The organism is Pontibacter actiniarum, from assembly GCF_003585765.1.
GTDB lineage: Bacteria > Bacteroidota > Bacteroidia > Cytophagales > Hymenobacteraceae > Pontibacter > Pontibacter actiniarum.
This window is the reverse complement of sequence record NZ_CP021235.1, coordinates 2,700,026-2,757,696: the sequence shown is the minus strand read 5'-3', so window position 1 is coordinate 2,757,696 and position 57,671 is coordinate 2,700,026. Positions and strand designations below refer to the sequence as shown.

The following is a 57,671-nucleotide window of genomic DNA, read 5'->3' as shown; positions in this document are numbered from 1 at the left end:
TTCCAACAGGAATGCAGCATAGCCTCACCCTTTACACTTTTTACTATGGCACCCGAAGAAGAAAACAAAGCAAGCCTTTTTGAGGAACTGGAACAGGAACTCAGTTCCAAGGGCTTTCAGATAAACAAGCAGGACCGCTCGCGCCCGTGGGGTGGTTTCTTTGTGATTGAGGAACAGCAGGCCCAGCGTTTTGCCGATACATACTTTAATGGTGTTTCGGTGGATGACCTGAAGATAGCCGGGAAGTTAAGCCCTAAAATCCTGGTGGTGGCCCCGCAGAAGCGCTTGTCGTGGCAGTACCACCACCGCAGAGCTGAGGTATGGCAGGTAGTAAAAGGAACCGTGGACGTGGTGACCAGTGCGACAGATGAGGAGCAGGCCCGAAAGACGCTGCACCCCGGCGACCAGATAAAGCTGCAGCAGGGAGAGCGCCACAGGCTAGTTGGCCTGGACGGCTGGGGTGTGCTGGCCGAGATCTGGCAGCATACGGATGCCACACAGCCCTCAGACGAGGAAGACATTGTGAGGGTGCAGGACGATTTTGGGCGCTAGAATGCCCCCGCCGCACCTAAACAAGAGAGGCCGCCTGCAGTTGCAGGCGGCCTCTCTTGTTTAGGTGCAGTCGTGCCTAATCGTACTGGTCGTGCTTCCGCTTGCTGGCGAGCATGCTGCCAAGTACCAGGCCGCCTACAGCCAGGGCTCCGGCCAGCACTTTCTCGCGGTGCAGGCTTAGCCATGTTTGCGGGCTGGAGTAGGTGGCCTGGCTATCAAACGTACCGTGGGCGCCGTGGTCTCCCGGAATAGGCTCCCATAGGTTGTTTTTTCGGTTCGGGTCTTCGGGCTCATCTGTCTGCTGGCCTTTAAAGCCGTTCTTCGCCAGGACGTAGTCTGCGAACCAGGGCGCAATCTTGTTTCCTATAATGGCTTTCAGGGTAGGGTAGCCCACACGGTATTCGCGGCGTTCATGCTCGGCGGCATAGGCGATAACCTCTGCTGCCACCTCCGGCTGGTAAATCTTACCCATCGGCCTCGGCTTGTTTGGCAAGCGCGTCTTCACAAAGCCGAATTGTGTGGTGTTCATGGCCGGTAGCTGTACCATGGTAACCTTCACATTGCTTTTGTCATGGATGAGCTCGGTGCGCAGCGAGTCGTAAAAGCCCTGGATCGCGTGCTTGGACCCGCAGTACGCCGACTGCAGCGGAATGCCCCGGTACGCCAGCGCAGAGCCAACCAGTACGATGGAGCCCCGGTCGCGGGGGAGCATGCGCTTCAGTGCCGACAGCGTGCCGTATACCTGGCCCAGGTAAGTCACCTCTGTTACGCGCTTGTAATCCTCCGGCTGCATTTCTTTAACCGGGCTGAAAACGCTGTTCATGGCATTGTTTACCCACACGTCTATCTCGCCCAGTTCCTGCTCTATTTTGTTGGCGGCCTCTTCCACGCCCTGCGCATCGGCCATGTCTACCTGTACGTACGTGGCTTTGCGGCCCATTTCCTCCACCTCGCGCTTCGCACCCTCTAAGCCTTCTTTGCCGCGCGCCAAGAGGCCAACGTCGTAGCCTTTTTTTGCAAACTCGCGGGCACAGGCCCGGCCTAAGCCCGCAGAGGCGCCTGTTATCACGGCTACTCCCTTCCTGTTGCTGTTATAGTTAGTGTCTTTTGCCATTTCTTTTCTATTAGTTTAAGTCTTGTCTTCTGCTGTTGTTACGCCTCGTTCCGAGTCATTGTTATGGCGTAGCGGCAGTATGGGCCTGTAGAGGAGCCGTTTAGCCTTAACCTGAGGGTAAGCTGTGCGTAGACCTGAACTAGAAACACGACAAGCTATGAAACAAGAAAGAACTGCAATAGACAAAATAAGGGAAGACACCAGCGAGGTGGTCCGGTACCGCCGCGAAATTGCCGCCCTGGCTACCTTGGGCCTCATCGACTTCAGCTTGATATCGCTCTTCCAGCTAGGCTACATCAGAAAGCTGCCGGATGTCCCGGGCAGGGTGTTCGATACCCAGCAAGTAAACTCGTCTAAAGAGGCGGTGCTGTTTGGGTTGCCGGACGGTGTTGTCAGCCTGGGGGCGTATACGGCCACCATTGGGCTAGCGGCCGCGGCTACGCGCTTTAAGAGGCCCTCACAGGTGTTGGATGTGGCGATGGGAGCTGTGCTGCTGGGGCAGGCGGCAGGCGCTGCGCAGTACCTCTTTAACATGGCTGCCGTGCAGAAGAAGGCTTGTATTTACTGCATTGCCGGGGCGGCCATTAACTTTGCTGCTTTAAAACCCCTGCGCCGGCTTCTAAAGCGGAGGGACTAAGTACAAAGCAAGAGAGCACCCATGGGCGGGTGCTCTCTTGCTTTGTACCTGGCTATTTCTCGTTTTCCTCTATTACCTGGCCGTTGCGGTACAGGCGAGTTTTCATGACCTTGCCTGCAGGGCTATGGTACTTCCAGGTGCCGGTCTCGCGGTTGTTGCGGAACTGGCCGAGCACTTCTACTTTGCCGTCCTCAAAGTATGCTTTGTAGGGGCCGAAGCGAAGCCCGTCCTTATGGTTGGTTTCTGATTTGAGCTTTCCGGAAGGGTAGTACGTATAGGCGGTTCCGACAACTTTACCTTTCTCGTACGTTTCCCTTTCCTCCACCTGGCCGTTGTCGTAGTAGGAGAGGTGTTCGCCTGTTAGCTTATCGGCAGCGTAATTCTCGCTGTGCTTTAGCTTTTTGCCGGGTGCGTCATAGTACACCTTCCAGGTGCCGTGCTTTTTCTTGTCTTTCAGCTGTTCTTCCGCCTCCAGGTTGCCGGAAGGGTAGTAGCGGGCTGTTTTACTGTCGGCGCCGTTGTTGCTGGCGCTTACCTCCTCCTTCAGGGTGCCATCCTCATAAAATACCTGGGCCGTACCGTTTACCTCCCCGTTTTTATAGTTGATGACGCTGCGGGTTTTGCCGCTCTCGTAGTACGATTTGGCGGGGCCGTGCATTTTGCCGGCTAAAAAGCTGCCCTCGGTACTGAGCTTGCCGCTGCGGTAATAGCTCTTGTAGCTCCCATGCTTCTCCCCGGCCACATTCTGCACCTCGGTTTGTACCTGCCCGTTATCGAAGTAGGTTTTGTAGGAGCCTTCCAGCATGCCGTTGTTGTAGGAGGCCTCCGTCTCCAGGCTGCCGTTGGCATAAAAGGTCTTGGCCGGCCCGTTCTGTTTGCTGCGCTTGTACGTGATCTCGGACTTTAGCTTACCCGACGGGTAGTACTCGCGCACCAGGCCTTCCGGAAAACCATCCACGAACGCCGTCTCTTTCTTCAATGTTCCATCATCGAAGAAGGTCTTGAAGAGCTTGCTTTGCTGGTCGTTCTCATAATAGCCTTCCTGCAGCAGCTTGCCGTCGGGGCGGAAGGCCTTGAAAGGCCCCTGCTTTACGCCCTGGTTATAGGTAAGCTGCAGCTTGGGTTGCCCGCTGGGGTAAAACTCCGTGTACACGCTGTCCTTTTTGCCCTCCACAAACTTTACCAGTGCCTCGGGCTCACCGGTTGGGTAGTAGCGGTGGTAGTAGCCTACTATGGCAGAGTCGGAGGTGATAAAGTACTTCTCCTTCACCTGGGTAAAGGTGTCGTCGTGGTAGGTTACGACCGGCTGCTGCGCCTGCCCAAGAGCGAAGGAGCTGATAAGTAGGGCAGCAGGTAAAAATGAAAGCAATTTCAACATAGGTGGTAAATGCGTCTGGTACAAGGTTATACTTTCCTCTTTGTGATCTCTTTTGAGACCAGCTTCAGGAACGGGTCTTTATCTTTCAGGAATTTTTGAGCTATTTCCACAGCCTTCGTTTGGTTGACTTTGCTCAGGCTCAGCAATGCCCGTCTTTTCACATAGTTGTCGTCGGTGCGGTTAATCAGGTTAACAAGAAGCTGTTCCCTGTTTTCAACGTCAACCTTCCCCAGCAACTCGGCAACTTGCCATTTAGCCTGTGGCTGGTTCGAGTTAACTGCTTTTTTAACGAACCGCAACTTGCTTTCCAGTTTCTCCTCAATGATCTTCAGGACTTGTTCAGATTCATTATCTATGGCAAGCGCATACACGAGCAGCTGGGCCAGGTCATGGTTAAACTCTGTGTTAAGCTGTTCAACCGCCTCTGTGGCTGCCTTATACAGGGTTTTCCATTCAGTATACTCCGCTTCCCACTCTCCGAGGCCTCTGTTCTCCGTGTAAGTGTCTGGCGTCATACCTGCCCATTCCCAGAATTTGGCTAGTTCGGTCTGTAGTAACATAGGTTCTTTAGAATTGGTAAACATCAAAATGATAGGAAACAGTTTAATACACAGGCTAAAGTATAAAAAAGAAGCCTTACGCGATAAACGTAAGGCTTCCTGCAAATAATATGCCCGAGGGCCGTGATTACATTTTTTCGATTACGATAGCAGAGGCACCGCCGCCGCCGTTGCAGATACCGGTAACGCCAATCTTGCCGCCTTTTTTATCCAGTACGTTGCAAAGCGTAGACACGATGCGCGCTCCAGAGGCTCCCAGCGGGTGGCCCAGCGACACAGCACCGCCGAACACGTTCACGTTGCCGCCTTCCAGGCCTAGCTTCTGGTTGTTGGCGATAGACACAACAGAGAACGCCTCGTTGATCTCGTAGAAGTCAACCTCAGACGGATCTACCCCAGCGTTTTTCAGGGCTTTCGGGATAGCAAGGGATGGCGTAGTCGTGAACCAGATCGGGTCCTGCTCCGCATCCGCAAAACCGCGGATTTTAGCGATTGGCTTCACGCCCAGCTCCTCTGCCTTCTCCTTGCTCATCAGTACGACGGCAGCAGCGCCGTCGTTCAGGGTAGACGCGTTGGCAGCCGTTACGGTGCCGGCTTTGTCGAACACCGGGCGCAGGCCTGGTATCTTCTCGAAGTTAACTTTCTTGAACTCCTCGTCTTCAGACACCACGAGAGGGTCTTTGCCGCGCTGCGGGATCTCTACCGGCACGATCTCATCTTTCAGCAGGCCGGCCTCCGCAGCCTCTGCCACTTTTTTGTAAGAGCTGATCGCATACTCGTCCTGCATCTCTCGCGTGATCTGCATTTCCTTGGCGGTGTTTTCGGCGGCATTGCCCATGTGGAAGTCGTTGTACACATCCCACAGGCCGTCTCTCAACAGGCCGTCCGTCATCTGGCCGTGGCCGAGTTTAGCTCCGAAGCGGGCTTTCTCCAGGTAGTAAGGCACATTGCTCATGCTCTCCATACCACCAGCCACGATAACATCCTTGTGCCCCAGCATGATCGCCTGTGCCGCAAACATGATCGCCTTTGAGCCGGAGGCGCATACTTTGTTGATGGTTGTACACTCTACCTCGTAGCCCAGGCCTGCGAAAACAGCAGCCTGACGGGCCGGAGCCTGGCCTACGTTAGCGGAGATTACGTTACCCATGATCACTTCCTGTACTTCCTTCTTATCTACGCCGGCTTTCTCCAGCGCGCCTTTGATAGCGGCGGCGCCGAGCTGCGTGGCAGAAAGGCTGGCAAGCGCTCCGCCAAATGAACCGATTGGCGTACGAACCGCCGAAATGATATATACTTCTTTCGTTTGCATAGTTTTGACTTTGATTAGTTGGGTTTTGTTGTGAAGTTACAGGGATTTGTCCTCAAAACCAAACGACCGTTAGCCTTGGAGGGTTGTGGTCGCCACCCGCCCGTGTTCTGGGTATCCTGGTATTGCACAGCCCAGCTGATCTAACTTCTCCTGAAAACCACAAGTATAACCATAGGTTGAGATGCACATAAACGGAAAGCGACTATGAAAATATGGCTTATGATGGCGGTGGCTGGCCTTATGTTAGGCACTGCCCACGCACAGGAAAAGAGGAACGAGCAAAAGGGTGCCGCGCGTACCGCCACCGCGGAGGCTACCCTGACGAAGGTTGCCTCTTTTAAAGGCAACCAGGTAACGGGCGTAACGATGTCTGAAGACGGGCGGCTGTTTGCAAACTTCCCGAGGTGGCGCGAAGGCGTGCCGTTTTCGGTGGTAGAGGTGATGCCGGACGGCTCCCATAAACCTTACCCCAACCAGCGCTGGAACAGCTGGACCGGGCAGCCACAGCCTAAGCAGTTTACCTGTGTGCAGTCGGTGGTGGCGCATAAGGGCTCGCTCTACGTACTGGACCCCGGCAACCCCATGATGCAAGGGGTAGTGGGCAACGCCCGCCTGTTTGAGTTTGACCTGGCTACGAACGAACTGAAAAACACCTGGGAGTTTGACCGAAGTGTTGCGCCTGAAAAGTCTTATTTGAACGACCTGCGGGTGGACGATAAGCACGGCAGGATTTACATGACCGACTCCGGGCTGGGCGCGATCGTGGTGCTGGACCCGCAAACGGGGCAGAGCCGCCGGCTGCTGGAGAACCATCCCTCCACCAAGGCCGAAGGCATTAACCTTATGTTCGACGGGCAGGAGTGGAAGCAGAACGGAAAGCAACCCCAGACGCATTCAGACGGGATTGCGCTGGCGCCGGCTGCTGACAGTTTATACTATCATGCCTTAACGGGCTACACGTTGTACCGGCTGCCTACCGCGGCGCTGGCCGGTGCTGCCCTGCCCGCGCAGGCCCTGCAGGATAAGGTGCAAAGCCTCGGGAAAACACCTGCGCCCGATGGGATGATTTTTGACAGCCGCGGCAACCTGTACATGGCTGACCTGGAAAACAGGGCCATTGTGTACCGCACGCCGCAAGGGCAGATCAAAACCCTGGTGCAGGACGACCGCATCCGCTGGGCCGACACCTTTACCATCGGCCCGGACAACCTGCTGTACTTTACCACCTCGCGTATCAACGAAGTATCCGGAGATATCAGCAACATGGAGTTCAGTATTTACAAAACGCCCCTGGCGAAGTAGCCTGGCTCAGCAGGAAGGAAGCCTGTTGCCACTCTTGAGGAGCTTTTTTTTACTGGCTATCGGCATAGCCTTCCAGCTGGTTCAGCGGCTGCGCTGTTTTCATGAACTGGCCGGTGCCAAAGGCGACCTCCTTGCCCTGTGCGTTGTAAAGGGTGGCTTCGGCAACAAACAGGCTCCTGCCCTGGGAGCGCAGGGTGCCGACCGCCTTCAGAACGCCGCTGTTTACGGGCCGCAACAGGTTTAGCTGAAAGGAGGAGGTAACGATAAACATGTCGCGCACCACAGAGGCCACCGCAAAGTAGGAGGCGTCGTCGAGGAGCTTGAAGTAGACGGCCCCGTGTATGGCTTTGGCGCCGTGGAAATACGCTTCCTGAATAGGCAGCGTGATCTCGGCGCGGCTGTGGCACACGCTGATGCTGCTTCCGCTGAAGAGCTCCTGCACGTGGGCCCGGTGGTACAGGCGCTCCAGCCGCTGGTAGTGTTCCTGGTGTTGCATGGGCAAGTATAAGTATAAATCCGCAGAACAAGGGAGCGGAAGTACCCTATACCCCAGACGCGGAGCGATAAAAAAAGTCCCCGGTTGTGCGGGAACCGGGGACTTTGCTCACAAACAACTTAAACACTAGGCAGATGCCGTCGGCGTTTTTTTATAATGGATAAAAAAGTTGATCCAGATCGCCCGCGACATCCTGAAGATAAAAGGGAAAAACACTAGCAGGGCCGTAGCGAGTGCCCCCAGAAACCAAGCCAACGTTATTTCCTCCAGCAGCACGCTCATGGCCACCAGCAGGCTAATGGTGATAGCCGTGGTGATGGCATAGCTCACGTACATGGCGCCGTAGTAAAACCCGGGCTCCGGCTCATAGCTCTGGCGGCAGCAGGGGCAGTTGCTGTGCATGCCGCTGAACCTGGTGTAGCTCCAGCCCTTGTAGGTAAAAAGCTGGCCCTCCTGGCAGCGTGGGCACTTATACTTTAAGATGCTGTACAGTTTTGATCCTTTGCTTAACATGGTTGAATCCGCTTTGGGTTTTCTCCTGTTGCAAAGGTACAAGGCGCTTGCCCGGTAGAGTGGCACAAAGCAGGCGCCTTGTGGTATAAATGCTTTGCCCGGGCTAAGCCCCTACCGCGGGCTTGGTGAGCATGCGTTGCTTTACAGCGGCCACGTCTATACCTGCCGCTTCCATCTTCTGCACCGCCAGCTCTTCAATCAGCTCCTTAAGCTGGGAAAGGCAGGCGTCGAACTCCGTGTGCTGGCCCATCAGGAACACAAACTCCTGCTCAATCTCCAGCCATGCATCCATGCTGGCGTGGTTGTGCTGGATCTGTACTTCCAGCTTATCCAGCGCGTTTGCCACACGGGCTTCGTAGGTTAGCTTATCTTCAAACTCGTGCCACAGCTCATACACGTGCTGGCCAATGCCGTTACCCAGCGCTTCACGCAGGTTGTCGATGGCTTTCAGCTCCCGCACGCGCTTCAGCTCTTTCATTTCCGCGGTGAACACCTCAAAGGCAGGAATGTCCCCGGCCTCGGCCTCCACCAGGTCATGCACGATCACCATCTTCAGGGCACGCGCCACGTCTATTTCGTTGTCCAGGTACGGCTCCAGCAGAACCAGCATCAGCGACATGCGCCAGGTGTGCTCGGCTACGCTTTCCTGCCGGCCGTTCGACAGCCAGCTGTGGCGCAGTTCATACTTCAGTTTTTCTGCAAGGTGCAGCACCTCCAGCACTCTTTTCAACTCTTCTTTCATAATTCTATTGTGGTATGGGCAAATTGTACAGTATAGGCAGGGGGAAACGGTTGTTAAACGTCTGGTACAAAGGTACAAAAAATGCCTCCTGAAACGCAGGGGCCGGTACTGAAGCCAGTGTTTATCAGTGACTTTTATCCGAATAGGGGATGGCGCTCAACAAACTGCTGTATTTTCACGACGAACAACCGCCGGAGGCACGGCTTATGCGCCGGCGGCCGCAGCCCGAAGCTCCCTTACCCGCTCCTCGAAGTATACATTCGGCTTGCCTTCCCCGTCTGTCGCCACGCTGCGGTACAGGTCCATCAGGCTATCCTCATGCACCGCTTTGGCGCCTTTGCGCACATCAATGTAGACAAAGCGCATCCATATGACCGACTTCACCTCCTGTGTTTCGGGGTTTAGCATGATGCCTTCCGTGAGCAGGTCAGAATCAGTGAACCAGCGCAGGCTGGTGCGCACCGTTACCTCCTCGTTATACTTCACCTCACGCAGGTAGGAAATCTGGTTAGAGGCGGCTACCCAGGCCTTGCCCACGCGCTGCATGTGCTGGTATATATCGAGCTGGTAGTGGTCCCGGAGCTGGTCTTCCCGGGCGTTCAAAAAATAATCGATGTAGCGGCCGTTGTTCAGGTGGCCGAAAGGGTCGCAGTCCTCAAAGCGAATGCGGGTCGGGCTTTCCAGGTACAGTTTCGGCGGAGTCGTAGGGTTTTCTTGCATGTTGTTACGTTCGATACGCAAGCCGTATGGCCTGCCGGTGGTTGCAGCACTGGCTTTTAAGGGCGGGGAGGAGCAGTTGCTGCAGGTGCCGCTCCCCTCCGTGTACTTTGCATACTGTGGGGCCTTCTGCCGGGATGTCTGAAAGAGGGTGGTGGAAGCGTGCCGCTTCTGTGTTAGGCCCGGTATGCGCATGGCTACCAATCCGGCTTGCTGCGATCCGGGCTTTGAGACGATTTCTTGGGCAGCTGCTGGATGTACTGCAGCTCTGCGTTGCGCATGGCGTCGAGCAGCAGCTTGGCCTTCTCGGGGCTCATGTTTGCCTGGCGTAGTCTCGTGCGCCTTGTTTGTGCCCGCTGATCCTCGTCAGACACATCTTCGCCGCTGGTGCTCCGTTGCTGCTGGTTAGGGTCAAACTGGCTGTTTAATTGCTGGCCCTCCTTGTCGCCGGGCTCTTTGCCGGCAGCCTCTTCGCGCTCCCTGCTTCCCTGTGGGGCATCCTGTGGCCTGGCGCCTGCCTGCTGCGCTTGCTGCCCGTCCTGGTCAGGCTCTGGCTTGTCTATTTCTTCCTCTTGCTGGCCCTGCTCGTCAGGCTTCATCCGGGGCTGTGGCTCCAACTCCTCTTCGGAAGCCGGGGGCGGTGCCTGCAGGCTGTCCTGCTCAGCCGGGGTGTCCTCGGGGGCGGGAAGTTCTTCCTCGTCTTCTTTTGCCGCCTCCGGGTGTAGCTCCAGGTATTTTTTCAGGAGTTCATAGTTATACCTGGCGGCATCGTTACCGGGCTCGGCAACCAGGGCCTGTCTGTAGAGGGCCAGTGCGCGTTTATACTTTCGTTGCTTTGTGTTGATGTTGCCCAGCTGCAGGTGTGCGAGTGCCCGCAGGTGCTGGGTGGGGTGGTCTGCCAGGAGCTGGTACATGCCCATAGCCTGCGGATAGAGGCCGGCCTGGTAATAGGAGTGGGCCAGGTTCAGGCGGAGCTGGTCGTCCTGTACGCCCAGGTCTTCCACCAGGTACTTGTAGGAGGCAATGGCCTCTATATAGTCTTTGCGGGCATAGGCAGCGGCGGCTTCCTTGGCAGAGGCATTGATGCGGGAAATGGCTGTAATGCCGCCGCTAAAGAGGCTAAGGAGCAACACGGCTAAAAAAGCTGCCTTCATATCCGTACAAGTTTAACGGTTATCAGCATGTCCAGCAAAATCAGCGCCAGTGCCAGTGCCAACGGGTAAATGTACTTGTTGGCTGTCACGTCTATGGTTTTACTTTCGCGCAGCTCCCCCTCAATGTTATTGATGGCGCTGATGAGTTTGCTGACTTCGCTCACACGGTCGTTTACCTCGAAGTATGCGCCGCCGGTTAGCTCTGCCAGCCGTACTAAGGGCTCTGGATTCAGCTGTGTCAGCACAACCTGGCCCTCCTGGTCTTTTTTGAAAGAGCGCCCAACGGGGATGCGGCTGCCGTCGGTGGTGCCGACTCCCAAAGTATACACCCGGATGTTCTCTTCGCGCAGTTGCTCCGCCAGGGCCTCCACGTTGCCGCCAAAGTCCTCGCCGTCGCTGATCAGCACCAGTACCCGTGCCTTTTGCTCTTCGGCAGCGGAGGCTGTCTGGGGCCGCAGTTTCTCCAGCGCCAGCTGCAGCACTGGAGCGAAGTCGGTGCCCGAGTAGGGGAGCAGGCTCGTTCGGAGCGTCTGCGTGTAAAGCAGCAGTGCGTTCTGGTCGAAGGTTAAGGGGCTTTGGATAAAGGCTTCGTTGGAGAAGACCATCAGACCGATACGGTCAGAGTTAAACCGGCTGATCAGGCGCTGCACCTCATGTTTGGCCTTCTCCAGCCTGGAAGGCTGCACATCGGTCGCATCCATCGACTGCGACAGGTCAACAGCAATGTAGAGGTCCTTGCCGATGGTCTTTATTTCCTTCTTCATGGCGCCAAAGGAGGGGCCGAGAACGGCGATCACCAGTAGGATAAGGTACGTGTGGCGCAGCAGAAACTTAAACCAAACCCCGTGCGGGCGCTGCTTAAAGAACAGCGCCACCCGCCGCACACGCAGCAGGTAGCCCACGTACAGCGCCAAGAACAGCACGCCGAACAGGATTTCGATGAAAGTTAGGCTTTGGTACCAGGTCATTTCTTTAGAGTATGCCGTTTACAAGCCACAGTGTGTTGCTAAGTAACGGGCAGCCACAAATATACTAAACCCCGGCCACACCTAAATGCACGGTGGGCATGCTTTGGGCTGTTTTGTGCCTCAGAAGGTGCTAACGCGTAACGCTGTACTTACTGTGGCAGGTATAGGGCCTGGAAGAGTAATTTTTTTTCTGTTTTGCTCCTTTTGGCAATCTTAGGAATATCAGTGAGTTATGCGCTAGGGGAGCTTTGGTGGCGAAAAATTTAGCGGGAATTTTGGGCTGGGGTATTGCGTTGTTAAAACCGATGTAGTATGTTTGCAGTCTCTTAAGCAGTAAGAGGAATCCACGGAGAGGTGGGTGAGTGGCTTAAACCAGCAGTTTGCTAAACTGCCGTACTGGTAACGGTACCGGGGGTTCGAATCCCCCCTTCTCCGCTGTAAGATGATGATGAAAAAAAGTCTTTAAAGGCTCTTGTAAGTCAGAAATCTTTACTTATCTTTGCACCGCAATCACGCAGAAAGGCTTCTGGCCTACTGTATGAGGGCGAAAATAGTTCGGGGTGTAGCGTAGCCCGGTATCGCGCCACATTTGGGATGTGGAGGTCGTAGGTTCGAATCCTGCCACCCCGACTAAAAAATTTCGGAAGTGATTCCGAAATTTTTTGTTTAAGGGTAGAGCATCTGCTCTCCTGACGAACGCTGGTCTCGTAGCTCAGCTGGATAGAGCAACTGCCTTCTAAGCAGTAGGTCTTTGGTTCGAATCCAAACGGGATCACTTGATTATCAAGCACTTATGAGGTAAAACTTATAAGTGCTTTTTTTATGTGCACACAATTTGCACACAAACTTTTCTAATCTTCTTGAGTTGATGAGTGGTTTACAAAATTTTTCCTGCAAACAAAGCATTTAAAACATCGTTTGCCTGTATCAAACTGTAAAGCTACTATTATCTCTAATTCAATCCTGTGTAAGCTATTCTATAAAGGTGTAACGAAGTGAGGCTTATCTATCTGCAGCTTTCAGTTAAAGCTGTTCGTCAAAATATTCTTCTCCATTGATAAAAAATCTAAGTAATTGTCCTCTTGCCTTCATCTTGAACAAAGCACAGGCAATCACATAGGCACTCCTTTCTGATGTAGCTTCTATGTTCAGCTCTTCATATGCGAAGGGGTAAAACTCACTGGTTAAAGGATCAGGTCCGGGTTCCCTAATGATTTCAACCTTAAATTCCTTAATTATATCTTCGATCATATTCTTCGTTTAAGAGTGCCTAAGGTTGCCCAAGAGAAGTCTTGCTACGGCTTCTGGCGTATCATTATTCTGCTTTAACGGTAGAGCAAAAAACAAATTATAAGCTGATTTACCGCTTCTATAAGGAAGAACGGGAAAACTAAGGGCAAGGAGCTTATGAGAAACAAGGTGGCTGCACAACCAATAAAAATGGATATAGATATATAAACTCCGATAATTAATGTTGATACTATTGGTTGAACTTAGATATAGAGGGTGGTAGCCCATTATGCTCCTCAGTCTAGTATTTTAGCAGCAATATTTATAGGAGAACTGCCATAGAAAGTTAACATAAAGTTTGTTGAGTTCCAGCTAAAGGGGCAGCATCCAGGAAAGGAGCACTATCTTTTCAAATGGAGTGCGTGGACAGATTTCGTATCGATATTCTTCCGACGGGTTATCCTGTAATATGCTTGAGAGTGGTTTCTGTTAACTTTAAATAATTAACTTAAGCCTAAATTATGATATAGATATTTTATTGTATGTTTTTCTATAGTAAATTCACGTTTCAGCTATGGGTATTTCACATTTTAGAAGTAAAATACCTAGTATATAGGCTCTGTTAGATGCTGAAAGAGCTGATTGAGTGTCTGTTGTGCCTTGTTATAATATCCAGTAGGTCCGACAAATGATGCGGTGCCTCTAGCTTGGGTAACCAGCATTTGGAAAGTTTAGGTGTTTTGCTGCACCAGATTGTAGATGCCGTTACTTCAGTAAATAGCGGTATTTTTTCTATTGCGTCCACTGCACTAAGAGGCACCGGAGGAAAGGCTAAGATTTAAAACATTACATGCTCGAATTTTACGAAAAGTACCATCCGAAATCATTCATTAGTAAATCAGAGTGTTTGGCGGATGAAATGGACTTGCTGGTCCTAAATGAAAATCTAAATACTATTGAAACGGAGCAGTTGCATATACCGGCTTCTTACAGAGAAAAACTCCCTCTTGAACTTTTTACGCGCCTAAATAACCTCTATGCCACATTTAGGGGGAATCATGCCTCGGCTCACCCCCTCTTAAAAAAGTACCTGCCTGAGACGAGGCAGGAACCCCAAGGGGAGCTGCTTTTTGCGGACTTCTTCAGCGGTGCTGGGGGGTTGAGCCAGGGGTTGATTTATGCGGGATTCCAGCCTGCTTTTGTAAATGATCATAACACAGATGCGCTTGAAACCTATTACTTCAATCATACTCTACCCTTAAGCCGCTTTTTCAAGGGCGACATTAAAGATCTTTTGGATAATTTTCTGATATACCAACACTTATTTGAAAAAGTAAAGGTAGTGGCAGGAGGGCCGCCCTGCCAGGGGTTTTCCATGGCCAACAGAAGAAACTTTAAACTGGATATAGCTACAGCGGAAAAGCGCTTCATTGAGGATGAACGGAATAAGCTTTATAAGTATTTTGTCAGGCTGCTAGGCATCATCAAACCGGACTTCTTTATTATGGAGAATGTAAAGGGGATGCAGAAGGTCAAGCGGCAGATCGAAGTAGATATCCGCGAGGCAACAGATGTAGAGTACTATTTCACTCATTTGCGTCTAGATGCACAACGGTTCAACGTGCCCCAGAGCCGCGACAGGTATATACTAATCGGGGGAAGGGATGTGTTCACCCTGGAGCAGATTGGTACCAGCATCAAAGGAATGGAAAGGTCATTTAGTTCCTATAAGCTCAAGGATGCCTTGTTCGGATTGCCAGCAATTGGCACTAATCCTGTTAAGCGACGACCCGAATTGGAAGGCGAAGTACATGGTTTTACAATTCGGAAAATTCCGCTTGAACAAAATGCGTTTCTACAGGAGATAAATAAAGGGGAGACTGTTACTTATCTTTTTAATCACAAATCCAGGTACAACAATGAAAACGATCTGGAGATATTTAGGCGGTTGCCAGAAGGGGCAAATTCCCTGCATGAGAGTATTCAAGAGCTGAACAATTACAGGAACCGGGATCATATCTTCAAAGACAAGTACTACAAATTAATGCAGGATGAGGTCTGCAGGACGATCACTTCCCACATGAAGTATGACTGTCACATGTACATTCACCCAAGCCAGGCAAGAGGGTTAAGTCCCCGTGAGGCTGCCCGAATTCAGACATTCCCGGACTGCTACATGTTTAGGGGAGCATTAAATGACTGGTATCAGCAGATAGGAAATGCCGTTCCGGTAAAGCTGGCAGAAGTTGTGGCCAATCAGATTTATGAACATTACAGATGAATTATATAGAGTTATTCGCCGGGATAGGCGGCTTTCGTAGTGCGGTTGAGCACCTGTCAAGGGACACAGGAATAGAATTGAAATGTGTTGGGTTTTCCGAAATAGACCGGTATGCGTTGATGACTTATGGCGCAAACTACAGGTTGAACGGGGAAACAGCTATGCATGATATTGTCCGTTTTGCAGCTGATCCCGGGAACATAGCCGCCCTGCCCGATTTTAATGTCCTGCTAGGGGGCTTCCCGTGTCAGGCCTTCAGCCTGCTGGGTAAGAAACTGGGGCTTGAGGATGAGCGGGGGAAGATCCTTTTTAGTATCCACGAGCTGCTGAAGGAGAAAAATCCTGAGTTTATAGTTCTGGAGAATGTTCGTAACATCATCAACCACGATAAAGGAAAAACACTTGATTTGATCCTGGATTTTTTCAGGGAGCATGACTATCAGTATATCAACTATGTGATTCTAGACACCCAAAATTTTGGGCTTCCACAGCGGCGGAGTAGGATTTTCTTTTTTTGCAGCAAACGGAAACTAAACATTGAGCTCTCTGAAAAAGCGATTGTGGACAACTTTAGCCGGATACAAACGACCTCCCTCTCTGTTTATTCCAATGTACTTGATATTCTAGAAAAGGAAGTTGATTCCAAGTACTATCTTTCAGAGAAAATAAAGTACACAATTTTGGATGGTGGGACCAAAAACTTCTGGAGTAAATCTCAAATAGACCTGGATATTGCGAGGACGTTGACAGCCACCATGGTAAAAATGCATAGGGCTTGCCAGGATAATTATTACTCTGATGATTTCGTGCATAAAGGAATTTCACACAAGGACACACCAAAAGAAATATTATATAAAAAGCCTGTAAGGAAACTGACACCGAGAGAGGCTTTAAAGCTTCAAGGGTTTAATGATACTTTTTATGAGTCAGCCATGAGGGCTGGAGTAAGTGATCATCAGCTATACAAACAAGCCGGCAATGCCCTTAGTGTTAATACAGGCTATGCCCTGCTGCATTACCTGTTTGTACACCTTAAAGTGCAGGATAGGTAGATGAAAAATCCACACTGGAAAAGAGAGGAACTGATTCTAGCCCTTGACCTTTACTTTAAGTTGGACTATGGTCAGATGCATGGGAAGAACCCTGCGGTAGTTCAGCTAAGCCAAGACCTACAGGCCCTAGGCTTACATACTGTCGTGCCAGATCCTTTTTCATTCCGAAGCGTCAATAGTGTTTCGTTGAAGCTTGCCAATTTTAAGAAGCTGGATAGGAATTTTGCAGGGAGCGGTATGAGAGACGGAGCAAAGCACGATCTGGAGGTATGGCAGGAATTTCAAGGTTATCGGGACGGGCTGAAGAGTGAGGCAGAAAGAATCCGTAGGATCTTCCTGCATAATAAAGAGAAGCAGATGCACTCCAGGATATTATCCGCAAATAATGCCGACTTTGCATTCCAAATTCACAAGCACCGGGAAACAGACCCCCTGGCTATACAGCTAAAAATGGAAATGGTACTGGCAGATAAGGAAAGACTTAAGTGCGAAGTATGCACCTTTGATCCTACCGACTGCTACGGGGAATTAGGCCGTGGGATGTTGGAGATTCATTACACACAGGACCCAACGCTGCTGCACGGTTTAGAGGCAAGTGATATGGAAGACTTCTGTGTAGTTTGCAGCAATTGCCATCAAATACTTAACAAGCATTTTAACTTGATTGATGTAGAAGATTTGAGACATATACTTGAATCAAAACAATAATATGCCACGACGGACAGAGACGGCGAATTATGATATTCTGAGACCGGAACCCAACAGTCTGCTCCAGTCTGCACGCTCGTTCGGGTACAATATTGAAACCGCGATAGCGGACTTAATCGATAACAGCTTGACAGCGGGCGCCTCCAAGATAGCAATCTCTTATGCCATTGACCAATTTACATCTTATGTTAGGATAGAGGACAACGGGAAAGGTATGTCTGAGAAGGAATTGCTAAACGGACTGCGGCTTGGCAGCAGCAGCCCTCTCATACAACGGGGAGAGACGGACCTGGGCAGGTTTGGACTGGGGCTTAAAACTGCTTCATTTTCACAGTGCCGGAGATTGACTGTAAGGACAAGGGACAGGTTCGGTATACAATCTGTCCGATGCTGGGATCTTGATATTGTGCAGAAGGAAAAAGATTGGGTGTTGCTGCGTCAGTGTGCGGACCAGAACTCAGTACAAAATCTGGGCAGCCTGCCGGGCGAAGGTACCGGTACGATTGTACTGTGGGAAAAGCTTGATCGGTTAACTGAAGCAGGGGAGTTCAAAGCGGTTAAGGAGCACTTCTACCGTAAGTTTGAGAATGTCAGAAAACATCTGGGCCTTATATTCCATCGCTTCATAGAAGCTGGGGAAGTTACAATCTTTGTAAATGGAGACACAATCAAGCCCCATAATCCCTTTCATATATCAACCAGAGTTCCAACATCGGAATTGCAGGAAGAGCAGCTCTCTATAAACGGACACCTAATCACTATTCAGCCTTACATTCTGCCGCACGAGTCCAAGCTGACAGGGAACGAGAGGAGGCAGCTCCAAATCATTAAGGGATGGACAGAGCATCAAGGCATTTATCTCTACCGTAACCGCCGCCTTATAGCTGATGGCACCTGGCTTGATCTGGAATTCAGAAAAAAGGAAAGCCAGCGGTTATGCCGCATTGCTATTGATATTCCGAACACACTTGATAAGGAGTGGCAGATTGATGTGCGAAAAGCATCAGCGAAAATTCCGGATGTCATTCGCAAAAGGGTACGAAACTTAAGCCTGGCTGCAGTAGAGAAAGCTGTAAAAGTCTATACGCACAGAGGGGCCTATATTAGGCGGAAAACCAGGCGACAAGACATAACATATACCTGGCAGGCCAGGGTGCGACGGGGGAAACGGTTTTATGAGGTAAACAGAGAACATCCGGTTTATGAGTTGATACAGGCAAAGCTGGGTGAAAGTGCCTTTCTTTTCCAAGACTACATGAAACTGATAGGAGAATCACTGCCAGTAAGTTTCATTATGCAGGATTTCTCAGACCCGGCTACTCTTATGAAAGACTTCTTCGAAGGGTCAGAAGCAGAGTTACAGTCAATATATCAGAATACTTTATCTGCCCTAATGAAAGAAGGATTATCCCTCCAGGAAGCCCGGGATAAAGCAGGCAGCCTGGATTGTTTTCAGCAACTAAAGAACCTATAATATAATATGAAGCAGCGACACTACAATTTGGTCAAAAGCATTGTCAAAGACAGCTTTAATCTTTTTAAAGATTACCTACCCTATCAGGTGGCAATGGAAAGGGCGGCTGATAATGTTCTCAGTGCTATAGACTACTCCGACATTGTTCACCCGAACATCACTTTCAGCTCCATTGAAGACGTAAAGGACCTGCTGATGTCTGAATTGCAGTATGAAGTTAATGTGAACGAAGGGGTTACGGCAGGTGAATATCATTCCTTGAGTGATAGTACCGGCCATATCCCCTGGTACAGGGATAAGGTGGCCGCTGATGCAATAGAGTTTAAGTTCTGGAGCAGGTATAAAAAGTACCTGCTCAATATTAAAGGTTGGGGCTCGGAGACAGTCAATAGGCTTGATGAGGTGACGGACGATATTATTGAGAAACTGGAAGATCCAACTATTAGGAACAGACCCTTTGACAGGAGGGGGCTTGTAGTAGGGTATGTGCAGTCCGGAAAGACAGCTAATTTTACCGGTTTAATAAACAAAGGTATTGACAGTGGATATAAAGTAATTATTATCCTCAGCGGTCTCCATAAAAACCTGCGCAGCCAGACGCAGATGCGCATTGATGAGGAAGTGATAGGCCGTGACACGAGCGATCAAGCTCAAGTAAAGCGGATAGGTGTAGCCACGTTGCAGGGGGAAAGTTATATCAACACAGTCACTTTCACAACACAGGATGACAATGGAGATTTTAATCGCGGCTTTGCACAACAAGTAGGCGGTATTCAGCCCGGTACAGACAGGCCCATGATTCTTATTGTCAAGAAAAATGCTTCCGTACTGCGGAACCTTATCCGGTACTTCAGAGAATCACTTGAGACCATGGGCAGTGACTTTGTCTGTCAAGATGAGAACGGAAGCACCCTCCTAAACAATCTGCCCCTGTTACTGATTGATGATGAAGCGGACCAGGCATCCCCGAACACGAGACCTCCTGAAAATGACAACGGGGAACTTGACCCCACGGCGATTAACAACTGTATACGGCAACTGCTCAACCTTTTTAATCAGAAAGCTTACGTGGGGTATACCGCCACACCTTTCGCAAATATCTTCATTCATCACGATAAGTCACATTCCGAACTGGGCAAGGACCTTTTCCCTTCCTCTTTTATCATTTCCATGGAAGCACCATCCAATTATTTCGGTCCTGTGAAGGTGTTCGGCCTGGATGATGATGAAACCGAGCGAGGCCTGCCAATTCACGTGCCTGTACTGGATGCATCGCAGGCTCACTCCAGGTTTCTGCCCCTACGACACCGAGCTAGTGATGTGCCGGACTATATTCCGGAGTCATTGAAAGAAGCCGTAAAATCTTTTATCATCAGTTCAGCCATTAGGCGTCTTAGAGGTCAAGGCAACAAGCATAATACCATGCTCATCCACTGTACGCGCTTCAATGACATACAAAATGCCATTGGTGTGCTGGTGGAAGATGAGTTTAACAGGCTTCGGGGAGGTATAACCAACTTTGATGCAGATATTGTCAATGAACTTCATTTACTGTGGCAGCGGGATTATATGCGGATCTCCTCCGCCATGGACTGCCCAATCCACACGTGGGAGGAAGTCCGGGATAACTTAAAGCCTGCGGTCCTTAAGATGGAAAGAAAACCGCACATTATCAACGGGAGTGCTGGAGACATACTGGATTATAAAAGCCGTGAGAGTACCGGCCTAAGTGTGATTGCCATCGGGGGGGATAAATTATCTCGCGGTCTGACTCTGGAAGGGCTGACTGTAAGTTACTTTACAAGGGCAAGCACCCTTTATGACACCTTGATGCAGATGGGCAGGTGGTTTGGCTACAGAAACGGGTTTGAAGATCTTTGCAGAATCTACACCACGCCTGACCTTTATAGCTGGTACAGGCATATCTCCACTGCATTTGAAAAACTGAGGAAAGAGTTTCTGGTCATGAGCAGAAATAAGGCAACCCCGATGGAGTTTGGGTTACGGGTGCTCTCCCATCCGGACATGATGGAAACCAACGCCATGAAGATGAGGCATACGGAAACGATGAAACTCAAGTATCAAGGAACGTTGACAGAAACAACCACGATTTCATCTGACAAGGCAACTCTGTTGGCAAACTTTACTGTGGCAGAGGAATTTATTCAGTCATTGGGAAAACCGTCTGTTGATCAAAACCGGCGAATTATCTGGAAAGATGTGCCGGTACAGATGGTTCTCGGTTTTTTGAATGACTTCAATACCTACAAAGGACTGCCGGCAGCAAATGCCCACCGCATAGCAGAGTATATCAACCTGCAGGTAAATAAAGAGCAACCTGAGCTATTGCATTGGAATATATCACTTGTTACGAAGCAGCGGGAAAGAGCGGGGGATATGGTTCCATTTGCTGGACATGACATTGTGCCACTGGAGCGGACTATTTCACGTCCGCTTTCTGAAACGATCTTCATACAGCGTCTGATTTCCAAAACAGACGAACTGGCAGATTTTGAAGTTTCTGAGATAGATCGGATCAGCCGGGAAAAGGAGGTCGATGTTAAGGGAACACCGGCTGCGTCACGGGATGCCGGCCCCCGCAGGACAAACCCACTGTTAATGATCTACCTGCTTGATGTGAGAGACACGGTCGAAAACGGCAATGCTTTGCTGCCATTCGACAAAAGACCTGTGGCTTTTGCTATCAGTTGGAATGTTAGCGGAACGGCAGTAGAGCTGGTTTACAGCATTAATTCTGTCTATCAAGAACTAGAGCTAGCACGGTATGATTGATTATCAAGAAATTTGGGAATCCGTCAATGCAGAGTCAGTCAGTAGCGGAAGGCAGCGACTGGTCGCGCGTCGTGTCAGAACAAGCGGTGCGTTTCCAATTTTTCTGGCTTCGGATTACAAGAGCGGCCTCCGCCTGCTGTATCTTAAGGCTGATTCTTTGCAACAGCTTGATTTAAATGAGCTTCCAGGAATTAAAGGGCTTGAAGTATGTCGTCAAATAACGACCATTGGGGGATTTAGTGACAAGGAGTTTATTAAATTTTCTCAAGTAATTCCAGCATCTGATAGGATATTTGAATATTTTATATCGGATTTGTGTGATGCCGTGGCTGTTTTAAAGGATGCAAGCAGCCTTTTTCGGGAGCTGCACAAGATCTTGAGTGCCTGGAAGATTTTTTTTGAAGGCCGGGAAAAACCAGTTTTGTCTCTGTCTGCACAAAAAGGTCTAGTGGGAGAATTGGTTTTCCTCAAGGAGCACCTGCTGTACCTTTTTACTCACCAGGAAGCCATTAGCTTTTGGACAGGGGCAGACAAGACAACCCATGATTTTCAGTTAGGAGAGAATGCGGTTGAAGTGAAAGCCACATCCAGCAAGCAACACAAAAAATTTACGGTTTCGTCGGAGCGGCAGTTAGATGAAGTTGGGCTTAAACATCTTTATCTGGCAATATTTACACTTCGTTTGCATCAGAACCTTCCTGCCAGAAGCCTGCCTGTTCTGGTGCAGGAGATTCAAGACATTCTACAGGAGGATCCGGTCGCTTTTTTCCATTTTAATTTAAAAGTCACAAAGTACGGATATAGCATGGAACATGCTGCTCATTACAAAACAGGATTCACGGTGGCTGACGCCAAGATGTATGAAGTAAAGGAGGGCTTCCCGCGTGTGATGTCATCGGGTCTGCCAGATGGTGTGGGCGATCTGAAATATACGGTTGCAGTTGCGGCCTGTACCCCCTTTGAAGTAAACATGGAAGTTATACATACGCCTTAAAAAAATGCAGCTACAAGAGTTTGCAGTGGAGTTCTTAGAAAGCTCATTAATTACAGTGGATGAGGAGAAAATTTCTCAAGAGGACTCTATCACCAATGATATACTGGAATATGTCGTTGATTCTGGGGAAGTCATTGCCGGCGAGCTATGCCACTACAAGGTGAGGGGCATTAAGGTAAACGCCTGGAACTATGATGAAGAAAGTCAGACTATAGACCTTTTCATCACTATATTCAAAAGCGATGCTCGTCTTCATAAGGTAAATGATAGGGAAGTGGAGGATGCCTTCCAGAAAGCATTGAATTTTTTCTGGTCTGCAAGAGATGGCAGGTTGAGTGGTAAAGTTGATGAATCTGACACAGTTGTTTTTGACCTGGTACAGATAATTGAACAGTCCAGGAATTCAGTCAAGAATGTAAGGTTTTTTGTACTGACCAACGGCCAGACTTCGGCAGATATTGTACCTGAAGCCAAAGAAGAAAACGGTGTCTACCTGGACTTTCAGCTTTGGGACATTGAGCGGGTTTATCAGCAGTATTTGATCCGCTCTGGCAAGCAAAAAATTGAGATTGATTTCATCAACGATTTCAACTTTAAGCTCAAATGCCTGCAGATGGATCCGGTGAGCGACAAGGTAGATGCCTATCTTACAATAATGCCCGCCAATATTCTAGCCGAAATATACAAAAAATACAGACAAGGGCTGCTGGAGAAGAATGTAAGGACATTTCTCCAGTTCAAGGTAAAAGTAAACCAGGGGATACGGGAAACCATCAGAGGTGGGGCGGACATGTTTTTCTCTTACAACAACGGGATCTCAACCACTGCAGACAAAATAGATATTGAATATGAAGGGAATGCTGCTTATATCACACGAATTGAGAACCTGCAGGTTGTCAACGGTGGACAGACTACAGCCTCAATATTTGCAACATCAACCGAGAAGGGGAGTGATCTCTCGAAGGCATTTGTGCAGATGAAAGTCTCTGTAGTGAAACATGAAGATGAAATTGACAAGATTGTCCCCAGAATATCACGTTTTGCAAACAGCCAGACGGCTATAAAAGATTCAGACTTTTACTCAAATAGTGATTATCATGTCGCAATAGAAAATTTCTCTAGGTCTGAATGGGTGCCTGCTAAAACAGGTGGGAAAGCTACCAACAAGTGGTTCTATGAAAGAACTCGGGGTCAGTACCTGGATGAGAGGGCCAAAAGAACTACGAAGAAGGAGGTAGGTATATTTGACAGAGAATACCCTAAGCAGAAAAAGTTCACCAAGACTGATCTGGCGAAGTATGAAATGAGCTGGAGACAACGGCCGTATGATGTCAGCAAAGGCGCAGAGAACAACTTCAAGATATTTATGAAGGAATCAGATTCAGACAAAGTCGTTATCAGCAAGCAGGATTATCATTATCTTGTTGCAAAAGCGATTCTCTTCAAGCAGATTGACAGGATTGTAATGAGAAGAAACCTCGGAGGCTATAAGGCCAATATGGTATCTTATCTTATCAGTTGGCTCTCCTATAAGACAAACAGAAAGCTTAACCTTGATAAAATATGGGAAAATCAGGCTATCTCAGAGCAGCTACACCAAGTCGTAGATCAAATGATTAATATAGTCTGGAAGCATATCAATGCTCCCTATAAGGCAGGGATGAACATTGGTGAGTGGTGCAAGAAGCAGGAATGCTGGCTGACGCTTAAGGACAAATTTATTGATTTAGGCCCTCTCGGAGAAGAACTTATCTCTCAATCTGTCAGTAACGTGGAAGCTTGTCTGGAAGTAGTGAACCTGTCACCGCAGGACGCCAGAATTCTTAATGAAGCAGCCGAAGTACACAGTGCAGTCTGGTTTGCCATATCAAAGTGGGCGAAGGAAAATAATATGTTTACGCCCTTCGATAGGAAGCTGGTATATAACCTGGGTGTACTTGCAAACCGGAAGACCTCCTTTAGTCCCAAACAGGCTAAAAATGGTTTACGTATCCTTAAGTCAGCTAAGGACAACGGGTTCCAACAAGCTGAGGCATCCTAATTGTGCGGCAGAACTTTACTAGAACTAGCAGGTTGGATGTAGTGCCTTTAAGTAATGAAACAAGCTAGTCTGAGACATACCTGCGCGATCTTCACGAGGATTGAACATATTAGGATAATGTTGTAACCATGTTCCTCCTCTCTACTTTTAATTTATCTTATGTAGAAGCTTTTTGATTTTATTCGTTGCGAATGATAAGAAGTTTAGTTTATGACTTGTTCTTAACACTCACAAAATTGTCTTGTACATAGGAGTGTTATTGCTTAAATGTTCATTTTTAAGTATATTAATGTATGGAAACAGCAGAAAGAAGACGACCAATCCACATGGGTGACCACGTGAGAAGAATGCGGACTGCTTTGGGAGTGAAGCAATCCGCACTAGCCAGCGAACTGGGTACTACCCAGCAGAACATCTCCCGCATTGAGCAGGAGGAGGAGGTGGATGATGCGATGCTAAACAGAATTGCTGGTGCTCTCGGAGTGACGGCTGAAGCTATCAAAAACTTTAGAGAAGATGGAGATATGTTTCATATTGAGCATATGCATGATCACGCTTCTGCTGGAAAGGGAAATTTTAATCAATGTACCTTTAATCCTCTGGACAAGCTCATTGAGGTGATGGATGAGAACAGGAAACTCTATGAGCGCCTGCTGGCAAGTGAGCGGGAGAAGGTGGAAATCCTCCGGCAGCAACAACAGGCGTTACTGCCAGAGGATCGTTTACATCAAGCGGCCTCTCTACAAGCCGCCTATTATTTTTCAATTACCTCTGTTTCCTCTAACAGCTCCACGCGCCGTTCAGCCTCCTCCGGGGCCAGAAGATATGTAGAGTCCGCCCAGAAAGCTGCCTCTGGGTATTCTTGCCGGACAAGCCTATACTTGGTGCTGCTCTCCTGCAGCCTACTATTCTCCCGGAAGAGGCTAAAGCACAGCCCGACGGAGACGGAGGTTGCAAGTAAAAGCATGAAACCACCGATGATAAAGCCCCTCGACTTGGCCTCGAAATGGTGGTAGTGCCGGACAGGCAGCACCTTGGGCAGCTTGTTGTATGCCTCCCAGAAAGAGGTGATCAGGGCGTAGAGCTGCAGCGAATGCTTGCTAATATCATGTTCCTTGATGAGCGCCTTCAGCTCTTCAAAGTGGGAGGTATAGTCCTTTGACGGCGGCGGGACTATGGGTTGTGGCGCCTGCGGCCCCTCTCGTTCCTCCAGCTGTTTCAGTCTTTTGGCATGCTGACTCAGCACGCGCTCGGTGTCCAGGAGCCGTTCCTCCAGTTCTTCTGTTTTCATAAGCGTTTGCCTTTTCTTTTTTTGCGTTTCGTTCTTTTGAAGTGATAGTCATTCAGATATTGGTCATATTCCGCCTGCGCTGCCGCGGGGGAGAGGAGGGTGTCAGTAAGGTGATGCAGTACGCTTCTCTCTCCCGATGGTGGGACAACAGCCAGAGCCTGAGGGCGCACGTGGCCTCCCTGCCGGGGCAGCAGAGCGAGTAGTGTACGCTGGCCTTGCTGCCTGTTCTGTTCAAGTCGCTTGGTGATGTTACCGTAGCTCAGGCTCCTGTCCACGCTGGAGCCCTTGAAGCTCAGCTCCCCCACACAGAAGCTCACGCCCTGCACCTGGTCCGTACCACGCCTGTGCTTATAGTCAATGCTGATGCTTTTATCCCCAAGAAGGCGCTCCAGCTCCTGCCAGCTGCGGGCCCTGCCCAGTGCCTCCTTCACCGCGTCGTGCAGCTCATACTTTACTTTATCGGCTCCTTTTAACTGCTGGCGATTCACCTGCCCTTTGCCTGGTGCCAGATAATAGCCGTGGCGCTCAGTCATCTCCCGGCATACCCTGGCGTTGCGCCGGTGCTGGAATCTATCTGAAATCGTTCTCCCTTCATAGTCCACCCGGTTGTAGACGATGTGCAGGTGCGGGTGCTTGCGGTCCTGGTGTTGGACCACGAGGTACTGCGTATCCTTGAGCTGCATCTGCTCCATATACTCTTTTGCCCGCTCTGCCATGATCGCAGGGGTAAGCTTAGCCGCATCCTGTATGCTCCAACTCAAGGCGATGTGCCCCACGGCCTTCTCCAGCTCGGGCCTGAGTTTGCGCTGCAGGTTAAAGTCGGCGACCATGTCCTGAACAGACTCTGTACGGATGCCCTCTGCGGCCAGTACCACAGCCTCAGACTTCTGCACCACGTAGCGCACGCAGCCTGAGAAGCTCTTACCGATCATCACCTTTCCGATCATCTTTGCTTACCTGCTGGAGTATGTGCTGGATGTCATGCAGGAGCTGGCGGCACCTGCCCTGCACCGAGAGCAGCCCCTCCCGGTGTGCCAGCCGGGTGATCTGGTTGAAGTTGTTAGCCAGCCCCGATAGCATGCGCAAAAGGGTTGCCTCCTCAGGCCGGAGCCGTGCCACGACCACCGCTTTCTTGGCCGCCGCCCTGAACCAGGCCGAGGCGCTCAGGCCTGCCTCCCGAGCCTTACCCTCCACCAGAAGCCGCTCGGTCTCGGTCAGGCGCACGACCAACACGTGCGTCCGCTTGACTCGTTTGAAGGGGCGGCCCCCTTTCTTCCTAGTGTTTTCCTGATGCTGTGCTTTTGCTGTTTCCATGGGACTGATTTATACATGTGCTTGCTAAGTCCCCTGCTGCGACCGCCGGGAGCTGAGGGGAAGGCCAGGGGCCGGGGAGAGGTTTTTGTATGACAAAAACACAAACTTGCTCCCTGCCCTGAAAGCCTCTACAGCTAAGCACCTTACCGGTAGCCAAGGCCCACCCGGAGCTGCTTTGCCTGCCGCTTCCTTGCCACATGAAACTCGTTCACGTCCTTGCTGCCCTGGTAAAAGGAGGAGGCGTCCGCGCAGCGCAGGTCCGAGCGCAGGAGCCGCTCGGCCACCTTCCTGCCCGCCTGGTCATGGTCCAGGAAAAGGAGCACTTCCCGGTGCCGCCCAAGCACGTCCAGGCTTTTGCTTAGCAGAGCCAGGGAGTTGAGGACAAGGAAGTTGGAGCGCAGGGCCAGCTGGGGGCGCAGCTCCAGCAGGGATAGGAAGTCCATGAAGCCCTCTAGCAGGCAAACCCTTTTAGCTCCGTTATTCACAAAGGTGATGTCCTTGGGGGCGGCGGATCCCTTGAACCAGCTGTTGCGTAGTTCGTAGCCGCCGGACCGGTTCGCAAAGCCGACGGCTTCGTGCTGCCTCGTCCCTATACGGAAGCGTACCTCCTGGCAGTAGGGCTTTGCCGTCTTAAGCGGGATGTTGCGCTGCTGCAGGTAGCATGCCAGCGGGCTTGCATCCTCCAGGGGCCTCTTCTCCAGCACCTCGATGCCGGGTGAGCGGCCCTGCGCTACGATGGTGCTTTCACGGGGAACAGTACTTTTAGAGGGCTGAATGACTTTAACGCTTGTTGCCGCCGAAGGAAGCGCCTGTGCGGAGAGGAGCTGGATCACCTCTCGGATCGTCGCCGTGCGGTGCAGGCGCAGGGCCAGGTCGAAGACCTTGCCGCCTTCCCCGACGCCGTGGTCGTACCAGCGGTTCAGGCGCGTGTTGACCTTGAAGGAAGGGGTGCGCTCGGCAGCGCGGACAGGGGAGATGTACCACCAGTCAGAACCTTTCCGATGCGCTGGCTGGATGCCCTGGCTTGCCAGAAAGTCGGTGATAGAGAGCTCACTGTTAATTTGCTGGATATTCATTTTACACTATTTATGAGTTTAAATGTACACAGTGGCCGGATTGGCTCTTCCAGGGAGAATGTTACCTGTTGAGGCAATACACGGATGCAGCACGGTCTAGGTCCTGCAAATCCCCGTGCATGTGCCAGTGCCCGAACAGCTTCTGCTGCACAGCTCGCTTACGCCTCTGCCAGTGCATGAAAGGGAGGGTACCATAGCTGGGCTTGGAATCAACATGTGGGGCGCGTGCCTTAAGGAAGCGGAGCGGGTGCAGCAGTAAAACCTGCGCCACCCGCTGCCTCCTGTGCTTTCGAAAGTCAAAGGTGCGCTCCTGTCGCTTCGGAAGCGATCAAAACATCAGGTCCTTCTCTTGGTGCTCAACACATGTTGCCCTGCCTCCTCCCGAATCTCAGACATAGTCTTTTTCCGCCCCTTGCGTACCCACTCATCCAGTTCAGCTTTGTAGAAGTAGAGGCGTTTACCCTGTTTGTTGAAAGGGACTTCCCTGCGGCTGGTTTTCACATAGAGGGTGGCGACGGATAAGTGGAGAAAAGCAGCAGCCTGTGTGACGTTAAAGATAGTTTCGGCGTCCTGCAGCGTGTTTTGCTCCTCGAAGCGTTGCTCAAGGCGATCCAATTTCTCGTGCAGTAGGCGCATGGCCTGGGGCAGTTGTTCGAAGGTAAGGTTTTCCATGGCAGTGTTTCGTTTGGTTTACACTGCAATGGTAATAGTCTTGTTTACAAGGTTACAAGCAGGTAGTCCCGCTTCCTACCTGTTACCTATCGACTGTTATAGTTTTTCTGCGTGCGAAGCACCGGGAAGACGGCGTAAGTGCCGTCAGGTTGCTTCTTCACGTCCAGGATAGGGGACTGACAGGGCTTCACATTAGAGGAGATGATGGCAGCCAGGTAGTTGGGGGGCAGTGTTCTTTGTTGTTTGCGGAATACATAGGCGAAGTGTCTGGAGATCCACTCCTCCAGGTCCCCTTTGAGGCAGCCCACAATGAGGTTCGCCTCGTAGAGCTGCTTGAAAGCATCTGCCAGCTGATTGCCGTTTCCGTGGAAAACGAGGGGGGAAGCGGGGGGTAAATTCTCCTGCAGGAGGGGCAGCAGCAGTTGTTGCTCGTGCTGTGCGAAATACCCTTTCAGAATATCGTAGAATGCCACTGCGACCCCCTCTACAAAGCGTGGGAAGCGGCGGACAGGCTCACCAGCCAGAGGGGGTATTGTTGAGGTGGCGTGTACCTGCTCAACAGGTACCAGGCTATTAACGTGCTGCCTTAGGGAGGCAAGCAAGAACTCCCGAAGCTTGACAGATTCACTCAGGTCATCTACAAACGTTTCTTCGATCAACACATGCGCATGAGCCGCCCTGAGGTTCTGTACAACAAACAGCTTATCCAGTCCAACAAGGGAAATATAGCCCGAGGGGTAGTGTTGCCAGCGGAACTCAGCAGCCTGACCATGAAAATTCAACCAGAAGGTTTTGAAGCGCCGCTCCATTAGGCTAAGTAAGCGATCAACTGTTTGTAGCTGCACCACTTCAAGGGTAATGAGGTCCAGAACAGCCAGTTCAGAAAGAAGCCGGAGCTCACTCTCGAAGGCGGAAGCCTCCTCATAGGGAGTCTCGTGGCGGATGTCATAAGCCTGCACTTCGTTGATTTCAGCAGGGGACCCCTGGCGCACCTTCCTTTGCTGGATGTGAAGGTGGAAGGTCTGGAGGCGGATCAGAAACTGTTTTAAGTGTTTCATAGGGCGTTAAGATTGTTAAGTACCCTTTGTAAATCTTCTCCTACGGTAAACGACTGCCTCTAACCTCAAGCACGATGAAACAAGCCTTTGCTTGAGCCAGGGACAATGGCCGGTACCATCCTTACAAAGAAGATACAGGTTTGTACGATAATTAGATAATTTATATATAGTATTGACGATAAAATACAGGACATTGGTATGTTTGCTTTATCAGAGCAGGTAAATCTCTTTTATGCTGCCAGTATTGACAAGGCTTAGTTACATGATCAACAGGGATGTACAACGGGTTTTTATCAGGAAAGAGACTTCTTCCTGAAAGCAAGTGTATCTTTGTCAACCTCGTCTAAAAGGGCAACCGGCAGGTTTACCTGCGGGTCGTACCAATCAGCCTTTTGCGCGGCCCACGCCAGCCATTCCTCCCGATCCGGTGAAGGAGAGTGTATGTCCTCAACCTGCTGTTCTACGGCGGTGATATAAGCACGCAGCAGCTGCGCCTCGTGCCAGCGCTTGGCCTGCTGCAGCAATACCTTGAACCTGTGGAGTTCCTGCTCTTTCCGTGCCTGCAGCTCCCGCAGGATCCGCTCTTTTTCACGGCGTTCTTCTTCCGCTTTCTGACATTCAAGACGCCACTCTTCCTCTTTCTGTGTCTTCCACTCGAGATAGGCGATGACAGCAGAGATCCTGCTTTCCAAGGGCACCTTCCCATCCTGCCACTCTCTTCCATTCCAGGAAGGGCCAATCTTCAGGACCAGCACGCCGGTTGGAGTATAATCGTAGGAGTAACTCCCCTTCCTAATCTCATTAGATCTCTTCTGCTTCTCCCGGATGGCCACCTCGTATCGCTCTTTTCTGATATGAATGCAAGCTTGGGAATTGCTTGCCAAAACACGGTTGCCCCTTGCCTGAAGTGCCTTGATGAGCGTGTCCATTAGCCGGAACGTCCGGTCGAGGCACTGTTTGGAAACCTTGATGTCCAGGAAACCAAAAGATTTGGTGATCAGACCGGTGAAACGGTATCTGGCGTTTCGCGCCTCGATATCAGCTTTGGCCGCGGTTACCAATCTATCTGGATTGGTTAGCCGTGGCGGGACCTTCAGTTTCTTTCCCAAGCTGCGTTCAATTTCCAGTTGCAAAAGCTCACGGGGAGTGTGGGAAGCTGATGATTTAGCCCCGGCAACAGTAGCTAAATCTATTTCCTGCGCTACCGTTTCATTGGTGGGCAGTGTAGGAACCGGAACCTGCTTTCCGGCCTTAATGCGCTGCCAGTGCCCAGACTTTGGCAGCGGGATCAGCAGCTTCTTGCACAATTTCCGCAGTTCATAGTCTGAGACGCTGTACTTCTTTGAAAGGGAGGTGATAGGTTCAGCCCATACCTGTTTGTAGAGTTCCTGCCGGGTGACCAAACTGCGTTTCATCAACTTGACATAGAGTGCTTTACTCTTCAATATAGCTAAGGATTAAAAATAATTAACCAGCGCAAAGGGAATTTATATAAAACGGACTGGAGCCTGCTGTCAAGTTGAACTCTGAAATGATAGCAGGCTCTAACCCAGGGAAATTAATCATAACCTCGCCTCCACCGACTCGTGCTGCCTAGCCAACACCTCCCTTCCAGTGATGATGTCAAAGTCTAGCTAAGCAGGCATGATCAAGACTAATTATCCTGCTTCAGCGTATTTAAATTGCGGTGAGCCGAATAGGATTTTTATTCGGCTCATTATTTTGTTATGTTTGAGCCGTAAAAGATTTGTAATCGGCTCATGATCTATAACTGGCAACAACCCGGCTGGCCTTCCTTCAGCTATGATGTAAGCGAAGTAGAGGACATGCTTTTCGAGTTTGCTGAGCTGACGGGCCACGTCAGTGGGATGTTGAAGACCTTGCCTGAAGCGGTACAGTTGGAGGCAGTGCTTGATATGATGGTGGCGGAGGCTATCAAAACGTCAGAAATTGAAGGCGAGTACCTTCGCCGGCAGGACGTGGTTTCGTCGATTCGCAATAACCTCGGCCTTAACCAAACCCCTGAAGCAACACAGGATAAGATGGCGCAGGGGGCGGGCGAACTGATGGCTGATGCCCGCAAAACCTATGCGGATGCCTTGACAGCGGAAAAGCTCTTCCAATGGCACACAATGCTTCTGAAAGAGCAGAAACAAATCTGTGTCGGCGCGTGGCGCAGCCATGAAGAACCCATGCAGGTCGTCTCGGGGGCGCTTGGCAAGGAAAAGGTGCATTTTGAAGCTCCTCCTTCTTCCCGCATACCCGATGAAATGAGCAGGTTTATTCAGTGGTTCAATCAAACGGCACCTGGAGGAGACGATGAGATCAGGAAAGCTCCTGTTCGGTCGGCGGTGGCGCATTTATATTTCGAGACTCTTCACCCGTTTGAAGATGGCAATGGCAGAATCGGGCGAGCCATAGCCGAAAAAGCGTTGTCGCAGACCCTTGGCCGCCCGGTCCTGCTAAGCCTCTCCCGGACCATAGAGGCAGATAAAAAGGCGTATTACAATGCCTTGGAGCAGGCTCAGAAAAGCAACGAAATCACCTCCTGGGTCGCCTACTTTGTCAGCGTTATTCTCACCTCACAGAAAGAGGCCATTGCCCTTGTTGAATTCATTCTGAAGAAATCAAAGTTCTTTGACCGGTTCAAAAATATGCTGAATGAACGGCAGTTGAAAGCAATAAGAAAGATGCTGGATGCAGGACCGGAGGGTTTTGAGGGAGGTATGAATGCAAGAAAATATATAGGCATTACCAAAGCCTCCAAGGCGACTGCCACAAGGGATCTGCAGCATCTCCTGGAACTGGGAGTGCTCATCCAGGAAGGTGGCGGTCGGAGTACCCGCTATCGTTTGAACATTTAACCTTCCAAACCTGGTTCAAGCTCCTTTTTGGCAATGATGAACAGGTCCCGCAGGTTTAGACACCTGAGGATCTATAAGAAGGTGCTGTCGGGTCGTCTGGAGTGGCTGGCGGGGAAGGAGTGTATCCCGAATGCTGGTCCATCTCTTCATCATGACCACCCAGCACATAGTCCATCCGCTCTACAGGTGCAGCGCCGTTACATTTGAGCATGCAGGGCTTTTTACATTCCAGCTTATACAGTTCAGCAGTCCCCCATGCCTGGCCACTTCGTTTATGTTGACGGGCTCAACCGTCCTGTCGGGGAAAACCTCGCTTAGAAGGTTAATGACCTCTTCGTCTTTGTTTCCTTTCACTTCAAACACGGGCACCATGATCAGGTCACTCACCTCCAGGTAGTTCACGTAGCATCCTACAGCGGATTCGGGAAAACCTTTTACCTTGTAATCCAGGAACGGCAAACTGATGTAATCAAGGCTGTGGGTTTTTAATACTTTCCTCATGCCATTCTTCCAGTAACCATACTCCGCTTCCAGGCAGTTGCCAATCAGCGTGGTCCTGTCATAAAACCTTACCAGTCCATCCGCGTGGCCTGTCATATCGGACTTTATCTGGGGAATCACTATGACCTCTGCCTCCAGCAGCTTTTCCAGTTCGCTTATCAGTTGCGATTTGTTTGCATATGCCGGGTTCTCAGAAAAGACCCGATCGGTGATAATGACCCTATCCTGCCATCTCACCACGTTTCCACCGTTCAGGTTGATGTGGGAGTAGGTCGCTTGTATTTGATTGAGCTCCAGCGTTACTTTCGGGTCTGTCTGCAAGGCTGCATACTTGGACAGGTAGGAGGGGGCATACCTGAACTGAACGTATTCCGCATCGCCTTTCTGGATGGGCATATAATCCCTGCACCAGATATCCTTTGTTCCCTTCAATAGCCCGTGCCGGACCTGGTGCCTGTCCAACACCTGACTTACCTTGAGATAGGCAGCTGTATAGCGCACATCTGATGCCAGGAGCGCAGAGAAGAAAACGTAATCGGTTTCTCTATCGATTATCATCTTCTTGTAGCTGGGTATATTTGTCCTCCAGATACTTCTTTATCTGAGGGGCGAAGTAAAGCCGGTGCTCTTCTTCTGTGATCACATCACTTTTATGATTGTTGCAGAAGTAACAAGCCAGCACGCAGTTTTTGGGGGAGTATTCATTTGACTTGGAGTCCCTCCGCTCCAGCTCAAGGGACCTGCCGCGTTTTCTCTTCGTTGAAAGGGATCCTGTCGTATAGTCGAATAGTTTCTGGAGCTTATCTTCCGTTATCCCGCAATAGGCGCAATGCCTCGGCTGCTTCCGGTACCATTCGAAGAATGCCCGCTTCCCCGCTTTCTGGAATTCAGCAAACTCCTCTTTGCCTTTCCTGCTGTCGAACAGTATATTGGATCTTTTGATTTGCGCCCTCAGCTCCTGGCCGGTCTCCCACCACTCTCTGAGGTTGGTTAATGAAATGCTTTCATTTTCATTGCAGATCTGCTGGTACTTCTTTCCCTCAGTCAGGTGCTGCAGTAAGAACTCTTCCTGGTTCATGTTTGATAATAGATTGAATGATAAGTTACGTTCTGTATGGCAACCCATGATGCAAATTTTTCCCTGAGTTATAGAAACGCCATTTAACCTACTTGAGGAGTAGCATAAGCTATACCTAATCTAGGCAGATTCATCAACCTGTAATTTTTGCTGCCTTTACTACAGCCTCAACCTGTGTTTCCTGGTTAAGATACCAGAGGTCAACGTCCTGCTGCCTGGCTAACTCTGACAAATAATTTAAAGTCACCACTTTCATTCTCTCACGTGTGTCCGGGGCGACGTCAATGATGAACATCCCGACACCTATTCGCCTGTTATGTATTCTCTCGGTCTCCTCCCTCTGTGCCACTAGTTTCTGGATGTCTGTCTCTATTTCCTTTTGCTGCAGTCGTCCTCTGTGCCGTTCAGAAGCTTTCACCTCCAGGGAGTACAGAGTTTCCTTTAGCGTGTTGGTAAAGTTGCGTCTGCGCCAGTCGTAGTTGATCTCCTGAGTGAATACCGTGATATCAGGTATAATCTCTATATCTGCATTTTGGTAGTTTGCATGACGCGTGAGGGATCTCTGATGCAAAAAAGAATTCTGCACGCATGGAATGGTTGTCTTCACATTCATCCCAAGCTGGTTGAAGGGTATTCCCCCTGTTTGTCTGAGATGATGGTACAGCATTGCCTGGTAATGCAGTTCTGAGGCTAATATCAGCCTGCATTCACTTTTACCTAATTCAAAACATTTCGAGAGGGCTTGTTTGACTTCTTCTGGTGACTGTATCATTCTTCGTTGTTTACTGATCCAGCTGGCAATGCGGCCTTTCATACCTGGCCAGCAGCAACTGTTTAGGGTAACGCTGTCACGTGCAATTGAGAATATTTTTTGATGCTACTCCCACTCCACTTACTGAAGACAATAACTATATACGCATCAGCTAATATACTGCACTTATTCTATTTTACAATTTTTGGGAATTCAGCAATCATCCTCCTGGAACTATAAGTATACAAAACCATTACATGTGCAAGTGAAATCCTTATATAGCAACTAGATGAAAGAGGATAGTATGTCAACTAAAGGTATGCTGATGAACATCAGCTCAATGAAGGGCAAAGCCATGAAGCTTACAGAGAATGGGAAAGCTTACGATGTTCTGCTAAAGGACATATTAGCAAGGGACTTGTTCTATGATGACGATACGCCGATGCCTTCCTTAAAGGATTTATCTGTTGCCACAGGTCTACAGTATGGCAAAATCAGGAAGTACGTGGAGGAGACATACCATGACCTTGTGCTCGATCATGAGGCAAGACCGGTATTCTCTTTTACTAAAATTCGTTACGAGTTTCTGATCAGGGGCTGGAGGAAAGGTAAGTTTATGAGTTTCGAGGCCGACCAGTTGCCGGTTGTGCCACGGGTAGGAGAGGAAGTCTCTGTTCCTTTCTTCTCAGCTTACATGGGCGATTCCTATTTCTTTGTGGAGAAGATCAACCACTATTTTGAGGAAGATACGCAAGTGGTGAAGCTTTGGCTGCGGCCAGGTTTCTATAATACCTATTGGCGCTATAGAAAGGATAAAGCAATGGAAGAGCATGAGCTGGGGCTAATGGAGTTCATTAATCTTGAAGAGCACGAGCTGAAACGGAAACTCGGGGTTGGGAAAAAGATGGACGACTATTTGACCAAGAAGTTTGGGCTCTCCTAATAGGAGGAGGTCAGGCGTACAACTTCGACACGAGCAAAAAGAGGGGCTATAACAGCCCCTCATCTGCCAGCGAATAGTAATTTTCGCTGGTGAGGATGATGTGGTCCAGTACCGCGATGTCCAGTAGCTCGCCGCCCTGCTTGATCTTCTTGGTCAGCTGTAGGTCCGCTGTGCTGGGTTTGAGGTTACCGGAGGGGTGATTGTGGGAGAGAATGATGCCCGAGGCGCAAGCTTTTAACGCGGCCACAAAGATGAGCTTGGGGTCGGCGACGGTACCGGCCACGCCCCCAGTGGAGAGCTCGTAGACGCCCAGCACCCGGTTAGCGCGGTTGAGCAGCAGTACCTTGAACTGCTCGATAAATTCTAGTTTGTCTGAGTCCCAACTCTCTTTAAGCACCTTGTAGGAGTCTGTTGAACAAGTAACCTGTGGTCTTTCAGAGGGCTTGACGCGGTTGCGGTAGGAGAGCTTTACTTCGGCTACGCGGTAGATGGCTGGGGATTTAGTTGCCTTTTCCATAATCTCTTGTTTTAAAGTGTGAGGAAATTGATTATGGTGCCCCCATCTGCCTTCGGGACGGACTAAGGGCAAGGTGGAGCCTGGAAAAATGTGGAGGGTTCCCCTTGGGATACCCATTTTTCCAGGACTACCTTGTCCCGTGTCCGGCACGCAAGGCTAGCTTTGCACTAAAACGAATGACTGTTAAATTTTTGCTTTGGAACGGCTCTATAGGTGTGAACTGTAGGAAAGCTATGTCTCCTTATTTAAATCATTAGTGCTATGCCGTAGCTTCTGATATATTCTGAAGTAAGAAGCGTCAAGCTCTTTTGTACACTGTGTTATAACTAGTTGTTTACTAGTATGTTATTTTACTCATAAGCTTAACCTTCTAAATTTTAGATATTTACTTCTTTTAGTGTTGCTCCTGTCGCTCAGTTTAAGAGCATGTTTAAATTTTGGAGCTGGGCAAAAAAAAGCGAGTTAGCGCGTAAGCAATAAGTGACCAAACTCAAAAGCTTATGCAATCTCAGTATCAGAGACTCACTGACTCGCAATGGGATATTGTGAAGGAATCACTTCCCATCCATCGGAATCGCAAACACTCGCTCAGGGTTATTGCCGACGCCATCTTCTGGTGCCTTCGCCTTGGCAATCAGTGGCGCAACCTGCCCACGGAGCTCTTTCCCAAGTGGCAGTTGGTGTACTACTACTTCAGCAGGTGGAAAGCGGACGGCACACTGGAAAGGCTGAACTTCTCGCTCAACCAGCTGGAGCGGGGAAGGGTCGGCAAAGAAGCCTCGCTCAGCCTGCTAAGCATTGACAGCCAGTCAGTAAAGGTGGCTCCTTTCGTCAGTGCGGAGACGGGCGTGGACGGCAACAAGAAGATAAACGGCCGCAAGCGCCACGTGATAACTGATACGCTGGGCCTGGTGTGGGGTGTGGTGGTGCACGCAGCAAACAATGCTGACGGGGCCGTGGCCGAGCGGGTGGTGGACCCGCTGCGGGGTTACCTGCACCGCATGGAGAAGATACTGGCAGACGCGGCCTATGAGAAGGTGTTCCTGGACTGGGTCTCGGAGAACCTGTTGGGGGTGGAACTGGAGATATCCTCCAAGCCTCCTGGCTCGGAGGGCTTTGTGCCTGTCAAGTGGCGGTGGGTCAGCGAGAGGACCTTTGGCCTGTTCAATTTCTCCCGAAGGCTCGACAAAGACCATGAAAAGACCACCAAAAGCGCAGAAGCATGGGTATTATGGCAGAATTGTCAGCTCATTATTAACCGGATTAACTAAAAATCAGAAGGTTATAAATTTAAGCATGCTCTAAGAGGCTGTTTTGATTTCATTTAGATAATTTTTTAAGCATGATGTGTATCATGGTAATCTGTATCATGGTCTCGGCTGACTTGGTGCTGCATTCATAGTCTTTGGAAAGCCTTCGGTAGAGGTTAAACCAGCCGAAGGTACGCTCCACAATCCAGCGTTTGGGCAAGGCCACAAAAGCCTTCTTGTGAATCCTGTCCACTATCTGAAGTCTCCAGCCCAGTTCCCTGAAGGTGCTCCTGACCCAGTCCCGCATCCTTTGCCCGCCGTAACCCTGGTCGGCGAAGAAGACACGGAGCCTGCCGAAGTCGGCTACCCTGGAGGCGAGCCGCAGGAGCAGATAGCTGCCTCCCCGCCGCTCGCTGATGTCGGCCCGGTGCACAATCACCATGATCATCAGCCCCAGCGTGTCCACCACCAGGTGCCGCCCAGAGCCCTTTTATCCGCTTGGCCGCGTCATAGCCCCTTTGCCCGCCCTGCTGCACGGTTTTCACGCTCTGTGAGTCCAGGATGCCTACACTCGGGGAATGTTCTTTGCCGTGCCTGCTCCTCACTTTCTTGTGGAGGCTCTCGTGGAGCAACTCCCAGAAACCATTGTGCCGCCATTTGCGGTAATGGTAGTAGACTGTTTGCCAGGGTGGAAGCTCTGCAGGCATCATGCGCCACTGGATGCCCCCTTTGCTCACATAGAAGATGGCGTTGAGGATGCTGCGAAGAGGCCAGATGCGCTTCCTGCCGAGCATTTCATCTTCCAGTATCTTTTCTATACATTGCCATTGGGTGTCGGTTAAATCACTTGGGTAAGCCATAAGTCTGCAAACTTTTCTTACCCAACAACCGGCACCTACTTTTCTATTCAATTAAATCAAAACAGCCTCTAAGTATGTTAACTAATTAACTTAATTTGTGAGATAGTGCATGGGGTGGTGGCGTAAATTCCACGGCTTCTTCATCCAGGTCACCACCACCTCGGATGGGGTGTCGGTCCAGTTTTACATTCATGCCAGCTCCTTTGTCGATATCACTGCTTTCCAATCCATTCCTTGAACCTTCCCCGATCCAGCCAGCTTTACGCTGATGTCCCTACACCTGCTATTAGATTGAGGACCTGCCCAGGGAATGCGACCAGGTTCAGCTACGAGGCTGCCGCAAGTCTAACAGCAAGCAGAAGGACGAGCCACGCATGGCCTTTTAAGGAATACTACCGAAAGCGCCTCAAAACTATTTTCAGCAGCACTACAGGGTTTTCCCCAAGATACTACATGCTGTTACAGCTGAAGATTTCATACTAAAGCTCATCCTCTTCACCTATACCTTAACACAAGTCATCCAGTAGCTCGCAACTTGGGTTAAAAAGGAAAGTTCGCTCAATAAGTAATTCAACTTAAAAGGTGCTTCCAGAAGTTCAGGTTGATGAGCTTACCAACAAATCAGGGCAGATTCGTAAAAAGTTGTGTGGATGTGATAAGATCTTTGATGGAAATTTGGGTAAGCCCGGGTACATATTAGATTAGAAGCACCGAGTGGGCAAAGCCTGCACCAGAAACATTGAGTGCAGACCTGTGCGTAAGGATAAGGAACAGGATGATGGTCATAAGTGTCGCCTGCTTTTCAAAAAGAAGTAGCAGATTCTTTACAATGCCTTGGAGCTTATTTTCTATTACAGTAACTATCAAATATTAAGGACCGCAACCGAATTTTGAACCATTTCCTGGAGGAACTGAGGCTGCTGGCGCAGAACTGGCAATGGCAAGCCCGTCCATACGAAGGAAGTGACAGCGGACGACAACCTGCAGACTCCTAATTTGTAGATGACACACCATGAGATAACAGCAAGAACAATATCCTATTTGGCTACGCCGTGCGTGACTTTCAGGGAGTAGAAATCTTTGGAGAGCTAGATAAAAAAGTGGTCTGAGAGAGTTTTTAAAAATATTTCTAGCTATCTTAATCTGTCGCATTGGCTTGCAACAGCCTGTTAGCTAAAGCCATAAATCTAACCCCATACACACAACTATGAAAGATGTTCAGAATTTATTGCCACACCGCGAACCGTTCCTATTTGTCGATACTATTCTTCTTAGTAACGAGGTAGAAACCATTGGCACTATTACATTCGACAAAGCTAACCTAACGCTGAGGACCACCTTCCCAAATCTGGATTTTGTACCGGGCACTATTCTGATTGAGGCTATGGCACAATGTGGTGGAGCAGGCATCAAAAAGTTCAGTACCATACAAGGGCTATTTGGCCTAGCAGCAATTGAGTCTGCAGTTTTTCACAAAGTTGTTCCCCACGGCGCTGAGATAAAAATGGTAATCCGCCACCTCAGGGTGAGTGAGCGTATCCTGAAACAATCCGGTGTTGCTTACCTAGACGGAGAACCTGCTATAGAGGCAACTTGGACGTGTATACGCTTCCAGAGCGAAGACAATTAACAGGCAAAATGAGAGTAGCCCTTGCATCATTGCTAAAGAAGATGCCTTTAAATCAGCCATGCAGGGTATGTTGAAGCGGATGTTAAGTGTCTCGGCGTAGGTTAAGCTGTAACAGTTAGGATGTAGACTGACATTCTCTGGCATTGAACAGTAGTTTACCTAGTTTCCCCACTTCATATTTTTCTTTCGTAATCCCCTCTCAACAAACCATGGAGGGGTTGCGAAAGAAAAATGAACCTGCAAGCCTTCTCTTACAAAGATTAGCTGTAGTGTCAGTTACAAGTACAACGATTAACATTGAAGAAAATGAAAAATCCTCCAGAGGTAAACTTTGGAGGGCGGTAAGACTAGAAAGTCTACGACTACTATTATAGATTAGTCATCCAGCGGTTTCGGAGAGCCAACTGCTTTGGGGTTGCAGCTTCGTTTATCTTAAATTGGTGTCTCACCTCCTCTTCCTTTTCCAGAACGGTAGTCTTTACTTCCAGCTTATTACCGTTGCGAAGAACTGTGTAGGTGTTAATATCGCCTTTTTTTGCTGCGGATAGCTTCTTAACCTCTTGTTGTGCGTTTTCAAATGTTATGTTTATGCCGTTGAACGCCACCAGGACATCACCGTTCTGTAAACCCATTTCCTGCAGCTTCTCATCTACTTTAGCAAAAACTATATTTTCGTCTGCTACGGCGAATCCATAGCCGACATAAGGCTTCATTGCTCCTGTTTTGGCTGATTCATGATAGACGATACCCAGTTTATTGAAGTAATCGCTAAGAGGTAAGGCCTCAGCTCCTTTCACATAACGGTTAAAGAAGTCTTCGATCTCAGGATATGTTTTGGAGGCAAACACGCTGAAGAACTCAGCCTCTGAAAACGCCTTCTTGGGACCGTAGTCCTTTGAGAGCTCATTGACTACTTCCCGGAGGCCTCGCCTCCCCTCCGACAGCTCTAGAAGCCGGATATCCAAAAGGGCTGCCACGACGGCCCCGCGGTGGTAAATATTACCATACTGCTTCTGGCCTTCCGGTGTATAGGACGTAAGACTCAGTTTATGCAGGCTGTAGTTCTTGTCCATGCGGTCATCGAAAATGAGTTTCTCCGTCATATCCTCCAGGTAGGCTGGCAGGTCAATCATTTTCCCTCTTAACCGCATCATGTCAGAGGCCCATTCCGTGGTCCCCTCATAGAGCCACAAATGCTGTGAAGGGGTAGGAGTAACAAAGTTAAACTGCTCGATCAGTTCACTGTGAATGTTAAGTGGGGTAATGATGTGGAAGAATTCATGGGCTGCCACATCCGTCAACTGGTTGGCATAGGTAGGTGTAAGCGGTGCTTCTTTGTAAATATACTCTGAAGAGTAGGAGTGCTCCCAGGCACCCCAGGTTTCGTTTTCGAAATGATAGAGGAACGTGTAGCGGTCCACAGGAAAATCAACCACAAAAGTGTTGGCTGCTTCCAGCATGTCTGTCATATTGTTTAGGAGGTCCTGCGACTTGATTAAACCTGTCTTGGAGTACGTGTAGATGTCTATGGTGGTATCTCTGAACTTAGTTTCAGCTTTGGTTAGCGTACCGGCCAGTATAGGAGAATCAACTATGTGGTCAAAACTGGCAGCAACATAGTAGCCTTCCTTATCCTTGGTTAGAGCAGTGCCCACCTGCCACTCGTGTGGGTACTGCAGTTTAATGCGTATGGGTGCTGCCTGCAGACCTTGCAGGTAGCCAAATACTCCTTGTCCGTTAATCAGCGCATGATCTTTCTCCAGGGATGTGCCGCACATGGCGTATATTCTGTTTTTCTCAACAGGTGTATCCCAGGTCTCGGCAATCTGGTAAGTGATCCTGCGTACTTTGGCAGGGGTGCTAAGTTGCCACTGGTTCGTGCTTACCTGTTTTACCTGCAGCTCTCGGCCTCTTTTGTCATAAGCTTTAAAGTTGCGGACAAAGCGACCCATATCCATCGTCTGGTAAGTTCCCGGGGCAGTCGCTGCAAACTGGTACATATTATGCTCTGGCTTGAGCCCTTTTACATCCAGGGTTACTTTAAAGTGGTCGTCGGTCCGGTCATTCAGGTTTACCTGGTAGGTTAGGAGCGGTGTTCTGCCAGCCGTAGCAGGTTGTTGAAAGGCCTGCAGCGCAAATAGCCCCAGGGATAGCGTAATTTTTCTCATACAAGTGATTCTATTGATTTTTAATTGGTTACAGGAAGAGATATTGCCTGATGGGCAGATGTACGACTGCTGCGGGTCTGATTGTGTTATGCCTTGCTTACTGAGGTACAGAGAGATGCTCATGTGCAATACGCCATTTACGATTCTGCTTCACCAGCACGCTGGTCCCGCGTCCTCTGCCTTGGATTGGTTTTCCATCATGTGTACCCCGGTAGGTATACTCGTAAATGCAGGTGGCACTCTTCTTCTCAACAGAAAGCCATCTAATATTTTCAATGCCGTAGACTTCGTCAGGCAGGTAATTCCATGTGCCCTCAAAGTTAACTTTGAGGGCATCAATGCCTTCGCTTTCATTCTTATTGAACCAGTATACCGCCTCGGACTTCAAGAGGGGCTGTACATTGGCGAAGTCGTGTGAATTGGTCGCATCCACATAGGCCTGAAGGAAGGCATTAAGTTCCTGCTCTTTCTTTGGACTGGCCCCCGCGCCTAAGGTTACGGAGGTGAAACAAATGAACAGGCATGTCATAATGCTGGAGATACTCTTTTTCATAACTTTATTTTTAGGTGTTTGGGTGTTAAAGGCGGTGCCTGCCTTTTGTTTCCTGGAGCTGCAGAGGTTGTTTTCCGCTGTGCATGCTAAACTTTCCAGCCAGAAGCTGACACACTAGGAGAGAGCGGTTCCGGGTTGGAAAGTTTCTTGAGCGGTAGCCCTTATTCCCGTTTACTGGTCATCACTTTTTTCATCCAGGCGTCTGTATCTTGTACAAGTTTTGTGTTGAAGTGGGTCCTGTTATACTCCAGGTCACGCTTGTTCATTTGTTCTACGCCCTCGGCCATACCTGGCACTCTGATAAAGGAGTGATTCGTTTTTGGCATGGTTAGAAAGGTGGCATGACCAGGGTGATAGTGGTTTACTATCTCGGCAATTCGTTTGTGGTCTTCTGCGTTAACTACCTGGAAATCATATTCGCCCCATATAGAAAGTACATGCTCATCTGTTTCGGCCCAGGCTTTGGTCAGGTTTATTTCGTCAATCTGCTGCCAATAACGGTAGTCTCGTGACCAAAATTCATCTCCGCCATGGTACTGGAACTCCTCTTGTAAGATTTTTGCATAGGCAGGGTCGGCAGCGGCAATGGCGCTTGGGTGCTGCCTCAGAACGAAATAGCGATAAAGTACATGATGCAGCTGTCGCAGCGTTTCCTCACTGGCTACATAATCTGTGCCTGTTAGCGGCTTTTGAAAGCGGAACATCTCTGCAGCAAACTCGAACCAGGGGCGGTACGGGCTACCGTATACCATAACGCCTTTCAAGCTATGCTTCTGACTGATAACAGGCGCAACAATCCCCCCCATAGAGTGGCCGAAAATAAAGATGTTCTCAGGGTCTACCTCTGGGAGGCGCTTCAGTTCCAATAGGCCCTGTTCGAAAGCCTCTATCTCTGTGTAGAGGTCAATCTGCATACAGTCCTGGGTGTTTTCATTGTCGCCCAGGCCTGGTTTTTCTACAAGCATAACCACATAGCCAAGGTCGTTCCAGCCTTCGATAAGCTGCTCATAGGGAGTGTTGCCGTAATCATCAATAGAACGGCACGGAAAGCCGGGAATAAAGAGGATGGCAGGGCTTTTGGTCACATTTGCAGGGGTGTAGGTGATGGTCCTTAACTGCCCCTCTCTGAACGGCACCTGGCCGTACGTGATGCTTGCGTGGTCAGGCTTATTCACAGGCCTGCCTACTGTTTTGGCTTTTAAATTTTTCCTTTTGCCGTCACGCAGAAGCTGTGCTGTTATCACCTGGTCAGGGTAAAGCGTCTTATTGAGCGCTGTTACGTCGCCTGGTGTACTTAGTTGTTTTTTATTGATCGAGAGTACAATATCATGTTTATCGATTCCTAAAGCACTGGCAGTCGAACCAGGCGCAACAGCTGTTACAAGCACTCCATTCTCCAGCCTATGCACTGTTGCCAGTGAATCGGGGAGTGGAGCGGTATAAAGCCCCAGAAAAGCTCGGCGCTTTAACTCCTGTGCTTCAGCATGAGGAGTGAAAATTATACCTAGCAGGAGTAAAAGAGAACAAAGTGATTTCATATTGGATGAATGGGTGGTATGATTGAATAATAAGCGGGTTGGTTGCAAGCAATCTTCTTGCTGCTTTTTGCGATTCTCTCATTACTGTTGCAGCATAGAAGCACTGTAAGGATTAGACAGTAGCTCATAAAACACTTCCCATGGTTTTGCAGTCGCTTTTTCATCTTTAGTTTTTGCCTCTACATGTTTTCTGACAAAGTCTTGTCCCAAGTTGTAATTGATCACGTAGCTTCTGTACCGGTCCATCAAACGAGTCCGCTACAAGGCCTTGTCTTTTTCTGAGAAGCTGTACTTTACCAACAGGTCCACTGCCTCCTCACGGCTTATTCTGCCCTTCAGGTACAGCTCTGCCACTTCATTGCTTGTCAGGTTCAGGCGCCCGATCCGGTAAGTATGCTATAGTACGCGTCTACCATATCGCTGTCGTATTGCCCCAGCTTCAGCAGGGTTTTTACATAGGCCTCAGCCAAATCATTCATTTGCTGTACCGGCGCTTCTTCCTGCGAAAAAGATGTGCAGGCAAAATCAGAAGCAAGGGATGCTGCAGCTAGAAGGCTCTTGAAATAGGTTAGTTTCATAGTTGTATCTAAAGAATGCGCATAATGGAGCTTAAACGGCCGAAAAAGCTTCACAGAACTACTTGTGCCTCACAATTGCTTCTGTGAAGCAGGCAACGCTTTATTAAAGTGAGGAGCCGCTGTTCGACACCGAAGCGGCTCCTTACATTTGTTCGTCCTGCAGAACAAGGATGATGTGGACTTATAGCGGTAGTAGTAGTAGTAGTAGTAGTAGTAGTAGTAGTAGTAGTAGTAGTAGTAGTAGTAGTAGTAGTAGTAGTTATGTCCAGCATATTGTTGTCACTAGGTTCTTTTAGCAGATGTTCGTTGCCTGTCTTGATCTAGATATCCATAGGCAAGTTAATACTTGGAAGCACTGCGCATTATCACCAGGGGGAGACATCTACTGTATCCGGATCTGTCCTACAGCGCTTCAAGTTGTTTACTGCCCTTCAATCTGCCTGTCCTACAGCTATCGAACATATCTGTCTTTACCGGTTCATAAACTTACAAATCTCTGGATAAGATGGCTTGTACTATCCTGCTCTTTTCCGTTAATAGAATGTAACGACCCTATACTAGTATTGGGCGACCCTATCCTTAGACCGCGCTAACAGGCGGCTAAAAAGAAACTATATATGGGTGCTCAAGAAACTTTCAGAAACTGTACGGCCTAACACGTTTTTCTCCTAAGTAGGAACCTCGTCCCTACTTAGGAGAAAAACGTGTTAGCTAAGTCTGAAATGGTTAAGGAGTAAACTTTGACGGAGGGACGCCCTTAATTTTCTTGAAGCAATTGCTAAAGGCTGCCAAGTCGCTAAAGTTGAGTATATGAGCAATTTCGTTCCATGTTAGGCCCTGTTTTTTAAGCTCAATGCTGCTGCCAATTCTCCTCTTAATCAAATAGTGGTAAGGGCTAACGCCAAAGCACTGCTTAAAGAGTCGGTAAAATCGAAATTCTGACAAACAACTGATATCTGCAACCTCTGTTATGCTCAATTGAGAATAGATACTATCGTCAAGGGCTTCCTTGCCTAACAAGACTCTTCTGTACAGCTCTTTGCGTGTTGACAGCTTTGTAGCCTGTAACCTGTAGTATGGGGTAATGAAGCTTAAATTATCTTGTATGAGCAGTGTTATGAGTTCATAAATAAGTTCTAGACCAGGCCTCGAAAAATTTTTTGAAACCGAAATAGCAGCAAACTGATTTAAGAGTGTTTTCAGCGGCTCCCCTGCCACAGCTTCTCTTACAAATAGCTCTGGGGACAGCAGATACCTGCTAAGGTTGTTGTAGTTCTCTAAATCATTTGGGGAAAAGAGCTGGTGTAACAGGTCATTCACTAGCTGAACATCAACATCTACGCACACACCTAAAGTAGAAGTGTTCTTGATGACAACATCCATAGCAGGCACGGACTCATTTACCAGAAGGTATTTCCCGTTAGAGATCCCAAATGGCTTCTTATGAAGCCAATAGGTTTCTAAACCATTGATGGTGAATTTTAATCCAAGGCCTTTAGGGCGTATCTCTGCTTCTAGGGAGGAGGAAAGTGTGCTCATGATACAGTTCTTACTCTTGATATCCTTAAGTATGTCGCAGTTGTTATTGCTCACGTGCAGAATTTCACAGTGGCCACTGTAGCTTAAAGCTCTCCTTTTCGATGAATAAGACTCTAGCATGCTATTAATCAATGTATCAGATGAAAACTAATCAGGCTACACAAAATGCGTGCTTTCAGCACGAAAGTTTGGGAGAGTTGATCAAATTAAGCCTTAAATGTTTATGTCTTTAGGACCAAGTAGGACTCCCTCCTCAACTATTTGTTTTCACTACACCTACCCTCTATCTCCATAGGTAGCTTTTAAAACACTGCTGTATCAGCGTATAGGCATCGCTTTTATCTGGGAGCAGATACTGCCGTTAGCATGCAGAAAAGTACAGGGCGAGTAAAATGCGACACCGTTCTTACGTCGGTCTTACAATTGATGTCTTTGAACAGCTATGATAACTGCACGCATATACTAAATTATCCAAAGACGTGCTTGAGTAAAAGTCATTCAAATTGAGCATATCTGAAAATTGATTATACATACAGGCGCTTTTTATAGATAATAAACTTATTTTTATCTATAATTATAAGAAGAATTCTTGTGATCCGTCATGCACTTGGGAATGTTAAAAACCAGGCTAACATTACTGGAACCCTGCATGGTGACACTTATATGGTTGGCCTAGGGCATACTGTGAGTAACCAAACGTTTTGCCTTTTGCCTTTCCGCTTAAACTGTTGAGTAGACAGTAAGCGACATCTACATACATTTGCCAGAGAGGAGTGACAGATGCTAGGTAGGGCGGGTTTGTCTATAGCTCCAATAGTGCTAGCGAGCAGGGGATGAACTAGCGCTGTACACTTAGTCATGGAAACACTGTCTCCACTTTTTATAAAAGCTGTGAAATAGGCAGTATGGTACAACTAAAATCCCGCCAACGCCTGCGTTCTTGCAGACGCAAATTCCAAAGATAGTTAAGACTAAACAAACACAAACTAAGGGAGTGGAAGGAGAATAGAAACCCAAGTACCGCTGTAGTGAACAAGCTGATCTCATAAAGTAAATAGATTGTTGTAACTGATTATTACCTCAGCCTCACTACAGCGGTACTTGGGTTTCATCTTCCTAACTTATCCTGTCTTTTCCCATTCATATTTGATGTATGCTTGTTTTTTGGATGCACTGCTGATTGAATAGATGATATTGTGTCCTTTCTCCAGCTGCGGCCCCGTTCAACGGTATAATAGCCCCTATTCAGTACGCTGAAACATGGTTAGCTATCGTTAGCCTACCCTTCGTTGCCTCAGCATTGTTCACTCATGATTTTACAAGAAAGGCAAAAGTGCCTTTGAGGCATCAAATTGATGATGCAGTCGAACCCACCTTGTTCAAAACACTAGTAGCATCTCATTCATCCCTATACAGAACATAAAGTGTAGCGCGGTGCTTTTCTGGCAGTCAAAAGGTCACCTGCTGGCTTGGGTGAAATAGGCAGGATATTGCAATCTGTTTTCTGGGGCAATTGCCTTTATTTGAACGTAACAAGCAGCTTGTACGGTACCGGCTCACCAGCAGCCTTTTGCGAAGGATGCATTCACCTGCTATAGATAAATCTATGACTGGCTGTCCAAGCCCGAATAGTTGTTGTTGATATGCAATGGCTTGTAAATCATGTAACTATACAATATTGATTAATTTGAACTATCCGTTAAATACGTACAAAATGAAAAAAATATTACTGTTAGTTTTTACTGTTGGGCTCTTTATGGCGCAGCATGCCTTGGCCCAAAGTAGAACGGTCTCAGGAAAGGTCACGGACCAGGAAGATGGCCAGGCCTTACCAGGCGTTGCGGTGGTCCTGAAGGGTACACCCACCGGAACAAGTACAGGGGTGGACGGCACCTACTCGATCGATGTGCCTGCCAATCATGCGGATGCCACCCTTATTTTTAAGTTTGTAGGCATGGTGGAACAGGAGATAGTCGTAGGTGCAAAAAAGGTGATAGACGTGGCCTTACAGACCGATGCCAAGCAATTAGCCGAAGTAGTTGTTACGGGATACACAACACAGAACAAGCGTGAAGTGTCAGGCTCCATTGCCACCGTAAATGCAGAGGAAGTCAGCCAGGTTCCACTAGCGTCTTTTGACCAGGCACTACAGGGAAAAGCGCCAGGTGTGCTCATTCAGGCGCAATCCGGCCAGCCAGGTGCACCTGCAGCTGTTACGATCAGGGGGAAGGGTTCTATTGTGGGAACCAACTCTCCGCTATACATTGTAGACGGCGTGCAAATAATGGCAGATGACTTCTCTACGCTAAACCCGGCAGACTTTTCTACTTTTAATGTGTTAAAGGATGCGGCCGCAACTTCCTTATACGGTTCGAGGGGAGCTAACGGTGTCATTGTTATTACCACGAAACGGGGAGTAGCAGGTAAAACACGCATCAATTACAACGTACAGTACGGTTATTCGAAAGCTCCTGAAAACAGGCTGGAGGTAATGGACACGAACCAGAAGTTAGACTATGAGCTTGCGAATGGAAATCCTTACGGATGGACGGAAGAAGACCTCAGCAAGCTCAGGAAAGTTAACACAGATTGGGAGGATGTGTTTTTCAGAACCGGTAAAACCGTTAACCACACGTTAAGCGCTTCAGGCGGAAACGATCATACGGTGTATTATTTGTCAGGATCTGTTTTTGACCAGACAGGCACAGTTGAAAACACAGGCTTACAGCGTTACACAGGCCGGGCAAATATCGACAGCAGGGCAGGGGACTTTAGCTTTGGACTGAATGCTACCCTGGGGTATTCAGAGTTTACCAACACAATAGAAAATAACTCTGTAGTGACAACACCTCTGAATGCCATCAGGTGGACAAACCCTTATGAGACGCCCTATGATGAACAGGGAAACTATACCGAGATCATGTCTGGGCAACCTAATGCACTGCAGGAGCTTCTTGAAAACCAATATTTAAGGCAGCAACTGAAAGGTGTGGGTAACGCCTATGTAAGCTATGCCGTGCCTTTTTGGGAAGGGTTAACGCTCAAAACAAGCTGGGGAGGCGACTTTACTGCCAATGAAGTGAATAACTTCATTGATCCCTCTACTGCGACAGGGCGTGCCCAGACAGGGCGCTCGGGTAGTCTAACCAGAACCTACGCCAAGGCATTCCGCTATACCGGAACCACGTCAGCCGCTTACACCAAAACCTTTGGCATCGACCACAGGTTGGGTGTTGCTCTTTTCAATGAGGTGGTACGTTACAAAGGCAACAACTTTGGCTTTACTGGCTACGGCCTTGGCGGCGCGTTCGATAATGAGGCCGGAGTCACACCTGGTACTGCCGACAATGGCTATATTCCGGCTGTAAATGGCAGTGGATCTGTAAACGCCTTGGTTTCCTACTTTGCAGATGTGCAATATGGTTTTAAGGAACGGTATTTCTTGAACCTTGGAGCACGCAGAGACGGCTCGTCCAGGTTTGGTTCTGACCGTCGTTATGCCAATTTTGGCTCAGTCGGTCTAAGTTGGATTGTCACGGATGAAGGTTTCATGGCCGGTTTACGCGATAACGTACTCAATGAGCTTAAGCTGAAAGCAAGCTATGGCTCTGCGGGCAACCAGGCGCTGGAAACAGATTTCGCCTCCAGAGAATTGTTTGCGCGTGCCGTCTACAATGGTGTAAGTGGTCTGCTGCAGACCCAACTGGCAAACCCGATGTTGCAATGGGAAAGAAGAACTACGCTGAACGCCGGTTTCGAGTTAGCCACGCTCCAAGGAAGACTGAGGGTAACAGGGGAGTTCTACAACGCCCTGACTTCTGACCTGTTCCTGAATCGTCAGCTTTCCAGAACATCGGGTTATTCGTCCTTAGTGACCAACGTTGGAGAGTTGCGCAACAGAGGGGTTGAAATGTCTTTGGAAGGAGACCTGTTGCAATTAAAAGACTTTACCTGGAGCGCCACCATAAGCCTTACCTACAATAAAAATGAGATTACCAAGCTAGTCGGGAATGACAGCGAGATTGAAAACGGCATCTACATAAATCGTGTGGGTGAACCTATGAACTCGCTTTATCTGGTACGCTATGCAGGCGTGAACCCAACTACCGGAGATCCACAGTTTTACACCAAAGAGGGGGAGGTAACCAGTGTGTACAATCCTAATGATCGTGTTGTTGTAGGGTCCGTTGAAGCCCCGCTCTTCGGTGGGTTTGGAACCTCTGTCAATTACAAAGGGTTCGAGTTAAGCGCCTTTTTCAGCTTTGTGAGAGGAAACAAGGTCTACAATAACGACCGCGCCAACATTGAAAACCCACAGTATCTGTACGATAACTTGGCAACGTCTATGCTGACAGAGTGGAGGAAGCCGGGTGATATTACCCAAATACCACGTTGGGATGCCACCTGGTACAACGATGCTACGACCAGGATGGTAGAGTCCGGTGATTTTCTTCGATTGCGCAACGTGAACGTTTCCTATGCACTTCCGAAAAGCCTTACTGGCAGGATGCACGTGGAAAGTATCAAAGTGTTTGCACAGGGACAGAACCTAAAGACCTGGACAGGTTTTGCAGGTTTCGACCCGGAAGTTTCCACAGGTATTTTATCCGGCGCACAGTATCCGGCCCTGCGCACAGTAACCTTTGGCCTAAACATCGGATTTTAAACTCTAAACTTATAAAAATGAATCTACATATAACTCGGTTTTTAATTGGCTTAGGCCTGGGCTTATCTCTTGTTTTGGCTACAAGTTGCGACGATATCATTGATGTAGAGCCTGTGTATGAGAAGGAAAAAGTCACTGTTTTCAAAAATTTGAACGAGTTCGAATATGCTCTGACAGGAGCCTACGCGCTGTTCCGTCAGACGGGCTACTACGGTAATGGATCTGCTACAACAGGCGCGTTTTCCGTCTTACCAGATATGATGGGAACGAACCTTGTGGAAACGAACGAAGAGCTGGGCAACTACATCACCCAGACAGACTGGGTGTATGTGGCCGATGACAGCGATATTGCCCTTACCTGGCAAGCGGCTTATTATATCATTAACCAAGCTAATCAGGTATTAAGCAATAACATTGAGCAGTTTAAGACAGCAGATGAAAAGCGCGTTAACCTGTTGCGTGGGCAGGCGCTAGCAATCAGAGGACTTGTACATTTTGACCTACTGAGGTACTGGGGTGTAAGCTACGAGCGAAATTCAACAGCACTCGGTATTCCGTACAAGACGACAACAAATCAAGAGGAAATGCCATCAAGACTTTCTGTAAAGGAATCATACGATAAAATTTTGGCTGACCTGAAAGAAGCGGAAATACTTTTGGGTGACGTTGACAAGGCAATAAATATAGGATCTAACAAGTCTTACATAGATCAGCTGGCAGTAAAAGCTATGCTTGCCCGTGTAAGCCTGTATGCCAGAAACTATGAGGAAGCAGAGGCTTATGCTACCGCGGTGATACATGCGTACCCACTGGCTTCAAAAGCAGATTTTCCTGAAATATGGAAAGATGCGTCTGCCAGTGAGGTAATATGGTCTGTAGCCTACAGTGCAGGGCAGGGCAGCCCGTCAAACAGCCTTTACTATGCCGCCAACAACAGAAACGGGTACCGACCCTCTGCAACGTTGGAGGCGATGTATGACAAGGCCAATGACATCAGGTTTGACGCTTATTTCGGCTCCGCAGAAAGGGCAGGTACTGAGAGAAGAATTGTTAACAAACACATGGGCCGGGGCACGGCGAAGGATAACCTGGTAAACTGGAAGGTGTTCAGAACCGGAGAGATGTACCTGATACGGGCAGAGGCCAGGGCGATGCAAGCGGGGAGAGAATCACTAGGCTTAGAGGACTTGAATACCCTGCGGACTGCCAGAATCAACAATTATGCACCTGTAGCACTTTCTGGGCAGGATTTGATCGATGCAATCGCTGTCGAACGTCAAAAGGAGCTGTTTGCAGAAGGGCATCAGTGGTTTGACTTGAAACGTACCACGCGCATCATAAGCAGAACAGACTGTGGTAGTGCCTCGCAGTGCACCTTAGAACCAGATTCCAGGGCATGGGCTTGGCCAGTACCTCAAGGGGAGATTATAGCCAATATGAACATCAGGAGTCAGCAGACTCCTGGTTACAATTAACCAAGGGATGGTGTAACTGTCAATGGAAAAGGCTGCCAGCAAAGGCAGCCTTTTTAGGTAGAATGAGTCTTGCCGGAAAACATACTCCAGGTTTCCTGTGCTTCAGTTGTTCAAACGCGCGGCGCCTGTTCTTCAGGGCTAAGGCAAGAGAGGAAGGGTGTAAATGATGCTTTTTAAGTTTCAGATAAACTGACAGGAGATCTTCTGACGCCGATAGCAACGCTGGTAGGAATCAGTTGCCTGTTTACAAGTAAAAAGTTTTAGACCAGGGGACTATAAGTGCAGGAGGGGCCGCAAACCGCTAGCTTCTCCAATACATGGGTTATTTACTTCAACAAGTACTGTTGCGCTGCATCAGATAGGAGGTCTAGGTGTGATGGCTTGGTTAGAGGAGTTTAAAAGACAGGGGAACCAAGGAAGGGGTTCGCTTTTACAGCTATGATCAGGAAAGAGAGTAAACTTGATCTTACCCTTATCGTGAGCAGTAGAAGACTAATTTCGACAAGACAGATTGTAAGTCTAGAAAAGCCGCAGAGGGATTCAATGTTTACATCTCACCTTAAACAAATCAGCCACATCAGGGCGGGACCCTCCACGACTTTGTTTTCCAGACCATGTGTGATGCCTGAAGGCATCCTTGCCGTGCATGCAAGCTATATGGGTTGTTTATATTGTTTCTTCTTTTGTGTGGCGGGTGAAACATTCCCGGATGCGTCGTTCCTGTACTCGTGTTTCTGTAGCCGCTGCTGCAAAATTACACCATTCTCATTGCCTGTTCTTGTAATATCCTGCCGAATTGTGTTCCAACAACTAAGGTTCTGGAGCTGATGCTTTTTCGTTAAACCAGGCAGCACACAAATTTTATTCCTGCTGGTGAAAAGGCAGGAATTTACAATTCTTTTACTGTAAAGACCAGTTCCTTTGTGGAGGCAAGGTTAGGGCGAATAGGCTCTGCAAGCTTAACAGAGACGTGCATCACCTCCAGTGTAGAATGATACACTGGAGAAAATCCCGGACCTGCGGCGTAAGATATCTGGAAGCAGGTGATTAATTTTCTTCCAGCGTTCATACACCATTTCTGCAAAACTGCTCTTTCTAATGATAGAAGCATCAGCACTGAATATAGACCCTTTTTCCTCATCTTTTACATACAACAGCCTCATAGACTGCTATATATTACGTGTAAACGCCTCTTGATAACCAATTTTTTAACTGTTCTAACCTAGTTTTATGAAACACAAATTACTCTTAAGCTTGGCCCTGGTACTGACGCTAGTGTGTCAGTCGTGGGCTCAAGGTCGAACATTCTCTGGACGGGTAACCGATGCGGGTAATGGACAAGCCTTACCTGGCGTGAATGTTATTGTAAAGGGGACTACCCTTGGAACGTTCACCGGCACTGACGGAAGCTATTCCTTAAGTCTGCCGAACGAGAATGCGACCCTCATTTTTTCATTTTTAGGCTATGTCACCCAAGAGATAAGTACTGCAGGTAAGTCCTCGGTTAATGTCAGCTTAGCAGAGGACAGCAAAAAGCTTTCGGAGGTGGTTGTTGTCGGCTACGGGGTGCAGGATGTGAAAGATGTAACCGGTTCGATCACTAGTATTGCTGCGGCAAAGATTGAGAATCAGCCGGTACAGAGCTTCGACCAGGCGTTGTCAGGACGTGCGGCAGGTGTGCAGATTACCAACACATCAGGATTGATGGCTGACGGTGTTACTGTGAGAATCCGTGGAGTGGGGTCTATTTCAAACAGCTCACAGCCTCTTTTCGTCATTGATGGTGTGCCGATGGCACAGGTCAGTAACCTGAACACGTTTAACGGTGGTAACGGTACCCGTTACAACCCCCTAGCAGACTTGAACCCGAACGATATCGAGTCAATCGAGGTGCTGAAAGATGCCGCTGCTGCAGCGCTTTACGGCTCCCGTGCTGCCAATGGGGTCGTGCTTGTGACCACAAAGAGAGGGAAAAATGGAACGGCAAAGGTGACGTATGACTTTTATACAGGTTATAACGAAGCAGCAAGTACACCTGCTTTGTTGAATGGAGACGACTTTATTGCCATTACAAATGAAAAAGCAGCAAACGCGGGGAAGAACCCTATTGCCGGCAATGTGGACATCAACGAGGACGGTATACCGGACAGAACCAATTGGCTGGATGAAATATTCAGGAAGGGTGTGATGCAGAACCATCAGCTTTCAATTTCAGGAGGGAGTGAAAAGGCGACCTATTACGGTTCGGTTTCCTATGCTGATCAAAACGGATTTGTAAAGGCAAACAGCCTACAAAGAGGATCTGCCCGCCTGAACTTTGACATCACGCCAAAGGAGTGGCTAAAAGCTGGTATCAGCACCAATTATACCAAAACGGTCAATAACGGGGTGCTTTCCAACAGTTACTTGGCAGGTATTACCCTATCGGGCTACAATGCGGCGCCTAACCTGCCTGTCTACGGGAAAGACGGGTTCTATTACCTGAATGAGCAAGGCTACTTAGGGGATGGAGTGAACCGATCGGACCTGTACTATCTCAACAAGTTTTACCACCCGGTGGGAACGTTGGAGCTGCAGCGTAACCAGAACGTGTCGCAGCGCATGCTGGGGAATGCCTACATTGAGGTGGAGCCTGTGAAGAATCTGAAGCTTACCTCCAAGTACGGAATTGACTACATAGACAATTTCGAAGATCAGTATAGCGATCCCAATATCCAAGGTTTGGGTTGGAAGGCTAGATACAACGGTCTAGTGCAGACAAACAACGTTCGCCGTAACCAGTGGAACTGGTCGAACTATGCCAGCTATCATGTGCTTCTTGCTGACCAGCATAATGTTTCAGCTACCGCAGGTTTCGAGTTCCAGGAAGTAGAGCAGCACTCTATAGGTACCTATGCCGGGGATTTTGCCGATCCGTTTTTCAAAGACATTGTGACGGGGACGTTTGTGAGCCAGTTTGCGCCAGACGGAAGAAGAACGCACAATGGCTTTGATTCTTATTTTGGCCGTCTATCCTATGACTTCGGCAACAAGTACTATGCTGAGGCAGCAGTCCGTGCAGATGCCTTCTCCGGCTTTGGCCTGGAGAACAAGCGGGGTTATTTCCCGGCAGGTTCGATTGGTTGGAGAATATCTGAGGAGCACTTCATGGATCAGTTTGACTTCCTAAATGACCTAAAGCTCCGGGCGAGTTACGGTATCGTAGGTAACTCTAACATTGCTGATTTTGCTTCCAGAACCTTGTTTGGCGGAGGACAATACGCGGAGCTAAACGGCTTCAGCCCGACACAGGTAGGAAACAGAAACCTCAGATGGGAGTCTTCTACGAAGTTAGACATAGGTTTGGATATGGCCCTCCTGCAGGATAGGATAGGGCTTACCTTTGACTACTTCCACACTGATGTCACCGATCTGGTACTTGACGCTCCTGTTTTAAGGACTACCGGTATCCCAGGAGCCTCTGTTACCACCAATATTGGCTCCATGTACAACAAGGGTGTTGAACTTTCCCTGACGACGACCAACATCCAGAAAAATGGTTTTGTGTGGACCTCCAACTTCAACTTCTCCAAAATTAAGAACAAAATCACCAGCCTCTTCAATGATGTTCCGGTTGTTAGCGGATCCAGCGAAGCTGCTGTCGGACAGGCGATTGGGGAGTTTAAGCTGATTCGTTGGGCAGGAGTGAACCCTGAGAACGGCAACTCGATGTTTTTAGCCAAAGACGGTACAAAAAAGCAGTACAATCCTGCTACTCAGAAATACTACCTCATGGATGGCTCGGAAACATCAGACATTACAGCAAACGATGCGGTGTATGCGGGTAACCCTTACCCGAAGTGGTTCGGCGGTTTTGACAATACCTTTACCTACAAAGGATTCGACTTAGGAATTTTCTTCCAATACAGTGGAGGCAACAAAATCTTAAACCAGACAAGGCAAGGGTTGATGACGAACTACCTGAACAACAACATAGCGGAGATCAAAGACAGATGGCAGAAGCCAGGAGATGTAACCAACGTGCCTAAGCTGTACTTGCAAGATAATATCTCCACTCGTACGTCGACACGCTGGTTGGAAGACGGCGATTTCCTGCGATTGCGTCAACTAAGCCTGGGCTATAATGTACCATCCAGTGTGATCAACAGAATCGGTCTAAACAACCTTAGAGTATACGGGCAGATACAGAACGTGTTTGTACTTACGAAATACACGGGGGCTGACCCAGAGGTGAATACCAACAGGGACGTAAACATTGCCTACGGGGTAGATAACCGGTCGGTGCCGCAGTCGCGCAGCTTTACTGTAGGTGTAAGTGTAGGTTTATAAAATTTAACCAAACAATAATGAACAAAATGTTTAGAAATAATATTGTCGCATCACTGCTGTTCGGAACAATGGTGTTTTCTACAGTATCATGTGATGTTATCGAAAAGGAACCCATCGAAAGTTTGTCTCCTGATGCTGTCTTCTCTTCTCCTGAACGCATTGAGAAAGCAGTTATCGGCATATACGATGATAATCAGAATCCAAGCTTTTTGGGTGGGCGCGCCCTTGTCTACGCCGATATCCGTGGTGGGGACACCGACCCAGCTAGTTACTTTGGCGGTGTTGGGCTTTTTAACACGCTGTCGAACGACGGAACCGTAATGGCTGCTTGGACAGGAGGATACAGGGCCATCTATACTGCCAACCTGTTTCTGCAGGCACTAGAGGAAAACCGCTCCAAAGTAGCAACAGTGGCTCTTGCTAATCAATACGAAGCAGAAGCCAAATTCGTACGGGCACTGAATCACTGGTATTTGATCAACCTGTTTGCACAGCCTTATAACTTTACGTCAGATGCTTCCCATCTTGGTATTCCGGTAGCGCTTAAAGCGTTTGATGCATCAAGCGCTTTTGCTCCAGAGGCGCAACTTTCAAGAAGCACCGTGGCAGAGGTTTATGCTCAAATTGAGAAAGACTTGCTGTTTGGAGAGCTGAATTTGCCAATAACACAGGGTACTAACTTTTCAAACGTGGCTCGTGCCACCCGGGGTGCTGCACAGGCCCTCTTGATGAGGCTCTACCTTTACAAAGGGGAAAACACTAAGGTAATAGAGTACGCAGATAAGGTTACTGCGCTTGGCTATCAGCTAAATGCAGCGCCCATTACTGCGTTCAGAGACTATTTGACAAAGGAGTCTATTTTCTCTGTGGCACACAATGCAGCCGATAACCCCAATACAAACAGCTCCATCGGTAACCATTATTCGCCCGAAAATCGTGGAGATATATCCATCAGCCCATATCATGCAATTGCTACACTAGCAGACAGCGATTTGCGCAAAT

General features: G+C 48.9%; 46 protein-coding genes, 3 tRNA genes and 3 pseudogenes (1 of these 52 cut by a window edge). 23 read left to right on the top strand and 29 right to left on the bottom strand.

Annotated elements, in window-relative coordinates; translation table 11 throughout:
* The first annotated feature begins 45 nt into the window (after positions 1-45).
* Positions 46-552, top strand: a complete 507-nt coding sequence (locus CA264_RS11900; protein ID WP_025607412.1) for a cupin domain-containing protein — start codon at positions 46-48, stop codon at positions 550-552.
* 76 nt (positions 553-628) lie between these two features.
* Here CA264_RS11900 and CA264_RS11895 read toward each other — a convergent pair whose 3' ends face one another.
* Positions 629-1,666, bottom strand: coding sequence for an SDR family oxidoreductase (locus CA264_RS11895; protein ID WP_025607410.1), 1,038 nt, complete (start codon positions 1,664-1,666; stop codon positions 629-631).
* Between the two features lie 157 nt (positions 1,667-1,823).
* On the opposite strand from CA264_RS11895, the gene CA264_RS11890 reads away from it, so the two are divergent.
* Complete coding sequence (locus CA264_RS11890) at positions 1,824-2,303, top strand: vitamin K epoxide reductase family protein (protein ID WP_025607409.1); 480 nt, start codon at positions 1,824-1,826, stop codon at positions 2,301-2,303.
* A 52-nt stretch (positions 2,304-2,355) separates the two neighbouring features.
* Here CA264_RS11890 and CA264_RS11885 read toward each other — a convergent pair whose 3' ends face one another.
* The 3 genes from CA264_RS11885 to CA264_RS11875 all read right to left on the bottom strand — a co-directional run bounded on the left by CA264_RS11885 (position 2,356) and on the right by CA264_RS11875 (position 5,553).
* Positions 2,356-3,681 carry a toxin-antitoxin system YwqK family antitoxin gene (locus CA264_RS11885; protein WP_025607407.1) on the bottom strand — a complete coding sequence of 442 codons (1,326 nt, stop codon included), beginning with the start codon at positions 3,679-3,681 and terminating at the stop codon, positions 2,356-2,358.
* 26 nt (positions 3,682-3,707) lie between these two features.
* Complete coding sequence (locus CA264_RS11880; RefSeq protein ID WP_025607405.1) at positions 3,708-4,241, bottom strand: HEAT repeat domain-containing protein; 534 nt, start codon at positions 4,239-4,241, stop codon at positions 3,708-3,710.
* Between the two features lie 127 nt (positions 4,242-4,368).
* Positions 4,369-5,553 (bottom strand): acetyl-CoA C-acyltransferase, encoded by a 1,185-nt coding sequence (locus CA264_RS11875; RefSeq protein WP_025607404.1) that lies wholly within the window; start codon positions 5,551-5,553, stop codon positions 4,369-4,371.
* 204 nt (positions 5,554-5,757) lie between these two features.
* Here CA264_RS11875 and CA264_RS11870 point away from each other — a divergent pair, with 204 nt between their 5' ends.
* Positions 5,758-6,855, top strand: coding sequence for an SMP-30/gluconolactonase/LRE family protein (locus CA264_RS11870; protein WP_025607402.1), 1,098 nt, complete (start codon positions 5,758-5,760; stop codon positions 6,853-6,855).
* Between the two features lie 49 nt (positions 6,856-6,904).
* Here CA264_RS11870 and CA264_RS11865 read toward each other — a convergent pair whose 3' ends face one another.
* The 6 genes from CA264_RS11865 to CA264_RS11840 all read right to left on the bottom strand — a co-directional run bounded on the left by CA264_RS11865 (position 6,905) and on the right by CA264_RS11840 (position 11,445).
* Complete coding sequence (locus tag CA264_RS11865) at positions 6,905-7,351, bottom strand: PaaI family thioesterase (protein ID WP_025607400.1); 447 nt, start codon at positions 7,349-7,351, stop codon at positions 6,905-6,907.
* Between the two features lie 126 nt (positions 7,352-7,477).
* A complete protein-coding gene (locus CA264_RS11860; protein WP_025607399.1) occupies positions 7,478-7,864 on the bottom strand; it encodes a DUF983 domain-containing protein in 387 nt (128 codons plus the stop codon).
* 103 nt (positions 7,865-7,967) lie between these two features.
* On the bottom strand, positions 7,968-8,606 hold the full coding sequence (locus CA264_RS11855) for an HD domain-containing protein (protein ID WP_025607397.1): 639 nt from the start codon (positions 8,604-8,606) through the stop codon (positions 7,968-7,970).
* A gap of 204 nt (positions 8,607-8,810) precedes the next feature.
* On the bottom strand, positions 8,811-9,326 hold the full coding sequence (locus CA264_RS11850) for an acyl-CoA thioesterase (RefSeq protein ID WP_025607396.1): 516 nt from the start codon (positions 9,324-9,326) through the stop codon (positions 8,811-8,813).
* Between the two features lie 194 nt (positions 9,327-9,520).
* Positions 9,521-10,477 (bottom strand): tetratricopeptide repeat protein, encoded by a 957-nt coding sequence (locus CA264_RS11845; protein ID WP_025607394.1) that lies wholly within the window; start codon positions 10,475-10,477, stop codon positions 9,521-9,523.
* Complete coding sequence (locus CA264_RS11840; RefSeq protein ID WP_025607392.1) at positions 10,474-11,445, bottom strand: VWA domain-containing protein; 972 nt, start codon at positions 11,443-11,445, stop codon at positions 10,474-10,476. The genes CA264_RS11845 and CA264_RS11840 overlap by 4 nt, the downstream gene beginning before the upstream one ends.
* A gap of 348 nt (positions 11,446-11,793) precedes the next feature.
* On the opposite strand from CA264_RS11840, the gene CA264_RS11835 reads away from it, so the two are divergent.
* The 3 genes from CA264_RS11835 (at position 11,794) to CA264_RS11825 (ending at position 12,220) form a co-directional block, all read left to right on the top strand.
* Positions 11,794-11,880: transfer RNA gene (locus CA264_RS11835), tRNA-Ser, on the top strand.
* Between the two features lie 121 nt (positions 11,881-12,001).
* A tRNA-Pro gene (locus tag CA264_RS11830) sits at positions 12,002-12,075 on the top strand.
* 71 nt (positions 12,076-12,146) lie between these two features.
* Positions 12,147-12,220, top strand: a tRNA-Arg gene (locus tag CA264_RS11825).
* Positions 12,221-12,468: 248 nt separating this feature from the next.
* Here the strand turns inward: CA264_RS11825 and CA264_RS11820 are convergent.
* Positions 12,469-12,696, bottom strand: a complete 228-nt coding sequence (locus tag CA264_RS11820) for a hypothetical protein (RefSeq protein ID WP_025607391.1) — start codon at positions 12,694-12,696, stop codon at positions 12,469-12,471.
* Between the two features lie 829 nt (positions 12,697-13,525).
* Between CA264_RS11820 and CA264_RS11815 the strand changes: the two genes are divergently transcribed.
* The 8 genes and pseudogenes from CA264_RS11815 to CA264_RS22380 all read left to right on the top strand — a co-directional run.
* Complete coding sequence (locus CA264_RS11815) at positions 13,526-14,956, top strand: DNA cytosine methyltransferase (RefSeq protein ID WP_025607389.1); 1,431 nt, start codon at positions 13,526-13,528, stop codon at positions 14,954-14,956.
* Positions 14,953-16,008 carry a DNA cytosine methyltransferase gene (locus CA264_RS11810; protein WP_025607388.1) on the top strand — a complete coding sequence of 352 codons (1,056 nt, stop codon included), beginning with the start codon at positions 14,953-14,955 and terminating at the stop codon, positions 16,006-16,008. The genes CA264_RS11815 and CA264_RS11810 overlap by 4 nt, the downstream gene beginning before the upstream one ends.
* Positions 16,009-16,716 carry a hypothetical protein gene (locus CA264_RS11805; RefSeq protein WP_025607386.1) on the top strand — a complete coding sequence of 236 codons (708 nt, stop codon included), beginning with the start codon at positions 16,009-16,011 and terminating at the stop codon, positions 16,714-16,716.
* The gene (locus tag CA264_RS11800) at positions 16,700-18,190 is read left to right on the top strand and encodes an ATP-binding protein (protein ID WP_025607384.1); all 1,491 of its coding nucleotides are present in this window, start codon (positions 16,700-16,702) and stop codon (positions 18,188-18,190) included. The genes CA264_RS11805 and CA264_RS11800 overlap by 17 nt, the downstream gene beginning before the upstream one ends.
* A 6-nt stretch (positions 18,191-18,196) precedes the next feature.
* On the top strand, positions 18,197-20,983 hold the full coding sequence (locus CA264_RS11795) for a Z1 domain-containing protein (RefSeq protein WP_025607383.1): 2,787 nt from the start codon (positions 18,197-18,199) through the stop codon (positions 20,981-20,983).
* Positions 20,976-21,977, top strand: coding sequence for a PD-(D/E)XK motif protein (locus CA264_RS11790; protein ID WP_119570445.1), 1,002 nt, complete (start codon positions 20,976-20,978; stop codon positions 21,975-21,977). Before CA264_RS11795 ends, CA264_RS11790 begins: the two co-directional genes overlap by 8 nt.
* A 4-nt stretch (positions 21,978-21,981) precedes the next feature.
* Positions 21,982-24,018, top strand: a complete 2,037-nt coding sequence (locus CA264_RS11785; RefSeq protein WP_025607378.1) for an AIPR family protein — start codon at positions 21,982-21,984, stop codon at positions 24,016-24,018.
* Between the two features lie 293 nt (positions 24,019-24,311).
* Positions 24,312-24,500 (top strand): annotated as a pseudogene (locus CA264_RS22380) (helix-turn-helix domain-containing protein); the annotation flags it as partial.
* A 272-nt stretch (positions 24,501-24,772) separates the two neighbouring features.
* Here CA264_RS22380 and CA264_RS22240 read toward each other — a convergent pair.
* The 7 genes from CA264_RS22240 to CA264_RS11745 form a co-directional block, all read right to left on the bottom strand.
* A complete protein-coding gene (locus CA264_RS22240; protein WP_025607375.1) occupies positions 24,773-25,309 on the bottom strand; it encodes a hypothetical protein in 537 nt (178 codons plus the stop codon).
* On the bottom strand, positions 25,306-26,256 hold the full coding sequence (locus CA264_RS11775; RefSeq protein ID WP_025607373.1) for a relaxase/mobilization nuclease domain-containing protein: 951 nt from the start codon (positions 26,254-26,256) through the stop codon (positions 25,306-25,308). Before CA264_RS11775 ends, CA264_RS22240 begins: the two co-directional genes overlap by 4 nt.
* On the bottom strand, positions 26,231-26,623 hold the full coding sequence (locus tag CA264_RS11770) for a plasmid mobilization protein (protein WP_025607372.1): 393 nt from the start codon (positions 26,621-26,623) through the stop codon (positions 26,231-26,233). Before CA264_RS11770 ends, CA264_RS11775 begins: the two co-directional genes overlap by 26 nt.
* Before the next feature lie 143 nt (positions 26,624-26,766).
* Complete coding sequence (locus tag CA264_RS11765) at positions 26,767-27,699, bottom strand: toprim domain-containing protein (RefSeq protein WP_025607370.1); 933 nt, start codon at positions 27,697-27,699, stop codon at positions 26,767-26,769.
* A gap of 336 nt (positions 27,700-28,035) precedes the next feature.
* Positions 28,036-28,371: a helix-turn-helix domain-containing protein gene (locus CA264_RS11755; protein WP_025607367.1), complete on the bottom strand. Its 336-nt coding sequence runs from the start codon at positions 28,369-28,371 to the stop codon at positions 28,036-28,038.
* An 86-nt stretch (positions 28,372-28,457) separates the two neighbouring features.
* On the bottom strand, positions 28,458-29,429 hold the full coding sequence (locus tag CA264_RS11750; RefSeq protein ID WP_025607365.1) for a hypothetical protein: 972 nt from the start codon (positions 29,427-29,429) through the stop codon (positions 28,458-28,460).
* 293 nt (positions 29,430-29,722) lie between these two features.
* Entirely contained in the window at positions 29,723-30,874 is a 1,152-nt protein-coding gene (locus tag CA264_RS11745) for a hypothetical protein (protein WP_025607364.1), read from the bottom strand.
* A gap of 315 nt (positions 30,875-31,189) precedes the next feature.
* Here CA264_RS11745 and CA264_RS11740 point away from each other — a divergent pair, with 315 nt between their 5' ends.
* Positions 31,190-32,293, top strand: coding sequence for a Fic family protein (locus tag CA264_RS11740; RefSeq protein WP_025607363.1), 1,104 nt, complete (start codon positions 31,190-31,192; stop codon positions 32,291-32,293).
* A gap of 180 nt (positions 32,294-32,473) precedes the next feature.
* Here the strand turns inward: CA264_RS11740 and CA264_RS11735 are convergent, their stop codons facing one another.
* The 3 genes from CA264_RS11735 to CA264_RS11725 form a co-directional block, all read right to left on the bottom strand.
* The gene (locus tag CA264_RS11735) at positions 32,474-33,352 is read right to left on the bottom strand and encodes an agmatine deiminase family protein (protein WP_025607361.1); all 879 of its coding nucleotides are present in this window, start codon (positions 33,350-33,352) and stop codon (positions 32,474-32,476) included.
* Positions 33,339-33,872 carry a hypothetical protein gene (locus tag CA264_RS11730; RefSeq protein ID WP_025607359.1) on the bottom strand — a complete coding sequence of 178 codons (534 nt, stop codon included), beginning with the start codon at positions 33,870-33,872 and terminating at the stop codon, positions 33,339-33,341. Before CA264_RS11730 ends, CA264_RS11735 begins: the two co-directional genes overlap by 14 nt.
* A 133-nt stretch (positions 33,873-34,005) precedes the next feature.
* The gene (locus CA264_RS11725) at positions 34,006-34,644 is read right to left on the bottom strand and encodes a hypothetical protein (protein ID WP_157593697.1); all 639 of its coding nucleotides are present in this window, start codon (positions 34,642-34,644) and stop codon (positions 34,006-34,008) included.
* 268 nt (positions 34,645-34,912) lie between these two features.
* On the opposite strand from CA264_RS11725, the gene CA264_RS11720 reads away from it, so the two are divergent.
* Entirely contained in the window at positions 34,913-35,566 is a 654-nt protein-coding gene (locus tag CA264_RS11720; RefSeq protein ID WP_025607355.1) for a hypothetical protein, read from the top strand.
* A 46-nt stretch (positions 35,567-35,612) separates the two neighbouring features.
* Here the strand turns inward: CA264_RS11720 and CA264_RS11715 are convergent, their stop codons facing one another.
* Positions 35,613-36,083, bottom strand: a complete 471-nt coding sequence (locus tag CA264_RS11715) for a JAB domain-containing protein (protein ID WP_025607354.1) — start codon at positions 36,081-36,083, stop codon at positions 35,613-35,615.
* 500 nt (positions 36,084-36,583) lie between these two features.
* Here CA264_RS11715 and CA264_RS11710 point away from each other — a divergent pair, with 500 nt between their 5' ends.
* Positions 36,584-37,354, top strand: a complete 771-nt coding sequence (locus tag CA264_RS11710) for an IS5 family transposase (RefSeq protein ID WP_025607353.1) — start codon at positions 36,584-36,586, stop codon at positions 37,352-37,354.
* A gap of 49 nt (positions 37,355-37,403) precedes the next feature.
* Here CA264_RS11710 and CA264_RS22115 read toward each other — a convergent pair whose 3' ends face one another.
* A complete protein-coding gene (locus CA264_RS22115) occupies positions 37,404-37,805 on the bottom strand; it encodes a transposase (protein ID WP_335682971.1) in 402 nt (133 codons plus the stop codon).
* 163 nt (positions 37,806-37,968) lie between these two features.
* Positions 37,969-38,193, bottom strand: a pseudogene (locus CA264_RS22515) (transposase); the annotation flags it as partial.
* A gap of 121 nt (positions 38,194-38,314) precedes the next feature.
* Here CA264_RS22515 and CA264_RS22510 point away from each other — a divergent pair.
* A pseudogene (locus tag CA264_RS22510) lies at positions 38,315-38,720 on the top strand (transposase family protein); the annotation flags it as partial.
* Positions 38,721-39,400: 680 nt separating this feature from the next.
* A complete protein-coding gene (locus CA264_RS11700) occupies positions 39,401-39,823 on the top strand; it encodes a hotdog family protein (protein ID WP_025607351.1) in 423 nt (140 codons plus the stop codon).
* 368 nt (positions 39,824-40,191) lie between these two features.
* Here the strand turns inward: CA264_RS11700 and CA264_RS11695 are convergent, their stop codons facing one another.
* The 5 genes from CA264_RS11695 to CA264_RS11670 all read right to left on the bottom strand — a co-directional run bounded on the left by CA264_RS11695 (position 40,192) and on the right by CA264_RS11670 (position 46,199).
* Entirely contained in the window at positions 40,192-41,991 is a 1,800-nt protein-coding gene (locus CA264_RS11695) for a M61 family metallopeptidase (protein ID WP_025607349.1), read from the bottom strand.
* 97 nt (positions 41,992-42,088) lie between these two features.
* Positions 42,089-42,544, bottom strand: coding sequence for a YybH family protein (locus CA264_RS11690; RefSeq protein ID WP_025607348.1), 456 nt, complete (start codon positions 42,542-42,544; stop codon positions 42,089-42,091).
* 161 nt (positions 42,545-42,705) lie between these two features.
* The gene (locus CA264_RS11685; protein ID WP_084196212.1) at positions 42,706-44,082 is read right to left on the bottom strand and encodes an alpha/beta fold hydrolase; all 1,377 of its coding nucleotides are present in this window, start codon (positions 44,080-44,082) and stop codon (positions 42,706-42,708) included.
* 371 nt (positions 44,083-44,453) lie between these two features.
* A complete protein-coding gene (locus tag CA264_RS11680; RefSeq protein ID WP_025607345.1) occupies positions 44,454-44,660 on the bottom strand; it encodes a hypothetical protein in 207 nt (68 codons plus the stop codon).
* Positions 44,661-45,386: 726 nt separating this feature from the next.
* Positions 45,387-46,199: a helix-turn-helix domain-containing protein gene (locus CA264_RS11670; RefSeq protein ID WP_169728058.1), complete on the bottom strand. Its 813-nt coding sequence runs from the start codon at positions 46,197-46,199 to the stop codon at positions 45,387-45,389.
* 1,714 nt (positions 46,200-47,913) lie between these two features.
* Between CA264_RS11670 and CA264_RS11665 the strand changes: the two genes are divergently transcribed.
* From CA264_RS11665 to CA264_RS11645, 4 genes are all read left to right on the top strand, one after another.
* Complete coding sequence (locus CA264_RS11665; protein ID WP_025607342.1) at positions 47,914-50,865, top strand: SusC/RagA family TonB-linked outer membrane protein; 2,952 nt, start codon at positions 47,914-47,916, stop codon at positions 50,863-50,865.
* A gap of 17 nt (positions 50,866-50,882) precedes the next feature.
* The gene (locus CA264_RS11660) at positions 50,883-52,340 is read left to right on the top strand and encodes a RagB/SusD family nutrient uptake outer membrane protein (protein WP_025607340.1); all 1,458 of its coding nucleotides are present in this window, start codon (positions 50,883-50,885) and stop codon (positions 52,338-52,340) included.
* A 1,230-nt stretch (positions 52,341-53,570) separates the two neighbouring features.
* Positions 53,571-56,669, top strand: coding sequence for a SusC/RagA family TonB-linked outer membrane protein (locus CA264_RS11650; protein ID WP_036776091.1), 3,099 nt, complete (start codon positions 53,571-53,573; stop codon positions 56,667-56,669).
* Between the two features lie 17 nt (positions 56,670-56,686).
* Positions 56,687-57,671, top strand: the 5' portion of a protein-coding gene (locus tag CA264_RS11645; protein WP_025607336.1) for a RagB/SusD family nutrient uptake outer membrane protein. The gene runs 431 nt beyond the window's last position; the window shows 985 of its 1,416 coding nt (coding positions 1-985); the start codon lies at positions 56,687-56,689; its stop codon lies beyond the right edge, outside the window.

Excerpts from the sequence above, each read along its gene's own strand:
- CA264_RS11900 (WP_025607412.1), top strand. The coding sequence starts at position 46 with ATGGCACCCGAAGAAGAAAACAAAGCAAGCCTTTTTGAGGAACTGGAA.
- CA264_RS11895 (WP_025607410.1), bottom strand. The coding sequence starts at position 1,666 with ATGGCAAAAGACACTAACTATAACAGCAACAGGAAGGGAGTAGCCGTG.
- CA264_RS11890 (WP_025607409.1), top strand. The coding sequence starts at position 1,824 with ATGAAACAAGAAAGAACTGCAATAGACAAAATAAGGGAAGACACCAGC.
- CA264_RS11885 (WP_025607407.1), bottom strand. The coding sequence starts at position 3,681 with ATGTTGAAATTGCTTTCATTTTTACCTGCTGCCCTACTTATCAGCTCC.
- CA264_RS11880 (WP_025607405.1), bottom strand. The coding sequence starts at position 4,241 with ATGTTACTACAGACCGAACTAGCCAAATTCTGGGAATGGGCAGGTATG.
- CA264_RS11875 (WP_025607404.1), bottom strand. The coding sequence starts at position 5,553 with ATGCAAACGAAAGAAGTATATATCATTTCGGCGGTTCGTACGCCAATC.
- CA264_RS11870 (WP_025607402.1), top strand. The coding sequence starts at position 5,758 with ATGAAAATATGGCTTATGATGGCGGTGGCTGGCCTTATGTTAGGCACT.
- CA264_RS11865 (WP_025607400.1), bottom strand. The coding sequence starts at position 7,351 with ATGCAACACCAGGAACACTACCAGCGGCTGGAGCGCCTGTACCACCGG.
- CA264_RS11860 (WP_025607399.1), bottom strand. The coding sequence starts at position 7,864 with ATGTTAAGCAAAGGATCAAAACTGTACAGCATCTTAAAGTATAAGTGC.
- CA264_RS11855 (WP_025607397.1), bottom strand. The coding sequence starts at position 8,606 with ATGAAAGAAGAGTTGAAAAGAGTGCTGGAGGTGCTGCACCTTGCAGAA.
- CA264_RS11850 (WP_025607396.1), bottom strand. The coding sequence starts at position 9,326 with ATGCAAGAAAACCCTACGACTCCGCCGAAACTGTACCTGGAAAGCCCG.
- CA264_RS11845 (WP_025607394.1), bottom strand. The coding sequence starts at position 10,477 with ATGAAGGCAGCTTTTTTAGCCGTGTTGCTCCTTAGCCTCTTTAGCGGC.
- CA264_RS11840 (WP_025607392.1), bottom strand. The coding sequence starts at position 11,445 with ATGACCTGGTACCAAAGCCTAACTTTCATCGAAATCCTGTTCGGCGTG.
- CA264_RS11820 (WP_025607391.1), bottom strand. The coding sequence starts at position 12,696 with ATGATCGAAGATATAATTAAGGAATTTAAGGTTGAAATCATTAGGGAA.
- CA264_RS11815 (WP_025607389.1), top strand. The coding sequence starts at position 13,526 with ATGCTCGAATTTTACGAAAAGTACCATCCGAAATCATTCATTAGTAAA.
- CA264_RS11810 (WP_025607388.1), top strand. The coding sequence starts at position 14,953 with ATGAATTATATAGAGTTATTCGCCGGGATAGGCGGCTTTCGTAGTGCG.
- CA264_RS11805 (WP_025607386.1), top strand. The coding sequence starts at position 16,009 with ATGAAAAATCCACACTGGAAAAGAGAGGAACTGATTCTAGCCCTTGAC.
- CA264_RS11795 (WP_025607383.1), top strand. The coding sequence starts at position 18,197 with ATGAAGCAGCGACACTACAATTTGGTCAAAAGCATTGTCAAAGACAGC.
- CA264_RS11790 (WP_119570445.1), top strand. The coding sequence starts at position 20,976 with ATGATTGATTATCAAGAAATTTGGGAATCCGTCAATGCAGAGTCAGTC.
- CA264_RS11785 (WP_025607378.1), top strand. The coding sequence starts at position 21,982 with ATGCAGCTACAAGAGTTTGCAGTGGAGTTCTTAGAAAGCTCATTAATT.
- CA264_RS22240 (WP_025607375.1), bottom strand. The coding sequence starts at position 25,309 with ATGAAAACAGAAGAACTGGAGGAACGGCTCCTGGACACCGAGCGCGTG.
- CA264_RS11775 (WP_025607373.1), bottom strand. The coding sequence starts at position 26,256 with ATGATCGGAAAGGTGATGATCGGTAAGAGCTTCTCAGGCTGCGTGCGC.
- CA264_RS11770 (WP_025607372.1), bottom strand. The coding sequence starts at position 26,623 with ATGGAAACAGCAAAAGCACAGCATCAGGAAAACACTAGGAAGAAAGGG.
- CA264_RS11765 (WP_025607370.1), bottom strand. The coding sequence starts at position 27,699 with ATGAATATCCAGCAAATTAACAGTGAGCTCTCTATCACCGACTTTCTG.
- CA264_RS11755 (WP_025607367.1), bottom strand. The coding sequence starts at position 28,371 with ATGGAAAACCTTACCTTCGAACAACTGCCCCAGGCCATGCGCCTACTG.
- CA264_RS11750 (WP_025607365.1), bottom strand. The coding sequence starts at position 29,429 with ATGAAACACTTAAAACAGTTTCTGATCCGCCTCCAGACCTTCCACCTT.
- CA264_RS11740 (WP_025607363.1), top strand. The coding sequence starts at position 31,190 with ATGATCTATAACTGGCAACAACCCGGCTGGCCTTCCTTCAGCTATGAT.
- CA264_RS11735 (WP_025607361.1), bottom strand. The coding sequence starts at position 33,352 with ATGATAATCGATAGAGAAACCGATTACGTTTTCTTCTCTGCGCTCCTG.
- CA264_RS11730 (WP_025607359.1), bottom strand. The coding sequence starts at position 33,872 with ATGAACCAGGAAGAGTTCTTACTGCAGCACCTGACTGAGGGAAAGAAG.
- CA264_RS11725 (WP_157593697.1), bottom strand. The coding sequence starts at position 34,644 with ATGATACAGTCACCAGAAGAAGTCAAACAAGCCCTCTCGAAATGTTTT.
- CA264_RS11720 (WP_025607355.1), top strand. The coding sequence starts at position 34,913 with ATGAAAGAGGATAGTATGTCAACTAAAGGTATGCTGATGAACATCAGC.
- CA264_RS11715 (WP_025607354.1), bottom strand. The coding sequence starts at position 36,083 with ATGGAAAAGGCAACTAAATCCCCAGCCATCTACCGCGTAGCCGAAGTA.
- CA264_RS11710 (WP_025607353.1), top strand. The coding sequence starts at position 36,584 with ATGCAATCTCAGTATCAGAGACTCACTGACTCGCAATGGGATATTGTG.
- CA264_RS11700 (WP_025607351.1), top strand. The coding sequence starts at position 39,401 with ATGAAAGATGTTCAGAATTTATTGCCACACCGCGAACCGTTCCTATTT.
- CA264_RS11695 (WP_025607349.1), bottom strand. The coding sequence starts at position 41,991 with ATGAGAAAAATTACGCTATCCCTGGGGCTATTTGCGCTGCAGGCCTTT.
- CA264_RS11690 (WP_025607348.1), bottom strand. The coding sequence starts at position 42,544 with ATGAAAAAGAGTATCTCCAGCATTATGACATGCCTGTTCATTTGTTTC.
- CA264_RS11685 (WP_084196212.1), bottom strand. The coding sequence starts at position 44,082 with ATGAAATCACTTTGTTCTCTTTTACTCCTGCTAGGTATAATTTTCACT.
- CA264_RS11680 (WP_025607345.1), bottom strand. The coding sequence starts at position 44,660 with ATGAAACTAACCTATTTCAAGAGCCTTCTAGCTGCAGCATCCCTTGCT.
- CA264_RS11670 (WP_169728058.1), bottom strand. The coding sequence starts at position 46,199 with ATGAGCACACTTTCCTCCTCCCTAGAAGCAGAGATACGCCCTAAAGGC.
- CA264_RS11665 (WP_025607342.1), top strand. The coding sequence starts at position 47,914 with ATGAAAAAAATATTACTGTTAGTTTTTACTGTTGGGCTCTTTATGGCG.
- CA264_RS11660 (WP_025607340.1), top strand. The coding sequence starts at position 50,883 with ATGAATCTACATATAACTCGGTTTTTAATTGGCTTAGGCCTGGGCTTA.
- CA264_RS11650 (WP_036776091.1), top strand. The coding sequence starts at position 53,571 with ATGAAACACAAATTACTCTTAAGCTTGGCCCTGGTACTGACGCTAGTG.